The 57,671-nt window shown below is 65.2% G+C and carries 43 protein-coding genes (2 of these 43 cut by a window edge); 17 read left to right on the top strand and 26 right to left on the bottom strand.

What is annotated here, in order from left to right; translation table 11 throughout:
- Positions 1-432: the 3' portion of a transglycosylase domain-containing protein gene (locus tag AC4D6D_RS22450; protein WP_491327728.1), read on the top strand. The gene continues 1,674 nt to the left of window position 1, outside the view; 432 of the gene's 2,106 nt are visible here — the last part of the coding sequence; its start codon lies off the left edge, out of view; it ends in the stop codon at positions 430-432.
- Between the two features lie 2 nt (positions 433-434).
- Here the strand turns inward: AC4D6D_RS22450 and AC4D6D_RS22445 are convergent, their stop codons facing one another.
- Complete coding sequence (locus tag AC4D6D_RS22445; RefSeq protein WP_491327727.1) at positions 435-3,200, bottom strand: sensor domain-containing protein; 2,766 nt, start codon at positions 3,198-3,200, stop codon at positions 435-437.
- A 222-nt stretch (positions 3,201-3,422) separates the two neighbouring features.
- On the bottom strand, positions 3,423-5,144 hold the full coding sequence (locus AC4D6D_RS22440) for an ATP-binding protein (RefSeq protein ID WP_491327726.1): 1,722 nt from the start codon (positions 5,142-5,144) through the stop codon (positions 3,423-3,425).
- A gap of 147 nt (positions 5,145-5,291) precedes the next feature.
- Here AC4D6D_RS22440 and AC4D6D_RS22435 point away from each other — a divergent pair, with 147 nt between their 5' ends.
- Genes AC4D6D_RS22435 through AC4D6D_RS22425 form a run of 3 tightly spaced genes read left to right on the top strand, consistent with a single transcriptional unit; the run spans position 5,292 to position 7,796 of the window.
- Positions 5,292-6,701 carry an aldehyde dehydrogenase family protein gene (locus AC4D6D_RS22435; RefSeq protein ID WP_491327725.1) on the top strand — a complete coding sequence of 470 codons (1,410 nt, stop codon included), beginning with the start codon at positions 5,292-5,294 and terminating at the stop codon, positions 6,699-6,701.
- A gap of 20 nt (positions 6,702-6,721) precedes the next feature.
- The gene (locus AC4D6D_RS22430) at positions 6,722-7,063 is read left to right on the top strand and encodes a gamma-glutamylcyclotransferase family protein (RefSeq protein ID WP_491327724.1); all 342 of its coding nucleotides are present in this window, start codon (positions 6,722-6,724) and stop codon (positions 7,061-7,063) included.
- 55 nt (positions 7,064-7,118) lie between these two features.
- Entirely contained in the window at positions 7,119-7,796 is a 678-nt protein-coding gene (locus AC4D6D_RS22425) for a M24 family metallopeptidase (RefSeq protein ID WP_491327723.1), read from the top strand.
- Between the two features lie 44 nt (positions 7,797-7,840).
- Here AC4D6D_RS22425 and AC4D6D_RS22420 read toward each other — a convergent pair whose 3' ends face one another.
- From AC4D6D_RS22420 to AC4D6D_RS22410, 3 genes are all read right to left on the bottom strand, one after another.
- Entirely contained in the window at positions 7,841-9,361 is a 1,521-nt protein-coding gene (locus tag AC4D6D_RS22420; RefSeq protein ID WP_147217037.1) for an alginate export family protein, read from the bottom strand.
- An 82-nt stretch (positions 9,362-9,443) separates the two neighbouring features.
- Positions 9,444-10,751, bottom strand: a complete 1,308-nt coding sequence (locus AC4D6D_RS22415) for an MFS transporter (RefSeq protein WP_491327722.1) — start codon at positions 10,749-10,751, stop codon at positions 9,444-9,446.
- A 275-nt stretch (positions 10,752-11,026) separates the two neighbouring features.
- Positions 11,027-12,268 (bottom strand): MFS transporter, encoded by a 1,242-nt coding sequence (locus AC4D6D_RS22410; protein WP_491327721.1) that lies wholly within the window; start codon positions 12,266-12,268, stop codon positions 11,027-11,029.
- A 299-nt stretch (positions 12,269-12,567) separates the two neighbouring features.
- Here AC4D6D_RS22410 and AC4D6D_RS22405 point away from each other — a divergent pair, with 299 nt between their 5' ends.
- Positions 12,568-14,358: an ABC transporter ATP-binding protein gene (locus tag AC4D6D_RS22405; protein WP_491327720.1), complete on the top strand. Its 1,791-nt coding sequence runs from the start codon at positions 12,568-12,570 to the stop codon at positions 14,356-14,358.
- A gap of 85 nt (positions 14,359-14,443) precedes the next feature.
- Positions 14,444-15,916 (top strand): MFS transporter, encoded by a 1,473-nt coding sequence (locus AC4D6D_RS22400; protein ID WP_491327719.1) that lies wholly within the window; start codon positions 14,444-14,446, stop codon positions 15,914-15,916.
- On the opposite strand, the gene AC4D6D_RS22395 is transcribed toward AC4D6D_RS22400, so the two are convergent.
- From AC4D6D_RS22395 to AC4D6D_RS22385, 3 genes are read right to left on the bottom strand one after another with little or no spacing between them, the layout of a single operon-like run.
- Positions 15,837-16,829 (bottom strand): phospholipase C/P1 nuclease family protein, encoded by a 993-nt coding sequence (locus tag AC4D6D_RS22395; RefSeq protein WP_491327718.1) that lies wholly within the window; start codon positions 16,827-16,829, stop codon positions 15,837-15,839. The genes AC4D6D_RS22400 and AC4D6D_RS22395 overlap by 80 nt on opposite strands.
- A gap of 20 nt (positions 16,830-16,849) precedes the next feature.
- Complete coding sequence (locus AC4D6D_RS22390; RefSeq protein ID WP_491327717.1) at positions 16,850-18,010, bottom strand: YdcF family protein; 1,161 nt, start codon at positions 18,008-18,010, stop codon at positions 16,850-16,852.
- A 20-nt stretch (positions 18,011-18,030) separates the two neighbouring features.
- The gene (locus AC4D6D_RS22385; RefSeq protein ID WP_491327716.1) at positions 18,031-20,532 is read right to left on the bottom strand and encodes a TonB-dependent receptor; all 2,502 of its coding nucleotides are present in this window, start codon (positions 20,530-20,532) and stop codon (positions 18,031-18,033) included.
- Between the two features lie 159 nt (positions 20,533-20,691).
- Here AC4D6D_RS22385 and AC4D6D_RS22380 point away from each other — a divergent pair, with 159 nt between their 5' ends.
- The gene (locus AC4D6D_RS22380) at positions 20,692-21,804 is read left to right on the top strand and encodes an ROK family protein (protein WP_491327715.1); all 1,113 of its coding nucleotides are present in this window, start codon (positions 20,692-20,694) and stop codon (positions 21,802-21,804) included.
- 39 nt (positions 21,805-21,843) lie between these two features.
- Here the strand turns inward: AC4D6D_RS22380 and fumC are convergent, their stop codons facing one another.
- Positions 21,844-23,223, bottom strand: coding sequence for a class II fumarate hydratase (fumC, locus tag AC4D6D_RS22375; RefSeq protein ID WP_491327714.1), 1,380 nt, complete (start codon positions 23,221-23,223; stop codon positions 21,844-21,846).
- A gap of 380 nt (positions 23,224-23,603) precedes the next feature.
- Between fumC and AC4D6D_RS22370 the strand changes: the two genes are divergently transcribed.
- Complete coding sequence (locus AC4D6D_RS22370) at positions 23,604-25,877, top strand: S9 family peptidase (protein ID WP_491327713.1); 2,274 nt, start codon at positions 23,604-23,606, stop codon at positions 25,875-25,877.
- Between the two features lie 40 nt (positions 25,878-25,917).
- Here the strand turns inward: AC4D6D_RS22370 and AC4D6D_RS22365 are convergent, their stop codons facing one another.
- Positions 25,918-26,379, bottom strand: coding sequence for an EF-hand domain-containing protein (locus tag AC4D6D_RS22365; RefSeq protein WP_491327712.1), 462 nt, complete (start codon positions 26,377-26,379; stop codon positions 25,918-25,920).
- A gap of 11 nt (positions 26,380-26,390) precedes the next feature.
- Positions 26,391-27,179, bottom strand: coding sequence for a DUF4198 domain-containing protein (locus tag AC4D6D_RS22360; RefSeq protein ID WP_491327711.1), 789 nt, complete (start codon positions 27,177-27,179; stop codon positions 26,391-26,393).
- A 166-nt stretch (positions 27,180-27,345) separates the two neighbouring features.
- Here AC4D6D_RS22360 and AC4D6D_RS22355 point away from each other — a divergent pair, with 166 nt between their 5' ends.
- From AC4D6D_RS22355 to AC4D6D_RS22330, 6 genes are all read left to right on the top strand, one after another.
- Positions 27,346-28,065, top strand: coding sequence for a 2OG-Fe(II) oxygenase (locus AC4D6D_RS22355; RefSeq protein WP_491327710.1), 720 nt, complete (start codon positions 27,346-27,348; stop codon positions 28,063-28,065).
- Positions 28,052-28,696 carry a DNA oxidative demethylase AlkB gene (gene alkB / locus AC4D6D_RS22350; protein WP_491327709.1) on the top strand — a complete coding sequence of 215 codons (645 nt, stop codon included), beginning with the start codon at positions 28,052-28,054 and terminating at the stop codon, positions 28,694-28,696. The genes AC4D6D_RS22355 and alkB overlap by 14 nt, the downstream gene beginning before the upstream one ends.
- The gene (locus AC4D6D_RS22345; RefSeq protein WP_491327708.1) at positions 28,693-29,256 is read left to right on the top strand and encodes a DNA-3-methyladenine glycosylase I; all 564 of its coding nucleotides are present in this window, start codon (positions 28,693-28,695) and stop codon (positions 29,254-29,256) included. The genes alkB and AC4D6D_RS22345 overlap by 4 nt, the downstream gene beginning before the upstream one ends.
- A gap of 74 nt (positions 29,257-29,330) precedes the next feature.
- Positions 29,331-29,675 (top strand): DNA-directed RNA polymerase subunit omega, encoded by a 345-nt coding sequence (gene rpoZ / locus AC4D6D_RS22340; RefSeq protein ID WP_334181236.1) that lies wholly within the window; start codon positions 29,331-29,333, stop codon positions 29,673-29,675.
- Between the two features lie 239 nt (positions 29,676-29,914).
- Entirely contained in the window at positions 29,915-30,685 is a 771-nt protein-coding gene (locus AC4D6D_RS22335) for a ParA family protein (protein ID WP_491327707.1), read from the top strand.
- A gap of 58 nt (positions 30,686-30,743) precedes the next feature.
- Positions 30,744-31,784, top strand: coding sequence for a DUF3667 domain-containing protein (locus AC4D6D_RS22330; RefSeq protein WP_491327706.1), 1,041 nt, complete (start codon positions 30,744-30,746; stop codon positions 31,782-31,784).
- A 3-nt stretch (positions 31,785-31,787) separates the two neighbouring features.
- On the opposite strand, the gene AC4D6D_RS22325 is transcribed toward AC4D6D_RS22330, so the two are convergent.
- The 12 genes from AC4D6D_RS22325 to AC4D6D_RS22270 all read right to left on the bottom strand — a co-directional run bounded on the left by AC4D6D_RS22325 (position 31,788) and on the right by AC4D6D_RS22270 (position 46,774).
- Complete coding sequence (locus AC4D6D_RS22325) at positions 31,788-32,198, bottom strand: hypothetical protein (RefSeq protein ID WP_491327705.1); 411 nt, start codon at positions 32,196-32,198, stop codon at positions 31,788-31,790.
- Positions 32,199-32,326: 128 nt separating this feature from the next.
- The gene (locus AC4D6D_RS22320) at positions 32,327-34,912 is read right to left on the bottom strand and encodes a TonB-dependent receptor (RefSeq protein ID WP_491327704.1); all 2,586 of its coding nucleotides are present in this window, start codon (positions 34,910-34,912) and stop codon (positions 32,327-32,329) included.
- A gap of 277 nt (positions 34,913-35,189) precedes the next feature.
- A complete protein-coding gene (locus AC4D6D_RS22315; RefSeq protein WP_491327703.1) occupies positions 35,190-36,311 on the bottom strand; it encodes an alpha-hydroxy acid oxidase in 1,122 nt (373 codons plus the stop codon).
- Complete coding sequence (locus tag AC4D6D_RS22310) at positions 36,308-36,988, bottom strand: Fe2+-dependent dioxygenase (protein ID WP_491327702.1); 681 nt, start codon at positions 36,986-36,988, stop codon at positions 36,308-36,310. The genes AC4D6D_RS22315 and AC4D6D_RS22310 overlap by 4 nt, the downstream gene beginning before the upstream one ends.
- Positions 36,989-37,097: 109 nt before the next feature.
- Positions 37,098-39,533 carry a TonB-dependent receptor gene (locus tag AC4D6D_RS22305; RefSeq protein ID WP_491327701.1) on the bottom strand — a complete coding sequence of 812 codons (2,436 nt, stop codon included), beginning with the start codon at positions 39,531-39,533 and terminating at the stop codon, positions 37,098-37,100.
- A gap of 151 nt (positions 39,534-39,684) precedes the next feature.
- Entirely contained in the window at positions 39,685-40,668 is a 984-nt protein-coding gene (locus AC4D6D_RS22300) for an FAD:protein FMN transferase (RefSeq protein WP_491328795.1), read from the bottom strand.
- Between the two features lie 8 nt (positions 40,669-40,676).
- Positions 40,677-41,552, bottom strand: coding sequence for a DUF4198 domain-containing protein (locus tag AC4D6D_RS22295; RefSeq protein WP_491327700.1), 876 nt, complete (start codon positions 41,550-41,552; stop codon positions 40,677-40,679).
- 41 nt (positions 41,553-41,593) lie between these two features.
- Positions 41,594-42,097, bottom strand: a complete 504-nt coding sequence (locus AC4D6D_RS22290) for a DUF2271 domain-containing protein (protein WP_491327699.1) — start codon at positions 42,095-42,097, stop codon at positions 41,594-41,596.
- Positions 42,098-42,114: 17 nt separating this feature from the next.
- The gene (locus tag AC4D6D_RS22285; protein WP_491328794.1) at positions 42,115-42,789 is read right to left on the bottom strand and encodes a PepSY-associated TM helix domain-containing protein; all 675 of its coding nucleotides are present in this window, start codon (positions 42,787-42,789) and stop codon (positions 42,115-42,117) included.
- Positions 42,790-43,110: 321 nt separating this feature from the next.
- Entirely contained in the window at positions 43,111-44,625 is a 1,515-nt protein-coding gene (locus AC4D6D_RS22280) for a glycoside hydrolase family 27 protein (RefSeq protein WP_491327698.1), read from the bottom strand.
- A 50-nt stretch (positions 44,626-44,675) separates the two neighbouring features.
- Positions 44,676-46,094 (bottom strand): amino acid permease, encoded by a 1,419-nt coding sequence (locus tag AC4D6D_RS22275; protein WP_147217095.1) that lies wholly within the window; start codon positions 46,092-46,094, stop codon positions 44,676-44,678.
- A 20-nt stretch (positions 46,095-46,114) separates the two neighbouring features.
- The gene (locus AC4D6D_RS22270; RefSeq protein ID WP_491327697.1) at positions 46,115-46,774 is read right to left on the bottom strand and encodes a GntR family transcriptional regulator; all 660 of its coding nucleotides are present in this window, start codon (positions 46,772-46,774) and stop codon (positions 46,115-46,117) included.
- Between the two features lie 211 nt (positions 46,775-46,985).
- Here AC4D6D_RS22270 and AC4D6D_RS22265 point away from each other — a divergent pair, with 211 nt between their 5' ends.
- The 3 genes from AC4D6D_RS22265 (at position 46,986) to AC4D6D_RS22255 (ending at position 51,362) form a co-directional block, all read left to right on the top strand.
- Positions 46,986-48,257 carry an NAD(P)/FAD-dependent oxidoreductase gene (locus AC4D6D_RS22265; RefSeq protein WP_491327696.1) on the top strand — a complete coding sequence of 424 codons (1,272 nt, stop codon included), beginning with the start codon at positions 46,986-46,988 and terminating at the stop codon, positions 48,255-48,257.
- A gap of 14 nt (positions 48,258-48,271) precedes the next feature.
- The gene (locus AC4D6D_RS22260) at positions 48,272-49,462 is read left to right on the top strand and encodes a M24 family metallopeptidase (RefSeq protein ID WP_491327695.1); all 1,191 of its coding nucleotides are present in this window, start codon (positions 48,272-48,274) and stop codon (positions 49,460-49,462) included.
- A 250-nt stretch (positions 49,463-49,712) separates the two neighbouring features.
- On the top strand, positions 49,713-51,362 hold the full coding sequence (locus AC4D6D_RS22255; protein ID WP_491327694.1) for a GGDEF domain-containing protein: 1,650 nt from the start codon (positions 49,713-49,715) through the stop codon (positions 51,360-51,362).
- A 100-nt stretch (positions 51,363-51,462) separates the two neighbouring features.
- On the opposite strand, the gene AC4D6D_RS22250 is transcribed toward AC4D6D_RS22255, so the two are convergent.
- The 3 genes from AC4D6D_RS22250 to AC4D6D_RS22240 all read right to left on the bottom strand — a co-directional run.
- The gene (locus tag AC4D6D_RS22250) at positions 51,463-53,928 is read right to left on the bottom strand and encodes a glycoside hydrolase family 3 protein (protein WP_491327693.1); all 2,466 of its coding nucleotides are present in this window, start codon (positions 53,926-53,928) and stop codon (positions 51,463-51,465) included.
- 7 nt (positions 53,929-53,935) lie between these two features.
- Complete coding sequence (locus AC4D6D_RS22245) at positions 53,936-55,483, bottom strand: tryptophan halogenase family protein (RefSeq protein WP_491327692.1); 1,548 nt, start codon at positions 55,481-55,483, stop codon at positions 53,936-53,938.
- A gap of 95 nt (positions 55,484-55,578) precedes the next feature.
- Positions 55,579-57,671, bottom strand: partial view of a TonB-dependent receptor gene (locus AC4D6D_RS22240; protein WP_491327691.1) — the 3' portion only. The gene runs 910 nt beyond the window's last position; the window shows 2,093 of its 3,003 coding nt (coding positions 911-3,003); its start codon lies beyond the right edge, outside the window; its stop codon occupies positions 55,579-55,581.

Genomic DNA, 57,671 nt, shown 5'->3' with positions numbered 1-57,671 from the left:
ACGAGCCAGGAAAACCGCGACGCGCTCTTCGTCGGCTATGCCAAGGACCTCGTGGTCGGCGTCTGGGTCGGCAATGACGACAACACGCCGCTCAAGGGCGTCTCGGGCGGGACCATCCCGGCGCGCATCTGGCGCGACTTCATGCAGCAGGCACTTGGCGAGCGCGCGGCGCCGCGTCCGCACGCGACCGAAAGTCCCGATCCGGAAGGCCCGGTCCAGCCCCTCGACGTGCCTGACATCGGCGATATTCCCTTGGGCGATGCCAATCTGCGGGTGGAACAGGGCAAGGCCGTGCTCTCGACCCAGATCAACGGCGCTCCGGTCGACGTGAAGCTCGACCAGAACGGGTTCCAGATCGACGGGCGGAAGGTGATCGAACAGCTCGTGCAGCCGGCACCGCGCCCCGCCGAAACGCCTTCGCCGCAGCCATGAACTTAGCTGCTGCCGAGGCGGGAGGGTTGGCGGTCTTCGTTCCGCCAGCAGAAGCGGCGGCTCGATCCTGACCAGTTCCGCACGAAAGTGCCGACCCGTTCCGCCCCGAGGGCACCGCCGAACAGGAACCCCTGGGCAATGTCGCAGTGCAATTCGCAGAGCCGGCCGAGTTGCACCTCGTTCTCGACTCCTTCCGCGACGGTGCGGATATCCATGCGCTGGGCGATGTCGATGATCCCGTGGACGATGGCAAAGTCCGCGCTGTTCGTGCTGCCGAGGCGCGAGACGAACGAGCGGTCGATCTTGAGCACGTCCACCGGATATTGCTGGAGATGGGTGAGCGAAGCGTAGCCCGTGCCGAAATCGTCGAGGGCGATGGTGACACCGGCTTTCGCGAGCGTGGCGAGGGCGCGCTCGGCGGTGGAGGCCATGTGGCCGAGAAACACGCTTTCCGTCACTTCGAGTTCGAGTTCGGAGGGCGACAGATCCAGCGCGTGGAGCCGTGTCAGGATGCGTTCCGCAAAGTCGTCGCGCCGGAAGTCCACCGGCGAACCGTTGATGGCGATGCGCCCGATCGCGTACCCTTTGTGCTTCCATTCGGCCATGTCGCGCAGCACCCGCTCCAGCATCCGGTCGGTAAGCTGGATCGAGAGGGCACTGTCTTCGAAGGCGGCGTGGATCGCACCGGGCGGTTGCAGGCCGCGCTCGCGGTGATGCCAGCGCAGCAGGGCCTCGAAGCCGACGATGGTGCCGGTGGAGAGGCAGATCTTCGGCTGGTAGAAAGGCAGGACGCGTTCCTCGCCCAGCGCGTCGCGGGCGTCGCGTAACATGCCGTTGCGCAAGTCCACGGCCTCGCGAAGCTCGGGATGGAAGCTCTCGACATCGCCCGAACTTTTCGCCTTGGCCGTGTAGAGCGCGAGGTCCGCGCTCTTGAGGACCGCTTCGCCGTCTTCGCCATCGTTCGGCCAAAGCGCGACACCGGCGCTGACCCCGGCTTCCACGACGCTCTCGTCGATCGTGATCGGCTGCGCCACATCATGGAGGACGGTCCGTACGAAAGCGGAGCAGTCGTCCTTGGTATCGAGGGTGGGCAGGATGAGCGCGAATTCGTCGCCGCCAAGGCGGGCCGCCATCGCCCCTCTCGGAAGCCGTGCCGACAGCCTTGCCGCCACGGCCTTGAGCACCATGTCGCCGGCACCATGACCCAGGCTGTCGTTGATCGACTTGAAGCCGTCGACATCGAAGACGACGACGCCGACTTTCGTATTTCGGGTCCGCGCGCGGCTCAGTTCCTTCTCGAGCTGCTGGTAGAAGCAGGCACGGTTGGGTAGGTCGGTCAAGGCATCGTGATAGGCCGCCCGGCGCAGTTCCGCCTCCGAGCGCCGGGCCTGGGTCACGTCCTGGAGCGCGCCGATCGAGCGCCGCGCTTTCCCGGCTTCGTCACGAAGCGCATAGCCGCTCGAAAGCAGGTGGACGTAGGACCCGTCGGCGGCGCGAAACCGGAATTCGTGCTGCCATTTGTCCGAATTCCCCGAAAGCACCTGGGTCGTCAACGCGTCCACGCCGGGCAGGTCGGCCGGATGAATGTGGTCGCGCCACCAGGCGACGGTCGTGCCTTGCGCCGCTTCGACATGGCCGTAGATAGTGTCGATCCCTCCGGCCCATTCGAGACGGTCGGTCTGGTGGGACCAATCCCAGATCAGGTCCCTGGTGGCGCGGGATGCCAGCCTGTACCGTTCCTCGCTGTCGCGCAGGGCGGTTTCGGCAGCGACCTGATCGTCGATATCCTCAAGGTTGCCGTACCACTTGATAATGCGCCCGGTTTCGTCCCGGCGCGGATAGGAGCGCGCCCTTACCCAGCGGTAGCTGCCGTCCACCTGGCGCAGGCGATAGCGGACATCGGCTACCGGATTGTCGGCGGCCTGGAGGGCCGTGTGCCAGGCATCCAGAACGCGCGGCAAGTCTTCGGGATGAACCGCCACGGTCCAGCCGGACCCCATGCCGTCCTCCACGGAAATGCCGGTCATGATCGTCCAGCGCGGACTGATCTCGCAGATCGAGCCGTCCGGTTCGCTGATCCAGGGAAGTTGCGGGTTGAGGTCCACGGAGCAGCGGTAATGCTCCTGGCTCTGTTCCAGCGCGTTCAGAAGTCCCTTCATCTCGGAGCGCGAGCGCAGCAGTTCGAACATGGCGGACCGGTTCGTCGCCAGCGTACGCAGGATGACGGCCGCTGCCAGCAGGAATGTCACGCCGGTCCCGGCAAGATACCAGTCCCCTGAGAGCAGGAGGCGTCCGGTCATGGGGGCCGCACCGAACAGCAGGACGAGACGGGCCGCGGAGGGCAGGGCCTGGAGGCAATAGCAGCACCCGATGGCTCCGACGAAGACATAGAGCGCGATCGATCCGGAGTGCTGGGGATCGGTCTCCTCCAGCAGGATCAGGCCCCAACTGCCAAACAGGAGACTGAGCGCTGCCGCTGCAACTTTGGTGCCGCGCAGATAGCGGCGAATTTCATCGATTCCGGCGTCGCGCTTGCGGCGCGACAGCCAGAGGATGGCACGGATCGTGGTTATGAAGACGAGGCTCAGCGGCATGACGATCCCGATAAGCGGGCGAACGTCGGGACTGGCGACGAGCACCAGAAACGCTGCATTGATCGTCATCAACAGGTACATGAGCGGGATCTGCTTCCGCAGGCTCAGGTATTGCTCGCGGATCAGCGCCAGAGAAGGGTCATGCAGTTCCTGGAGTTCGGGCAAAGTCTTCACATGAGAGCTTATAGAGAGCCAAGGGACTGTCACGTTCCGGTAGTGCGGTTAAGATTTGATGTGTCCGCGTCCGGGGCGAGCCGAAGGTTTTCAGGCCGACAACGCGCTGGAATGCCGCTCATTTCTCAGAAAACCGCACTATCGCTTTGTAAAACGGTGCAAGTTTGTGCAGGCAGTTGCGGTGAAGGAAAGAGCCGTTTCGGTTCTGTCTGCGCGACAACCTCACAGGCTTCGCCGCATCAGACACATGCCGTTGCTTTCGTCCAGCAGTCGCAGGCACGGTTGTTCGGCGACGATATCCCGGAAGTTGGAGAAGCGCGGCGGTTTCAGCAGGTACCCGGCCGCACCCAGCGCGGCCGAGCGTTTCCTGTCGGGTTCGTAGTCGGAGCCGCTGCACATGACGACAAGGATATCGCGCAGGGCTTCGTCGTTCCGAATCTGCTCCAGCAGCCTGAAACCGTCGACATCGGGCATGTTGATGTCGAGGAGGACGAGATCGACGAGAGCGCCGGGTGTCGTAAGCAGGCGATGGGCTTCCCGTCCGTCGCGGGCGCTTTGCAGGTTGCAGCGCAGCTTCGGGCGTCTGAACAGAGCGATTTCGGTCATTTCCAGGTCCGCCTCCCGGTCGTCGACGATCAGGACATTGGCCATGGCGAGACTGTCGTTTTCGGGCTCCGCCGCAGGGGGCTCGGGCGGTTCGGCGCCGGGTAGCGAAAAGGAGAAAGTGGCGCCTCCGCCTTCGCCGTTTTCGCAGCGGATCGTCCCGCCATAGAGCGAAACGATCCGCCGACAGATGGCGAGGCCGAGGCCGGAGGCGTCGTTGCGATGGACCAGACGGCGGAACGGCTCGAAAACCTGTTCGCTCTGGCTGGCCGGGATGCCGCTTCCGTCGTCGCTCACGGACAGGAGATGGCCTTCGGCAGTCCGCTTGCTGGCGATGGAAATGGTGACCGGTCCCTCGTTGTGGAGGATCGCATTGGCTACGAGGTTCTGGAGCAGCTGTCGCAGATGGACCGGATCGGCAACGAGCGTGGGCAGCGGTCCGTGGATGATCGTGGTCCCGCGCTCGGCGATGATCCGGGCGAGGTTCTGCCGGATTTCGGCTACGACATCGCTGAGAAGGCACAAGGAACATGCGGAAATTTCTGGAGAATCGAGCCGGGTATAGTGGGCCACGGAGTCGATGAGCGTTCCCATCCTCGCTGCGGAATCGCTGATGAAGCGCAAGTAGGTTGCCTGGGTTTCCTGGTCCTGCGGTTCCTCCTGCAGCATTTCGGAGAACGATACGAGCGTTCTCACCGGTTCGCGCAAGTCGTGGGCCAGGGCGCGGGTGAAGATGCCGAGGCTGGCGTGTTGTTCGCCGATGCGGACCTGCTGCTCTTGCAGCCTCCCGATCATGCCCTGAAGGCGGGTGTAGAGTTCGGCGTTTTCCAGCGCCACGGAGGTCGTGTCTGCCAGGGCCTGAAGAACCGCGAGTTCCTCCGCCGAAGGGAGGCGGTGGGTGGACCAGTAGTTGCCGATGGCTCCGATCGGCGAAGTCCGGCGGATCGGGACCATGGCCATGCTCTTGACGAAAGTCGGGCGATAGGCCTCGACCGGCACGCGGGGGTCGTCGTAGATGTCCTCGATGACGACGCTTTGCGCGTTGACCATCACCCAGCCGCTGACGCACTGGCTCATGGGAAAGCGCAGGCCTTTCCACAGAGGTGCGATGGCGTTTTCTTCCGCGTAGTAGCAATTGTCGCCATCGCGCAGGACGAATGTGGCGCCGTCCGCGCCGGTCAGGTTGCGGGCGGCATCGCGCACGACTGCGGTTACGGCATCGAGGTCCCGCGCATGAGACAGGTCCTGCACGAAAGCGACCAGCCGCTCCATCGCGGAAAGATACCAGGATTCGGTGGAAGCGGGAGGCTCGGTGAGGGGCAGGGCCGAGGTCTTTTTCATGCTGTAGGGCCTTCGAAGGGCGACGCCGATCGCGTGACAGACGGTAGCCTTCCGGAGCTTTCGAGAGAGCGAAGAGCCGGTTAGGTATTTCAACCGGAATTGTGGTGGTCCCTGTACGGCGCTTGGCGGTGCGCCTAGAAGCGGGCCATGTCTTTCCGCCTGCTTATCGACGGTCGCCTTTGCGACGGTACTTCGACTATCGACGTCCTCGATCCCTCTACCGGCACCGTGCTTGCTTCCAGCTGGTGCGCCGATGATGCCCTGGCGGAACGGGCCATTGCCGCCGCCCATCGCGTCTTTCCCTCGTGGCGTGACACGTCTCCGCAGGAGCGGGGCACTGCCCTCGACGCTCTGGCCGACGCGCTGGAGCGGGAGGCCGAGGCCTTTGCCCGTCTCCTCACACAGGAGCAGGGCAAGTCGCTGGCCGAAGCGCGGGGCGAAGTCGGCGCTTCGGTGGCGGCGCTGCGCTATCACGCGGGCCTGAGACTGGAGGATCGTGTCCTCGTCGAGACTTCGGAAGAGCGGATCGTCGAGCAGCGCTATCCGCTGGGCGTCGTCGCGGCCATCGTGCCGTGGAATTTTCCGCTCCTGCTGCTCGTTCTCAAGCTGGCGCCTGCACTGGCGGCGGGCAACTGCGTCATCGCCAAGCCAGCGCCGACCACGCCGCTCACCGCGCTCAGGCTCGGCGAACTGGCGGCGGACCTGCTGCCGCCGGGGGTATTCCAGACGCTTGGAGATGCCGGATCGCTGGGGTCGTTCCTAACCGCGCATCCGGGGATCGCCCATGTCAGTTTTACCGGATCGACCGCGACGGGCCGCAAGGTCATGGCCTCGGCAGCGGGGACGCTGAAGCGCTTTACGCTGGAACTGGGTGGCAACGACGCCGCCATCGTGCTTGACGATGCCGATATCGCCGCCATCGCGCCCCGGCTGTTCGAGGGTGCCATGTCCAATGCGGGGCAAGTCTGCCTCGGCATCAAACGTATCTATGCGCCGCGTAGCCGGATCGATGCGCTTTGCGATGTGTTGGCCGATCTGGCGCAGCAGGCGGTGGTCGGCAGCGGCCTCGATGAGGGGGTGACGCTTGGCCCGGTCCAGAACGTTGCGCAGCACGCGCGTCTGGCCGACTTGCTGGAAGAGAGCCGCCGTCTGGGCCGGGTGCTGACGGGCGGCACGCCGCTGCCGGAACCGGGCTGGTTCGTACCGCCTACGGTGATCCGCGACTTACCCGAGCAGGCCCGCCTCGTGCGGGAGGAACAGTTCGGACCGGTCATTCCCGTCCTTGCCTACGACGGCGTGGAGGAAGCGGTCGCGCGTGCCAACGCCAGCGAATACGGCCTCGGCGCTTCGGTCTGGAGCGGGGATGTCGAGCGGGCGCTGTCCGTCGCCTCGGGGATCGAGAGCGGGCTGGTCTGGGTCAACCGGGTCTTCAGCCTGCCGTTCGAAGTGCCGATCGGCGGCGCGAAGCAGTCCGGGATCGGTCGCCATCAGGGGTTTGCGGGCATGGAGGAATTTACCCAGGCCCGCATCGTCAACGCGGCGCTACATTCGAATTGAGACGGTATAGCGGAGTGAACATGCAGGACGTTTTCCTCTTCTCCTACGGAACCTTGCGGCAAGCCGAGGTGCAACTGGCCCTGTTCGGCCGCGAAGTGGTGGGCACGCCGGACGCCATGCTGGGCTGGCGGCAACGCATGATCGAGATCACCGATCCCGATGTGATCGCCAAGAGCGGCACGCGATGGCATCCGATGGTCGAACCCAGCGGTCGCGTGGAGGATGCCGTGGAAGGAACGCTCTTCCGGATCAGCGCGCAGGACCTTGCCAATGCCGATGCCTACGAAGTGGACTATGTGCGCCGGGAAGTGCAACTGCGCTCCGGCGTGACGGCCTATGTCTACGGTGACCCGGAGACCTGATACGTGCGCCTGCCCCGGCGTTTTCCTTGAAAGCATTTCCGTTACTGGAGCTACCATGTCTGCATCTGCCCCGCTTTCCACCTCGCCGCGCGAAGCGGTCGGGCCGCACTATTCGCTCGATGCCCTGCGCGAAGCTCAGGCGCTGTCCTGGCAGGCACTGGAGCGTATTGCGAAACAAGTTCGTCCCGGCATGCGCGAGAGCGAGGCGGTTGCGATCGGCCATGCCGCGCTGGCGGAACTGGGCATGGAGAAGTCCTGGCACCCGGTGCTGGTGCGGTTCGGGGAGAACACCCTGAAGATCTTCAGCGACCGCAGCGAAGGCGACGCCGTTCTCGGCGAGAACGATATCTACTTCATCGACATGGGTCCGGTATTCCTCGGCCATGAAGGCGATGTCGGCGCGACTTTTGCCGTGGGCAGCGATCACGAGATGCAGGCCTGCGCCCGCGACGTGAAAGTGCTGTTCGACCGGGTGCAGGCGATCTGGGGGCAGGGCGAAGTGACCGGTTCCGCGCTCTATGCCCGCGCCGAGGAAGAGGCGCGGGCGCTGGGCTGGGTGCTCAACCTCGACATTCGCGGGCACCGGGTCGGCGACTATCCGCATTCGGTGCATAAGGGCGGCAATCTCGGTGACTTCGATCACCTGCCGGGCAAGGGGCTGTGGATTCTGGAAATGCAGATCCGCCATCCGACGCGGCCCTTCGGCGCCTTCTACGAGGACCTGCTGGCGTGAGAAATGGGAGCGCCCCGGTTTCGGCCGGGCCGCTCCCCACGCGATCAGAAGCGGTAGTTCGCCATCAGGCCGAAGTAGTTGCCGTTCCTGCCGCCGTTGGCCTGGAACGAGTCGCTGGCGGCGAAGTAGGTCTCCCAGAGACGGAAGGCGAGCCGGTCGGTCGCCTGCCATGAGGCTTCGAGATTGAGGTCGGTGCCGATCGCGCGGCTTGAACCGTAAGGCGCGAAGCTGGAACCCGAGGGGCCGATGTAGACGCCGTCGCCCTTGCGCGCGCGCCACAGGAAGTCCGGTCCGGCCATGACGGTGATCGCGGGCGTCGGCTTGACCGTCACCGAGGGGTAGATGTCCATCAGGTTCGAGAAGCTGAAGAACGCTGCCTCGCTGATCAGCGGCAGGCGGGCGGCGGCGGGGACGAAGGTGCCCATCTTGCCGTCGTTCAGGTCCTTGTCGCCGCTGAAGTAGTTGGTGCGCAGGCCCAGGCGCGGCTTCATCGGCGCGTCGAACGTGTAGCCGCCTTCGAACATCGCGCCATAGGCCCGGATGTCCTTGTCGATGAAAGTGCCGCTCTGATAAGTGCCTTCGAGGTCGAGGTCCCAGTGGGGCCCGCGCTTCCACAGGCGTCCGCCCCAGTTGTTGCGATCGTCCTTGCCGATGCCCGCGGTGAGCGTCGCGCGGTCGCGCTTCATCTCGTACCAGTAGAGGTCGGTGCCGAAACCGGCGATACGGTTGGGCGCGCTGATGTAGATGCCGTGGAAGTCCTGGGCGTGGTTCGGGCCGTCGTCGAACGTGCCCGGCTTGATCTGGACTGGCTTCACCGCGAAGACATCCACCGAGAGTTTGCCCGGCAGGATGTAGGTGGCGCGCAGGCCCTGATAGGTGAAGCGCATGTTCAGGCCTTCGCGCACGCCCGCCAGCTTGCCGTTGCCCAGCGGCATCTCGAAGCGGCCGGGGCGGAAGGTGATCTTGCCCGCCTTGCCCAGCGGCACCGTCACGTCGACGAAGGCCTGGTAGATGTCCACCTTGTCGCGGTTGGGCGGGGTGGCGAACTGTTCTCCGAATTCGCGGTTGTCGCCCAGTTCCAGATAGGCGCGCAGGTTCTCGCCGACATGGAGGTCGGCCAGCAGGCGCAGGCGGGACTGGACCGGATCGTTGTTGTCGTTCGCCTTCAGGCCCAGCGAGGAGCGGTGCCAGTCGGTATAATAGAGGCGCGCTTCGCCGCCGAGGGTCAGGTAGACGTCGTCGCTGCCGATGGGGATATGCTTGATCTTTTCGAGCAGGGGGGCGTCGGCCTCCGGCTTCTTCGACCAGTCTTCGGTCCAGCGGATGTTCTGCGGCAGGCCTGCCGGGCCGGGCCGACCGCCGGGCATCGCCTCGGCAGGGCGCTGCTGCGATTTTGCGGGGCGCACGCCCGGAGGGGCCTGGGTGGACAGGGTGCCGGCCTCGTCGGTCTTGGTGCTGTCGGGCGGAACCGACTGGGCGAGGGCAGGCAGGGGGGCGAGGGCAGGCAGGGCGGCAAGAGCGGCCGTGCCGCAGGCAAGCAGGGTTGTAGCGCGGGGGGAGCGCATGGAAAATCCTCTCGGGAAACGTCTTGCTATTTTTAGGCGGGGATGGCCGTCTGCGAGTGGCCATCCCGTAACTTTTCTCCGGTCAGGCGATTGTGCTCTCGCGGTAGCGGACCAGCGACAGCACGACGGCGGCGATCAGCGTGCCGCAAGCCATCGTCATGGCGACCGGGGCAAGCCCCCAACCGGCATTGAACAGCAGACCGGCCACGATCGGGCCAAGCGCGGCCCCGGCGCGGCCCACGCCGACCACCAGCCCGGTGCCGCCGCCGCGCAGCGCCGCCGGATAGCTCTGCGCGATCACCGCGTAGAAACCGGCGATGGCGGCATTGGTGAAGAAGCAGGCCACGCAGGCGATCAGCGACAGGCCGCTCAAGGTCGAGAAACCCTGGCCGAACAGCATGACTGCGCCAGAACCCAGCACCATCGAGGCGACCACCAGCGGGCGGATGCCGACTTTCTGGCTGAGCACGCTGACGGTGATCGAGCCGATCGCACCGCCGATATTGGCCCATACCAGCACGCCGCCCGCCGATGCCGGCGGAAAGCCGAGATCGACGACGATTTTCGGGATCCACTTCACGAGGAAGTAGAAAGTCATCATGTGGAAGAAGCAGACGGCCGTGAGCATCGTCGAGACGCTGGCAAGGCCCGGTGCGAAGAGGGCGGCGACGCTGGCCTTCTGCTTGACCGGATCGGCAGGCGGCATCTGGGGTAGCGGTTGGCGACCCTGACGGACGAGTGTGCGGTTGATCTTATCCAGTGCACCGGCGGGGCGCTTGAGCAGGAGAAAGGCCATCGTCTCGGGCACCAGCCAGAGCACCAGCGGGATAAAGCAGAGAGTGACGACGGCGCCGAATTCGAATACCGACTGCCAGTGACCGGTTTCCGCGAGGAGCCAGGAAGCGACCGAACCGCCGACGATGGCGCCCATCGGATAACCGCCCGCCATGATCGCGACGGTCAGGTTGCGGCGCCTGGCGTTCGAGCATTCGGCGACGACGGCGTTGGTCGCGGCCAGCATGCCGCCGATGCCGAGGCCGGTGAACAGTCGATAGGCGGAAAGGATCGGTACACTCGTCGCGGTCGAGGCCATGAACATGCCCGTGCCCATGATGACGAGGCAGGCCAGCAACATCGGACGGCGACCGACTTTGTCGGCCAGACTGCCGAGCACGAAGGCGCCCACGCCCATGCCGAACAGTTCCATCGAGAGTACGAGGCCGAGCGCGGCGCGGTCGATGCCCCAATCCTTGGCGATACCCGGCGCGGCGAAGCTGATCGACAGAACGTCGAAGCCGTCGAGCGCGTTGAGCGCGGTCGCGATGGCAATGGCGATTACCTGACGGTAATGCATCGGTTCACGCGCAATTGTGGCGCGGGGGTCTTCCATGCACTTCTCCTCTGCCGCTCCCGGTTTTCGCTTGGGGGCGGATTTTATTGGCGACTCTTCTTGGACAGGCTCGGACGCTGTTGCCCGAGCCTGTCACCGAGTTGGGTGAGGTGCTGGTCGCGGGTCTCGGGATGGTCTTCAAGCATAGCACTGTGCAAACGAGGCACAAATAGCCAGATTGGATAGCCTCCGATCGGCTAAGTGCTTATCCGGTAACGGTAACGATTTTCGACGTCGAAAGGGGCAGTTCTTCGCGCGTCGCGGTATCGTGATGCCTATGGATTCGCGAGCTGCCGAGTCTGGCCGTTTTCGAAGCGGGAAAGCACGAGACCCAGCGGGATCAGCACCAGCGTTATCGCCGCGATCATGCCGAAGGCGAGCCACCAGCCATAGCTTGTTCCCTGTATCCATCCGGTCAGCGTCGGGCCGACCGCGGCGAAGCAGTAGCCGATGCTCTGGGCCTTGGTGGAGGCGCGGCGGTTCTCGTCCATCGTTCGGGTGAACTTCATGATCATCATGAAGACGAGCACGAAAGTGCCGCCATGGGCGATACTGCCGATCGGCGACCAGAACATCCATTGCTCCGGCGCAAGGAGGATCCAGATCGGCGTGACGGTCCAGATCGCGCCCATCGCCATCATCAGCGTTCCGAGCGAGAACCGGCGGGCCAGCAACGGAATGCCGAGCGATCCGGTCAGCGAAAGTATCTGGAACGAGGACGCGACGATACCTGCCTGCGTGGCGCCCATGCCGCCTGCTCCGGCAAGGTACGTCGGCAGCCAGGCGGTCAGGCTGTAATAGGCGAAGATGTGGACTGCGAAGGCCAGCGTCATGATCCACACGGCGCGTTGCTGGCCCGGCATCGAGGTGGTGGCCTTCGAGGGGGCCTCGGAGGTGGTCCGGCTGCTTTCCTCGGGCGCGGCTTCAGGTGGGGCGAGCAGGCGAACGATCATGGCTACGGCAGTCAGTCCGGCCCAAACGGCCAAAGCCCCGCGCCAGCCGATGCGATCGGCCAGCGGCGCGGTCAGGGCAAGCGTGAGCATGGCGCCGAGATTGAGCGAGATCGTGTAGAAGCCGGTGACGAGGTTCGTCCTGCCCGCGAAATCGCGCGCGATCAGCATCAGCGTGACGATGTTGCCGATCGCGATGCAGAGGCCGATCAGCAGCGTACCCGCGAACAGCCCCTCGATCCCCGCGAAAGGCCGCAGCAGCATGGCCAGCGCCACGCCCGCGAGAACCAGCTGGATCGAACGGTCGATGCCGAGCCGGGCGATCAGGGGCGAGACCAGCGGCGGCAGCAGGCCGAAGCACAGCACCGGGATACTGGTCAGCAGGCCCGCGCCCACCGAGCCGAGGCCCAAGCTCTCCCTTATCGATCCCAGCACGGGCTGGATCGCGGTGATCGGGCCGCGCAAGTTGCAGCCAAGCAGGATCAGCGCCAGCAAGGGCATCCAGAAGCGAGCGGTTGTTCCGGAAGGGGCTGCGCTGCAAGTCTGCGTCGGCGACGATGAGGTCATCGCGGCTGGATGCAGGCAGAGGCTCCAATTGGCAATGGCCGACCTGTGCGAACCCGACCGCTCTTCGCTGGCCTTGGCAGGACAGGTCTGGTATGAAGCGCGCGTCGGCAATCAGCAGGGAGGGCGACGATGTACCATCCGTATCTGCCCTTTGGGGCTCGCATTCGCGACTGGGGCTGACCGGGTTTCCCTGGATACCTGCCTCTCCTGATCCGAAGCCCTGGCTTCGGATCAAAGCTCAAACCCGCTGATACAATCCGCTGATACAGGGACCGCGCAGACCGCGCGGACATTTCCTCATGACCGATACCGACGAAGATCTGTTCCCGCGCGCCGCGGTCCTGCGCAAGGTTCTGGCATTTGCCTTCGGCCACTGGCGGCGAGCACCGGTGCTCGCCGTCGCCTGCGCCGGAGCGATGATGCTGGCGACCGTCACCGAAGTCTTCGTGCCGGTCTACGCCGGACGCATGATCGATGCCGTCGGCGGAGGGCTCGCGGCGGAAGCCTGGCGTGCCTTCGCGGCGATCACCATGCTCGGTCTCGGCCTTGTGGTGTTTCGCCTCCTCGGCTGGTGGGCGATCACGCCGCTGACGCTGGGGATGATGCGCGATGTGACGCAGGAAGCCTTCGCCCGCGTCCAGCGCCTCTCCACCGACTGGCACGCCAATGCCTTCTCCGGATCGACCGTGCGGCGCATCACCCGCGGCATGTGGGCGCTCGACACGCTGAACGACGTGCTGCTGCTCTCGCTGCTTCCCTCGCTGACGGTGCTGGTGGCGACGGTGATCCTGATGACCCTGCACTGGCCCGTGCTCGGGCTGGTCATGGCCGTGGGCGCGCTGGCCTATATCACTCTGACCGTGGGGCTGGCGACGCGGGTGCTGGCACCGATCGCGCGTCTTTCGAACCAGTGGGACACGCGGATCGGCGGTATCCTGGCCGATGCGATCGGCACCAATGCCGTGGTCAAGGCCTTCGGCGGCGAGGAGCGCGAGGAGGAACTGCTCGCGCGCACCGTCGCCAAGTGGCGCAAGCGGACGTGGCGGACCTGGATGGCCTTCACCTGGGCAGGCACCGGGCAGACCAGCCTGCTCTGGCTGGTGCGCGCCGCCGTCACTGCCGCCGCGCTCTGGTTGTGGATGCAGGGACAGGCGGGCGCGGGCGATGTCGCCTATGTGCTGACCAGCTACCTCGTGCTGAACGGCTATCTGCGGGACATCGGCCAGCACGTCCACATGCTCCAGCGCGCGGTGAACGAGATGGAGGAACTGGTCCAGCTTCATGACGAACCGCTGGGCGTGGCCGACCGCGCCGATGCGCGGCCCATCCGCATCGTCGACGGTGCGATCCGCTTCGAGGACGTGACGTTCCACTACGGCGGACAGGACAAGCCGCTGTTCAGGGATCTCGATGTGGCGATCCCGAGCGGTCAGCGTGTCGGACTGGTGGGGCCTTCCGGCTCCGGCAAGACCAGCTTCGTCAAGCTGATCCAGCGGCTCTACGACGTGGAGCATGGCCGGGTCACGATCGACTGGCAGGATGTCGCCCATGCCACGCAGACCTCGCTGCGGCGCCAGGTTGCCATCGTACCGCAGGAGCCGGTGCTGTTCCACCGCACTTTGGCGGAGAACATCGGCTATGGCCGCCCGGACGCCACGATCGAGGATATCGAACGGGCGGCGCGACTGGCCAATGCGCACCACTTCATCATGCGCCTGCCCAAGGGCTATCGCACGCTTGTAGGGGAGCGCGGCGTCAAGCTTTCGGGCGGCGAGCGCCAGCGCATCGCCATCGCGCGCGCTTTCCTGGCCGATGCGCCGATCCTTATTCTCGACGAGGCGACTTCCAGCCTCGACTCCGAGTCCGAGGCGGCGATCCAGGAAGCGATGGAGCGGCTCATGGTGGGCCGGACTGCCATCGTCATCGCCCACCGCCTTTCCACGGTGCGGGCGCTGGACCGCATCCTGGTGTTCCATCGCGGCGAAATCGTCGAGGATGGCACGCATGACGCTCTGCTGAAATCGAAGCAGGGGCAGTATCGCCGTCTGTTCGAGCGTCAGGCCGGGACGGTCGAGGCCGAGATACATTGAGTTCGCAGTTCCTCCCCGTGCCGGGGAGGAACTGCCCCGCGAACTTCGTCGCAAAACTGAAACGGCGCGCGGCTAGAGGCCGCGCATGGCACTCGCTTTCCCGCGCCCGGCCCGACAGCGGGTAGCTGCAAGTTCCGGTTTCGGACGGGAAGCGCGGCTGATCGGCTATGCCAGCGGAAACTTCGGGAAAAACCTGGTCTTCGCCGGTGCCGACGTCACTTTCCTCTACCTGCTGACCGACCTGTTCGGATTGCCCGGATCGGTGGCGGGGCTGCTGATGCTCGTGGCGGTGGCGGGGGACCTTGCGTTCGATCTGCTGGCCGCGCTGCTGGTCATTCGCCTGCGCCGGGCGGGCAAGGGCTATCGCTGGCTCATTCTGGCGGGCGCGATCCCGGCTGGAGGCGGCTTCGCACTGCTCTACGCGCTTCCGGCATTGGGGGCGGAGCGGGTCTGGATGGTCGCTGCCGCGCTCCTGTTGTTTCGCGGCGCCTATGCGGTGATTGACGTGCCGCACAATGCCCTGATGGCACGCATGACCGTGGACAGCCGCGCGCGGGGACGGGTGTCCGGCTATCGCCTGTTCTTCAGCACCACGTCCTCGCTGACGGTGGCCGCCCTGCTGACACCGACCGTCCAGTACGCGGTATCGGCGCAGATGCTGGAACTGCTGGCCCTGACCGGCTGTCTGGCGGGCGTGCTCTTCGCCATGACGATCGCCTTCTCAGCTCTGACTTCGGGGCGCGAGGAGCCGCTTCCGGACGGAAAGCACGGCGACGGGGACGGCATTGCCGTGCCGCTGCGTGACGGGCTGGTCCTCGGCATGGGGCTGATCGCGGCGATCACCGGCTTCGCGGTGCCGTCTTTCGAGCGGATGCTGCTCTACATGGGCACTTACGTCTTTCATCGCCCCGACAGCGTGAGCTCCCTGCTGGTCGCCATAACGTGCGGGCAGTTCTTCGGCGTGCTGTTCTGGACCATGCTGACGGGACGCTACGACAAGAGTCGGTTGCTGGCGGCGGGACATCTGCTCTGCGCGGCAAGCCTCGCGCTCTTCGCATTCTGCATCGCCTCTCCGCCGCTGCTTCTCGCCTGTGCGGTGCTGGTCGGTGCGGCTTTCACATGTGTGTTCATGCTGCCCTGGGGGCTTCTGGCCGACACCGTGGACTTCGTCGCCTTGCGCCATGGACGCCGGTTCGAGACCGGCCTCTTCGCTTTCTATCTCGTGGTCGTGAAGGCTAGCGGCGCGGCGGCGAACGGGATGATCGGCTGGTCGCTCGGGAGCCTCGGCTATGTGCCGGGGGCGGAGCAATCGGCGTTCGTCCGCACCGGCATTCTCGTGCTTGGGCTGGGCGTGCCGATGGCGGGAAGTCTTGCGGCCTTCGTGGTGCTGCGGCGCTTCGACATCGGCCATGCCCGCCACGCCCGCGTGCTCGCGGCGCTGTCTCGCCGCAGGCACGCGGAAAGGGTGACGGTTCCGATCAGGCCCCGGTCTGCGGCGGTGCCGAGCCGGTTTCGGGATCGTAGGCCGGATTGGCCGGGTCGAGCGGCGAAGGCGTGAGCGGCTGCGGCCTCACCGCGCTTTCCGCCCAGGCGCGGCAGATCATGTCGCGGAGCATCGCCGCGCCCTTGCCGGTCTGGGCATAGACCAGTTCGCGCACGTCGCTGTCCTTGAAATTGGCGAAGCGGGCGCGCTTTTCGAGGACATAGACCTGTTCCATCCGGCTGGACGCATCGTCGAGGAAGGCGAGGACCGCCTCGAACATGTCGCCCTTGCGGTGGGCGGGCGCGCCGAGGCGCGGCGCGATGTCCTTGACGGTCAGGCCGATGCCGTCGACAAATTCGCTCTCGAAGCGGCCATGGATCGTGCGGTCGCGGGTGTAGCCCTTGGGGTTGTCGCCCCGCCAGCCGTCGCTGTTGACGGAGTCGTGGAGCGGCTCGGCGCCGTCGCCGATGTAGTGGCCGAGGCGGATCACCTGGAAGGCGCAGTGCTGTTCGGCAAAAGCACTGTCCTTGCCTTCGGCCTTCAGCGCGCGGATCTGGCGCATGCAGGCGATCAGCCGCTCGTAGGATTCCATGGCGGCATAGGGCAGGGTGCCGGTCCAGCGGACATTGGTGCGCGCGGCGGTCGCCGGGTCGCTGTCCTTGATCGCCTCGTAACGCTTGTAAAGTGCGAGAACGAAGGCATAGCGCGAGCGCGGGATCGGCTTGAGGAAGGCGAACTGCTCCTTGAACCAGCCGTGGTTGGGATCTTCCTCGATCTTCGAAAAAGGTTCGTTGTCGCCGCGCCAGCCGTCCGGGAGGGAGGCCGAGGCGGCGATGTAATCGACATGGCGGCGCAGGAAGGTCGGGCCGTCGTCAGGAATGGCCTCGATCGCGGCGCGGTCGATGACCGCATGGGCAGTGCCGCCCCAGGCGAGGGCGGGGGCGGGAAGAACGGCAGCGGCGAGCGCTGCGAGAACGAAGGGGTGCATGGCAGGCTCCGGCGAAGAGGTCAGGGATCGAGCGGATCGCGCGGATCGACCCGTGCGGATTGCGGCGAGGGGCGGAATTCCAGTTCGGTCGGCGAGATGCGGCGGCCGACCTTGCCCGGCTCGTAGCCCAGTTCGGCGAGGTTGCGCTGGACGAAGGCGGGGCTTTCGATCGCGGCGCTCTGGCCGGGGTTGCAGACGATCACCGCGTCCTTGTCGAGCGGGGCGCCCATCGCCATCAGCAGGCGCGTGGCATTGCGCAAGTTGGTGGTCGTGTGGCGGGCGTAAGGCTCGATCACGATGGCGTCTGCCGGGACGCCGTAGCGCTCGATCAGGGCCTTGCGCATCTGCTCGGCCTCGGTGAAGCGCGTGGCGCGCGGATGGGCGCGGCCTCCGGTGACGATGATGAACGGTACGTCGCCTTGCGCGAAACGGTCGGCGGCGAGGCGTAGATGGTATTTGCCGAAGGGGCTAAGCGCCATGTCGGGCACTTCCGGTCCCACGCCGGTCACGATCATCGCGCTGTAGCGGAAGCGCTTCCAGTCGAGGCCTCTGGCCCGCTTTATGGCAGGAGCATTGAGACCGCCCGTGAGCGGCTCGAAGCCGATGGCATCGGTGCGGTCGCTGGCGTCGAGCAGGGCGAGTGCGAATTCGATGCTGGGGTCCAGCGCCTGCGTGGAAGCACTGCGCGGGGTCTGGGCGAGCCAGGCGGCGGCCTGAAGGCGCGCGCGCGTCTCCTGCGGGTCGATCATGCCCGCACCGTCGATCTGCGGATAGGCCGGAACCTGACCGAGGCCGAACGTGCGCACCACGGCATTGACGCCGTCGATCTCGCGCATGGCCTGTGCGGCGGCGCCGTCATCGGTGCGGCGCGTTCCGGCAGGCTGCACCGCCGCATGGGCGAGGAGGGCGCCTTCCGTCGGCGTCCAGACCATGGCCTGCGCAAGGCAGCCGAGGTCGGCGGCGCAGGCATCGCGGCGTTCCTGCCGGACTCGCAGCATGGCCGCGACTTCCGGCTTCGCCTTGATCGCCGCCATCGCGGAGGTGTCCCGGCCCAGGGCGTCCAGCAGCGGGAACAGCCGGTCCGACAGGGCTTCGGCCTGAACATCGCGAACCGCCCCGGCCGAAGCCGGGACGGAAGCGAACGCGAGCATGGCGGTGGCGAGGAGCGGCGCCGTCATCATATGGTAAGCTTTTCCGCGCATTACCAGGACTTGCTCACGACGAGCCGGAAGTTGCGACCGAAGATCGGACGGCCGTAGATCGCCTCCGAACTGCCCTGGCCCGCCAGCGAGTCGGTGCGGGTATTGCCTTCGGTCAGACCGTGGGCATTGAACAGATTGTCGCCCACCACCTGAAGCTGCCAGGTCCCGTGCGTGGCCGTGATGCCCGCGCCGATCGTGCCGTAAGCCGGAAGCGCGGTGTTGTTGTAGAGGTCGACGAAGCGCTTGCCCATGTAGGTGTAGCGCCCATAGACCGAAATGTCGGTGTCGTTCGTCGAGAAGCTGAAGCTCGGGCGGATATTGCCGTAGACCTTCGGCTGGCGGACGATCTGGTTGCCTTCAGCCTGCTCCGGATCTGCGCCGGTGCTGCTCTGGAAATTCTTGTACTTGGGATCGCTGACGGTGAGCGCGCCGTTGAGCGTGAACCACGGGGTGACCGACCAGGCACCGTCGAACTCGATGCCCTTGACCTGGGCCTCGCCGATGAAGGGCACGTTCACGTCGTTGCGGTTCGTGGTGGGGTCGTAGGCGAGGAACGAGGCGTTGAGCGGGTCGAAGTTGGTGTAGAAGCCCGTGACGTAGAGGTACGAGCGGCCCGAAGCGAGCTTGAGGCCCACTTCGTACTGGTCGGCTACGGTCTTGATGATCGTCGGGTTGATGCTCATCACCGTCTGGACGTTGGGCGGCGTTTCGAGGTGCGAGGCGCGGCCGTAGAGCCCGACATGGCCCGAGAAGTCGTAGTTGGCGCCGACCGTCCAGTTGGTGGCGTTGGGCTTGAGCTTCTGGTTCAGGATCACGCCGGTGAAGGCGCGGGTGGCGTCGTCGGCCAGGGTGGTCGCGTCACCGAGGTTCGCCTGAGCCGTGAGCGCGGCCCAGCCCTTGTAGCTGTAGCGCTCGTGGCGGATACCGGCGTCGATGCGCAGGCCGGGCACTATCTCCCAGGTGTCGTTGGCATAGACCGCGAACATCTTGGCATCGGAATCGCCCTGGTTGAGCGTCGCGGCGTAGTTGAGCACGCCGTTGTCGGTCACGCGGCCCAGCACCGCACCGGCGGCATTGTAGCTCACCAGGTCGAGCGTGCGCGGCTTGCCCGCCACTTCGATCAGGTAGTTCTGGTAGAGGGTGCGGCTGTCCTCGCCATAGAGGCTGCCGTAGAGGCCCAGCTTGATGTCATGGGTGCCGATGCCGGTCTTGACCTGCTTCGCGACCGAGAGATTGACCTGTCCCGAATAGAACTTCGAATGGATGTCGCGGTACTGGCCCTGCATGATGAGGCCCGAGGCGCTGTTGGGATCGTAGACGGTGCCGGTGCCTGCCAGAACCAGTCCGAAATGGTCCGCCGTACCGAAGGCTGCGTTTGCGCGGTTACGGATGCTAGTCGCACCGCCGACATCGAGCATCGCGTCCATGGTAGTAGGATTGGTGGTCGAGTAGAACGCCGTGAAGTCGTTCTTGCCCTGGGTGTAACCGGCGGCGGCGGTGACGAGCCAGCCGTCGAAGTCGCCTTCGTAGTGGGCGCCGAAGTTGACCATCCGCATGTGGCGCCCGTCGGACAGGTCGCTGTTGCGGCTCTGGATCACGCCGTTGCCGTCACGGTACTTGAGATTGACGTTACGGAAGGCGGGGGAGTTCATCGTGCCGGTGAAATAGTCTATGTACTGGTTCAGCGACTTGCTGGGATCGCGCGGGTCGTTGGTCGGGATCGGCAGGTAGAAGACGTTGTGATCGTTGACGTAGTTGAGGTTCAGCTTGATGAACCCGTTGTCCAGTTCATGCTTGATGTTGGCGCGGATCTGGCCGCCCTTGTCGTTGGGGAAGCCGTTGTCGCGGTAGCCGTCGTGGTAACGCAGGAAGCCGCCCACGGCGTAATAGGTATTCTTGCCCAGAGGTCCCGCCTGATAGGCGTCGAGGCGATAGAGGCCGGTATCGCCGAGCGTCACTTGCGCCTTGCCGCGCGCCACGTCGCTGCCGGTGACGGTAATCGCGTTGATGATCGCGCCTGAATAGCTCGCATAGACCGGCGCCGGGCCGCCGCGCACCACTTCGACGCGCTCGGTCATGAGGTCCTGCTTGAGGATCGCATCGCCGCGGAAGAACACACCGTCGTTCTCGTGGAACAGCGGCAGGCCGTCCTGCTGGAAGCTGACGAAGCCGCCGTCGTTGGGGAGACCGCGAATGCGGTAGATATTCTGGACTTCGCCGCCGGTGATCTCGGTCTGGAAACCGGGAAGCTGGCCGATCAGGTCCGCGAAGTTGACAGGCGCGATCTTCTGGATGTCTTCCTGCGACAGGGTGTTGATCGCGTAGGAGACGTCGAAGCGGCGCTGGGCGCGGGTCGAGCCTGTGACGATGATGTCGTCGGTACGCGAACCCTGCTCGGCGCTGTCGGCCGAAGCAGGGGCGGTCTGGGCGAGTGCGGGCGCAGTGAAAACAGTGCAGATGGCGGCGAGTGCCGTGCTGGAAGCGAGAATGCTCTTACGCATTGGGGGAACCCTCATTTCGTTGGAAGTCTGCCTGGGCAGGCGACGCGGAAGCCCCTTGACCGCTGAACATGACGCTTTTAATTATTATTCGTGAAATAAATAATTTGACAGTTCCGAGGCAAATCACGCTTGCCCGGTCGCTGCTGGAGCTATCGCCTCGTGTTTCTCCCCGCCCTGGAAAAGGACCAGCGCCGGATCATCCGGGAACTGCGCAAGTCCGGCGCCCTGTCCCGTTCGGCATTGGCCGGACGGCTGGAAATCAGCCCCGCCGCGCTCACCAAGCTGTCGCGCGCGCTGCTCTCGATGGGGATGGTGGAGGAACTGGAAGATCCCGGCCATCAGGCGCGCGGACGGCCGGCGGTGCCGCTGCGGCTGGCACCGGGTGGCGGCTATGCGGTCGGTGCCACGGCGCACAAAGGTATGCTCGACATCGCTCTCGTCGATTTCGCGGGCACTGTGGTCGCCAAGCATCACGAGACGATCGCGCCGATCGATCCCCGGCAGTTCGCCCGCAGGGTCCGTGATATCACGCATGAACTGGTGAACCGGCACAATCTGCTGGGGCAGCGCATGCTGGGCATGGGCGTCGCCGTGCCGGGACCGGCGCTCTCGAATGATGGAGAGCGGTGGAGCGTCGTCGATGCGCTGCCTGGTTGGCGCGGCGCGCCGCTGCATGAAATCCTGTCCGGCGAACTAGGCTGGCCGCTCTGGCTGGAAAACGACGCCAATGCCGCCGCATTGGCCGAATTCTACCTTGGTGGGCTGCTGCGCGATTTCTCTACCGTGGTCGTACTGCTTCTGGGCTACGGGATCGGCGCTGGGGTGATCGTCGACGGCCGGTTGATGCGCGGCCAATACGGCGTGGCGGGAGAAGTGGGCTGCCTGTTCCCGCTCGACCGGCCCCGACCAAGCCCACTGGACCTGCTTTCCTGTCTGCGCGCGGATGGCTGCACGATCGCCTCGGTCGCCGAAATCGATCCGGCTGCCCCGGAGCAGCGCGATACCATCGAGGTCTGGATGGACCGGGCGGCGGGGCAGCTCGAACTCGTGTGCAACACGGCTTTTGCGTGGATCGATCCGGGGGCGATCGTGCTGGCCGGGCCGCTGCCGGGCGAGGTCTTGCGCGGATTGAAGGAGCGGTTGACGCAGTCGCCGCTGGTGACGACGGTGGAAAGCCGCCGCCCGCCGGTGCGGATCTCAGGGCTAGGCGGCTCACCGATCACGCTGGGAGCGGCGCTGCTGCCGATCCATGCCTTCGCCGCGCAGGAATAGAAACGCGAAGCACCGGAGTGCTCCGCGTTTCCTTCGCATTCAGACCATGGTTTCGGGGCGGACGAGCCGGTCGAAGGTCACATCGTCCACCAGACCGAGTTCCAGCGCCGCCTCGCGCAAGGTCTGGCCCTTGGTGTGGGCGTGCTTGGCGATCTTGGCGGCATTGTCGTAGCCGATCTCCGGCGCCAGCGCGGTCACCAGCATCAGCGAGCGTTCGAGCAATTCGGTGATCCGTGTGCGGTTCGGCTCGATGCCGTCCACGCAGCGCTCGGCAAAGCTGGTCATGCCCGTGGCGAGCAGTTCGATGGAGCGAATCACCGCCGCACCGATCATCGGCTTGAACACGTTGAGCTCGAAGGCGCCCTGAAGGCCGCCCACGGTCACGGCCTGGTGGTTGCCGATGACTTGCGCGGCGACCATCGTCAGCATCTCGCACTGGGTGGGATTGACCTTGCCGGGCATGATCGAACTGCCCGGCTCGTTCGCGGGCAGGTCGAGTTCGCCGAGGCCCGAACGAGGGCCGGAGCCAAGCAGACGGATGTCGTTGGCGATCTTGGTCAGCGCCACGGCCAGCGTCGAGAGCGTGCCGGAGAGTTGCACCAGTGCGTCATTGCTGGCGAGAGCCTCGAACGTATTCGGTGCCTTGACGAAGGCCTTGCCGGTCTGCTCGGCGAGATCGGCGGCAATCGCTTCTCCGAAACCTTCGGGGGCATTGAGCCCGGTGCCGACCGCAGTACCGCCCTGAGCCAGTCGCAGCACGCCCTTCTCGGCATCACGGACACGCTGATAGGCGTCGCGCAGTTGCTGGACATAGCCGGAGAATTCCTGACCGAGGGTCAGCGGCGTCGCGTCCTGAAGGTGGGTACGGCCGATCTTGACGATATCGCCCCAGGCCTTGGCCTTGGCATCGAGAGAGGCGGTCAGTCGGTCGAGGGCGGGGACGAGCACTTCCTCGATCGAAACGACCGCCGCGACGTGGAGGGCGGTGGGGAAGCTGTCGTTGGAGGACTGGCCGCGATTGACGTGGTCGTTGGGATGGACCGGGCTCTTGCCGCCGCGCTGGTCGGAAAGGATTTCGTTGGCGCGGCCCGCGATGACCTCGTTGACGTTCATGTTGCTTTGGGTCCCGCTGCCGGTCTGCCAGATCACCAGTGGGAACTGGTCGTCCAGCCTGCCTTCGACGACTTCGATCGCGGCGGCTTCGATGGCATCGGCAAGCCCGGCTTCGAGGCCATGGGCGCGGTTGGCGCGCGCGGCGGCCAGCTTCACGCGGGCGAGGGCGCGGACGATCGGCAGGGGCATGCGTTCGCTGGCGGCGAAGGGGAAATTCTCGATGCTGCGCTGGGTCTGCGCCCCCCAGTAGGCGGCGGCGGGAACCTCGATTTCACCGATGCTGTCGGATTCGCGACGAATATCCATGGCCTTGACCGTCTCCTCGTTGCCGGACCGTGGTTTCCGGCGTGGTGTTGAAACTAGGATCTCCCCCCGAAGGGTTCAATGGCGGCGAATCATCGCCACCGCCTGGGACGCCTCTATGTACCGGAATTGAGGAAAAGAATATGCGACGCATTAGCAATTAATGCGCCCAGCTTGGCGCTTTTCGCATGATGCGCACGCACTTTACTGACGCTCACTCCGTCATCCTGAACTTGTTTCAGGATCCATCAGACCGCCGTTGAAGGCCACAAATGGATCCTGAAACAAGTTCAGGATGACGTGGAGCGGTGATGCAAGCATTGCGTCTCTCAGGTAATACCGTATACGATTCACACCCGCTTCTTCCAATAAGGTCGCATTCCATGTCTCTTGCTGCTCGCCGTGCTCGTATCTGCGGACTGTTGATGGCGGGCGGCGCGGCGCTGACCTCGGCTGCAGTAGGAGCGACGCCGACGCGGGCGGATATCGATCGGTCGCTCGCCCTTCGCGAGAACTGGCAATATCTGACTCGCGACGTGGCCTGGCCCGCGCACTGGACGCCGGACGGTACCGCGTTCTCCTATCGTAAGACCGTGGAGGGCGGCTTCGCGTTCGAGACCGTGGATGCCAAATCGCTCGCGCACAGTCCCGCCTTCGACCAGCAGCGCCTCGCCGCGACGCTGAGCAAGGCGCTGGGCCGCCCGGTCGCGCCGTTGCGCCTGCCTTTCGCCGAGTTCGACTATACTGGAGACCGGCAGACCATCCAGTTCTGGCTCGACGAGGACGGCTGGCGCTGCACCCTGGCCGACTATGCCTGCGAGAAGCAGCAAGACCCGCGCCGTCCGCGCGGCTTCGGCGTCGTGCGCGATCTTTCGGTTCCGGCGGACAATCATCCGCGTCTGTCGCCGGACGGCAAGTGGGAAGCGTTGGTGGTGGATGACAACCTGATCGTCCGCCCCGCCGGTAGCAAGGCAGCGGTTCGCCTGAGCACGGACGGATCGTCGGGCAACTTCTACGACCCCGAGACAATCGTCTGGTCGCCTGACAGCCGCCACCTGATGATCTACCGCGTCCGCCCCGGCTATGCCCGCCATGTCCTGCGCGTCGAGGCGGCGCCGAAAGACAAGGGGCAGCCGGGCCTCCAGACGCAGCTCTATCCCAAGCCCGGTGACGCCATCGACCAAGAGCAACCGGTGCTGTTCGACGTGGCCGAAAAGCGCCAGACCCTGGTGGACCCGTCGCTATTCCCCAATGCTTACGAACTGTCCGCGCCGCGTTGGCGGGCGGATGGGAAGAGCGTTGAGTTCGATTACGTCCGGCGCGGTTTCGGGCAGGCGCGGATCGTTTCGGTCGATGCCGCGAGCGGCGCGGCCCATGCCGCCGTTACCGAGGATGCGAAGACTTTCGTCTATGCCGACCGCCGCTTTTCGCATGATGTGAAAGGCCTCGGCAATGAGATCGTCTGGGCCTCGGAGCGTGACGGCTGGAACCACCTCTACCTGATCGACGGCCGGACCGGAAAGGTGAAGAACCGCATCACCACCGGCCAGTGGGTGGTCCGCGATGTGGTGAAGGTCGATGACGACAAGCGCCAGATCTGGTTTGCCGCCAGCGGCATGAACGCAGGCGAGGACCCCTATTTCCGCCACTACTACCGCATCGATTTCGACGGCCGAAACCTCACGCCGCTGACCCCCGAGCGCGCCGATCACACCGTTAGTTTCTCGCCCGACATGCAGTTCTACGTCGATACCTATTCGCGCGTGGACCTGCCCAATGTCAGCGAACTCCATCGCGCGAGCGACGGCGCACTGGTCCAGACCGTCGCGAAGGGCGATATCAGCCGCTTGACGGCCGCCGGTTTCCGCGCGCCGGAAGTCTTCACCGCCAAGGGCCGCGACGGCAAGACCGATATCTGGGGCCTCGTCGTCCGCCCGCGCGACTACGATCCGGCGAAGAAGTACCCGGTGATCGAGAATATCTACGCCGGGCCGCACGACAGCTTCGTGCCCAAGAGCTTCTGGCCTTTCGGCTATCACTCCGGCGGCGACAAAGTCATCGGCATGCAGGCGCTGGCCGATCTCGGCTTCATCGTCGTGCAGATCGACGGCATGGGCACGGCCAACCGCTCGAAGGCGTTCCAGGACGTGGCGTGGAAGAATCTCCAGGACTCCGGTTTCCCGGACCGCATCCTCTGGCACAAGGCGCTGGCGGCGAAGGATCCGGGCTACGATATCGGACGCGTCGGCATCTACGGCGCCTCGGCGGGCGGGCAGAGCACGCTGAATGCCCTGCTGTTCCATGGCGACTTCTACAAGGCGGGCGTCGCCATGGCGGGCTGCTACGACAATCGCATGGACAAGATCAGCTGGAACGAACAGTGGCTCGGCTGGCCGGTCGACAAGAGCTATGCCGATGCCTCGGGCGTGGACAATGCCGCAAGGCTCCAGGGCAAGCTGTTCATGATTGTGGGCGAGCAGGACAGCAATGTCGATCCCGCCTCGACGATGCAGGTCGCCGATGCACTCATCAAGGCGGACAAGGACTTCGACCTGCTGGTCGTGCCCGGCGGCGAGCACAGCGTCGGTCGTTCGACCGGGCCGATCGACTATGTGACGCGCAGGCTGTCGGAGTTCTTCATCCGCAGCCTGCGGTAAGGAAATGGCGGAGCCGCATCGTGACGGCTCCGCGCGTTTCTCAATCCTGATCCTTGGCAGGCACGTCCTCGGCAGAGACGAAGCCGTCGTGGTTGGTGTCGTGGCGCAGGAACATGCCCCAGCCGGTGGCGGCGAACTCGGCGCGGGTGATGCCGCCGCTCTTGTCGCTGTCGAGAACGCCGAAGCGCACTTCCGCCTGACGCATCTGGCGGGTGCGCTCCTCGGCGCGCTCGCTTTCGGGACGCTGCGCGAGTTCGCGTTCCAGGCGCTCGCGATAGTCGCCGACATATTCGTCGTGCGAGAGGACGCCGTCATGGTTGCGATCCATCCGGTCGAATTCGGCGTCGCGGCCGCGCTGGAACTCGTCCTTGCTGACTTTGCCGTCGCCGTCGAGATCCTGTTCCTTGATGAAAGTCGCAAGATCGTGGGAGGCGGCATGGGCCGTCGTGGCTCCGGCGCCGATCGCGGCCAGCAGGGACATCGCGCAGAGTGCGGACTTCATGGCATTCTTCCTCATTTCGAAACGGAGTAAGTCAGGGCGTAAGTGTAGCTACGCGCAGGCAGGCCGTTCGCGGCATCGACGCGGTGGCGCGTCATTGCGAAGTAGAGGCCCGGCTCCTGCGCGGTGATGGCGAAGCGACCGCGTGCATCGCTGGTGACGAGCGGCAGGCGAGTGTTTTCCACCTCGCCCGCACGGGCCTGCTCGACCTCGATGTCGGCGTTGGCGAGCGGCTTGCCGTCGAACAGCAGTTCGAACTCGGCAGGCTGGCCCGCGCGGATGAGCGAGGGGTGCGTGATCGCGCGATATTCGATACCCTTGCCGGACGGCGCGAGCGCAGCCTGATCGGGCTTGCCGCGCGTGACGAAGGCCTCGGCCTTGGTGACGCTCTGCATGTCGACCGGCGTGGCACCGGCGGGCAGCGGGCGGCGCGGGTCGATGAATTCCCAGATGCCGTCGATGAGCGCGGCCTTGGCCACGCGGCCCTGCCGTTCGCCGCTGGAGAGGCGATAGGTGCCGTCGACCGGTAGCGGGGCTTCAAGCACCGCGAGGTCGCGCAGCGCCACCGGCTTCAGCGGCACGGCCTTGCCGTCCGGCCCGACAAGGTGAAAATCGTCGGACAGCATGGCGACCGTGGGGACGAAGACATGCTCGCTGAACGAGGCCTCAATCGTGACGTGGTCGTCCTTGTCGAGATTAAAGCCGTTGGGCAGCAGGTAGGGCGAGTGGGCGAAGGCTGGGCCAGCCAGCACAGCGGCAGCCACGGAAGCGGCCAGCAGGCTCAGGCGAATGGTGCGAGTCATCGGGTCTTTCTCGATCTGTGAGCGTGGCTGCTCTTGGGCACACAAACTAATGCGAATCAATAGCGATAATTGTAACGGCGCGTATCGATCGCATGGCCGGAGGCTGGCAGGTTTGACCGCAAGGATCGGGGCGCTATCGCTAGATGCTTGCATTAGGTGGCCGGCAATGACCCAGAACGAAGACGAAATTCCTGAAGTTGCGGGGCAGGACTGGCCGGGGATTGCGGCTCAACTCGACCGCGAGGGATGGGCGGTCCTGACGGGCCTTCTGAGCCATGCACAGTGCGATGCGGTTTCCCGGCTTTATGGGCCGACAGGCATGTTCCGCAGTCAGGTCCACATGGCCAGGCATGGCTTCGGACAAGGCGAGTATCGCTATTTCGCCTATCCGCTGCCCGACACCGTCCAGTCGCTGCGCACCGCACTCTATCCCCGCCTCGCGCCGATCGCCAACCGCTGGCAGGAGCGCATGGATATGCCGGTCCGTTTCCCGATGGATCATGCGGAGTTCCTCGATCGCTGTCATACTGCCGGCCAGCGAAGGCCGACGCCGCTCCTGCTTCAGTATGGCCCCGGCGACTACAATTGCCTCCATCAGGACCTCTATGGCGAGCATGTCTTTCCCTTGCAGGTGGCGGCCCTGCTCTCGCAGCCGGGAGCGGATTTCACCGGCGGCGAACTCGTTCTGACCGAGCAGCGCCCGCGCATGCAGTCCCGGCCCATCGTCGTGCCGTTGGCCAAGGGCGACGGCGTGGTCTTCGCGGTCAACCAGCGTCCGCAGCGGGGATCGCGCGGAGACTACCGCGTTGTCATGCGGCATGGGGTCTCGCAACTCCGCTCGGGCAGGCGCCATGTTCTGGGGGTGATCTTCCATGATGCAGCCTGACATGTTCGCCAGTGCCCGCAGCGAAGTGAGGCTGGGGCCGGGCGCGGTCCTGCTTGGCGGTTTCGCACTGGAGGATGCGGGGGCGCTGCTTGCAGAGATACCGCCGCTCGCAGCGATCTCGCCGTTCCGCCATATGACGACGCGCAGCGGCGGCCGACTGGCGGTGGCGATGTTCAACTGCGGAGAGACGGGCTGGGTCAGCGACGACAGAGGTTATCGATATCAATCGATAGACCCGGAGACCGGCGATTGCTGGCCTGCGCTGCCGTCGCGCTTTCTGGATCTCGCCGCGCGCGCAGCGGCCGCGGCGGGCTATCCCGGCTTCGTTCCCGATGCCTGCCTCGTCAATCGCTACGACGCGCAGACGCGGCTCTCGCTGCATCAGGACATGGACGAGCGCGACCACGATGCGCCGATCGTCTCGGTTTCGATGGGGCTGTCCGCCACGTTCCTCTGGGGCGGCCTCGCGCGGAGCGAACGTCCCCGGCGTCATCCGGTCCACCATGGCGACGTGGTCGTCTGGGGAGGGCCCTCACGCATGGTCTTCCATGGGGTGGACAGTGTCGAGAAGGGCACGCATCCTGTGACCGGTCTCTGGCGCTACAATCTCACTTTCCGGAAAGCCCGATGACCGAAACGCTACACCGCTGCCGCTGGGCCGAAGGCGATACCCGAATGCAGGCCTATCACGACGAGGAATGGGGCGTTCCTGTCCGTGATTCCCGCGCGCTCTGGGAAAAGCTGGTGCTGGACACCTTCCAGGCGGGCCTGTCGTGGCGGACGATCCTTCACAAGCGCGAAGCCTTCCGCGCGGCTTTCGAGGGCTTCGATCCCCATTGCATCGCGCGCTACGGTCCTGTCGAAATCGAACGCCTGATGGGCGATGCGGGCATCGTCCGCGCCCGTGCCAAGATCGAGGCGACCATCCGCAATGCGCAGGGATACCTTGCGATGCAGGAACAGGGCGAGGACTTCGCCGAATTCGTCTGGTCCTTCGTCGGCGGCGAGACGGCCATGGGCGACGGCACCGGCAGCGCGGCGCGCTCCCCGGCAGGCGACGCGCTTTCCGCGGCGCTCAAGCAGCGTGGCTTCGGTTTCGTCGGCCCGGTCGTCGTCCATGCCTGGCTTCAGGCAGTCGGCGTGATCGACGATCACGAGGCGACCTGTTTCCGCCGCTCGGCAGGCGCGTAGTTTTCTTGACTCTTGCGGGTTATCCGCTTATCGGCCCTCGTTTACCGATCCACCAGATTTCATACGGAGTGCCCATGGCGCGCGTTACTGTCGAAGATTGTGTCGACAAGATCCCCAACCGCTTCGACCTGGTCCTGCTGGCCGCACAGCGTGCGCGCGAGATCTCGGGCGGCGCCGAACTCACCCTTGAGCGCGACCGTGACAAGAACCCGGTCGTTGCCCTGCGCGAAATCGCGGAGCAGACCGTGACCCCGAGCAACCTCAAGGAAACGCTGGTCACCTCGATGCAGCGCGTCCTGCCGGACGACGATGACGAGATGGACGAAATCGGTTCGCTCAGCCAGTCGGCCGAAGCTCTGCGCATCACCGCTTCGGCGCCGACCCGCAATACCTCGCTGGGTGGCGACTACGACGGCTGATAGCCCGACATATTGATCCGGTGCGAGCCGGATAGCGGTATCGGCCCGCAGTTCTCTCCGTTTCTCGGACAGAGCTGCGGGCCGATACCGTTTTAGGCAGCGACCGAATTTAGGCAGGGGCCGAAAGCGGTTCCCGGTTGACGGATAGCGCTCCACCGGCAACGATCCCGCTCGTGGTTGGAAAGAAGCACAAATTGCCCCGGATCGCCGGTGGATCGGTTCGGGAACGCGCGCGGCGCGTGGAAGAACCGAACGCGGATAGGCAATCCTCCGGCGGGGCCACGATTGCGATCTACAGCGTCAAGGGCGGAGTCGGAAAGACGACCTTTGCCGCCAATCTCGCCTGGTGCTCGGCGCAAGACGGCCATCGCACGCTGCTCTGGGATCTCGACGCGGCGGGTGGCTCCGGTTTTCTCTATGGACTGGAGCCGAAAGGTTCCGGGCTGGCGGAGGAAGTCTTCTCGCGCGATCGCTCCCCGGCCAAGCTGATCCAGCGAACCGCCTGGGACGGGATAGACGTCCTACCCGCCGACGAGAGCATTCGCGCGCTCGATGCCCAGCTCATGCGCATCGGCAAGCGCAAGCGCCTCGCCAAGCTGACGGAGGAACTCTCCGGCAGCTATGCCCGCATCGTTCTGGATTGCCCGCCGGTGATGAACGAGCTTTCCGCGCAAGTCGTGCGTGCCGCCGATCTGGTGATCGTGCCGCTGCCGCCTTCGCCGCTTTCCGCCCGTGCCTTCGATCTCGTGGTGCGGGAAATCGCCGGGAATACGCGCCGCCATCCGCCGATCCTGCCGGTGCTCTCGATGCTGGATATCCGCCGCGCCCTGCACCGGCAGGCACGCGAGGCGAACCCGAACTGGCCCTCGGTTCCCTATGCCAGCGCCGTCGAGCAATGCGCGGTGCACCGGCAGCCGGTCGGCGCGCATTCCCCGCAAAGCCCGGCTGCGCAGCAGTTCGCGCGGCTGTGGAGGGCGATCGAGGCCAAGCTCGCCGAGCGGGCCGCCTAGCAGGCCCTGTTCAGCCGCCGGACAACGCGATAGGCTCCTCCCGCTTCAGGGGGAATCCATGACCGAGATCACCGAAAGTCTGGCGGAGCTTGGGCAGGGCGCTCTGGCCGCCAAGGCCATCGAGCCGGAGACAGGGCGCGACGGGCATACGCATGAAACCGCTTGTCTCAATTGCGGCACCTCGCTGATTGGCTCGCATTGCCATGCCTGCGGGCAGGCCGCGCACGTCCATCGCAGCCTCGGTGCGTTCTTTCACGATCTGCTCCACGGCGTGTTCCATTTCGAAGGCAAGATCTGGCGCACGCTGCCGCTGCTCGCCTGGCGGCCCGGCAGACTTACGCGCGAATATATCGACGGTCGGCGCGCCAGCTATGTCTCTCCAATCGCGCTGTTCCTTTTCAGTGTCTTCCTGATGTTCGCGGCCTTCCATGCCCTGGAAAGCCATGAAGGCACCGAGACGCCTTCGGTCCGGTCCGGCAATTTCGAGCAGGCGATCGCCGCGAGCGAGAAGGAACTCGCGGCCTTGCGGGCAGAGCGGCAGACGTTGAAAGACCGGAAAGCCGATACCCAGGCGATCGATCGGCGGATCGACAGCAGGCAGCAGGAAATCGAGGCGCTGAAGGACACGCGGTCGGCGATTGCCGAGAACCTGCCTGACCGGCAGAGCTACAGCGACTTCCACCAGATCGACAAGGCGATCAAGAAATTCAAAAAGAACCCGGAACTCGCCGCCTACAAGCTTCAGACTTATGCCTACAAGTACAGCTGGGCGTTGATCCCGATCTCGGTGCCGTTTCTCTGGCTGCTGTTCCCTTTCAGTCGCCGCTTCCACCTATACGACCACACGGTCTTCGTCACGTACTCGCTTTGCTTCATGACGATGCTCGTCATTCTCGGCATGGTGCTGGATTCCCTCGGTGCCACGGCCCTGCTGTCGGTGCTGTTCTTCCTGCCGCCGATCCACATGTACCGGCAATTGCGCGGTACTTACGGAGTGGGGCGGTTCGGCGCGTTCTGGCGCACCGTCCTGCTGGGCTGGTTCGCTTCGACGGCGTTGGTCATCTTCTTCGTGATGATCATGGCGCAGATCAGCCTTTGACGCTCACCCTTTGACCTTAACCTTGCGCGCTTGCCGAAGCGTAAGGGCGATCATGATCCGGGTGGAACGGATCGCGAGATCGAGCAGGGCGCCGCGTGTCCTGTCGCAGGGCAATGTGACGGTGCGCAGTTCCGGCCCTTCAAGCAGCGTCAGCATCAGTCGCTCGTCGGAGGAGAGCTGCCGGGCTTCGCCCATCCGAAACGGCCGGTCGAGCGCGAATTCGAGCAGGAAGCAGAAGCTGTCGAGCACCGGCGCGAGAACGGCGCAGTCGAACAGATCGAGCCGGTCGGCAAGGCTGGGCTGGGTCAGGCGTCCTTCGCGGCGAGCCTGGGTCCAGCAGCGCACCGTGTCGACGAGGACGCTGGGCGGGAGGGTGCCCGGCGAGCCGGACGGGGCGGTAAAATGAAAGGTCATCAGCGGGCACTCCAGGTCACGAATGATATGCTATTGCAAATCATTCGCAACTTCTAGTCTGAAGTTTGTTCTGAACGACGCTATCGGGTCGCGGCGCGAGGGGAGAAACCCGTCGCGCCGCGACCCCTTTACCGCGGCCCGCGACCCTGGCCGCCCGACGGCGCCGTGAAGAACAGCTTGCGGAACGTGAGCTGGAACGAACGGCCTACCGGATCGAGATAGTAAGGCGAATAGGCGAAGGGGGTATTGCCGTTGCCGTCGCGCACTTTCTGGCGGGCGTCGAACAGGTTGGAGACCGAGAACGTCACGCGCGAGCCGCGCAGGAATGGCATCTTGTCGACCAGCTTGGGCTGCTGGCCGAGATCGGCGAAGAGTCGCAAGTCGAACTTGGCGAAATCCTCGAAACGCAGCTGCGTCGTGGGGTAGCCTTCCACGCCGTTCACGGTCGTGCCGCTCTGCCAGCTTCCGGTGAAGCGCATCCCGAGACCGCTCTGCGAGTAACCGGTCTGGAGCTCCAGCTTGTGGCGCGGGGTGCCGCCGCTGCTGGCGCCGATCGTGCCGCCCTTGAGCAGGTCGATCTCGGGCTGTCCCTCGCGCAGGACCACGCGGTCGGAGAAGACCCAGGTGTGATAGAGCGAGAAGGTCAGGCGCCCACCGCGTCCTCCTCCACCGAAACCGCCACCACCGAAGCCGCGCCCACCGCCCGGACGGTCGAAGCCGCGGCCACCTCCACTTCCGGGATTGCCCGGTGCGTTCGCGGTGGCGTCCGGGGAAGCACCGGCATTGTCGGGCCGCGAAGCGGCGGCCTCGCCATCGGCGGGCGGTGGCGGCGGGCCGCCTTCACCGTCGGGGCGACCGGGGAAGCCGTTCGGGAAACGCTTGCGGAAGCTCTCGCGCATGGCATCGATCTGCGACTGCGGCGTCTTCAGCGATTTCGTGAACGTAATGCCCATGCGCAGCTGGGACTTGTCCTCGCTGGCGATGTTGATAGGCCGCAAGTCGACCGAGACCAGATCGCCGTTGGCATCGCGCGCGAAGCGTTCCGGGAAGGCGGCGACGACTGCAGGCGTCGCGCCGGGCAGGGCCGTGACCTGATTGCGCTGCCAGGTGCGGTTGTAGTCGAGATTGAGCGTGATGTTCGGGTCACTCAGGCGGAAAGTACCGCCCAGGCGGAAGTTGCGCATGCCCGATCCCTTGAGGTCGGGATTGCCGCCGGTCAATGCGGTGACGCGAACGGATTGTCCGCGCGTGTAATCGAAGATGTCGACATTGGCGGTGGTGATCACCGCGCCGCCGAGCTGGGCCGCGCTGGGGGCGCTCTGGTCGTCGCGGTAGCTGGCGATCAGGCTCAACTGGTTCGTCGGATTCCAGGTAAAGCCGCCGCCGAGCGTGCGCAAGGTGCCGAAATCGCCAACCTGGCGCTCGGCGGCATTTGCGTTGATCGACATTTTACCGGCGCCGGGGAACAGCGGCACCGCGCGGCTGCTGAGCGGGATGTCGATATTGACCGAGGCTTCGCCCTGGTTGCGGTCGACATTCCGGTACTGGGTCAGGCCTTGCCGGGTGATCTCGCTTTCCGAGCGGTCGAGCGTGCCGCCGACCTTGAAGGTCGTGTTCACCGCCCCGGCGGGCAGTTGCAGCGGCGAGGTCGTGGCGATCAGGTTGAGTTCGGCGCTATCGGTCGAATTGCGCGACTGATTGGCCGACTGGAAGTTCAGGAACTGCCCGGCGATCGGCAGCGAGGGATCGGCTAGCGGATCTCCGGCGGCCACGGCGGCGGCATAGTCGGCAAGGTTCAGCGGACGCTGCTGGATCGAGCGGGTGTCGCTGTGGTCGTAGTTGCCGGTGACCGTCCACTGCCACTTTTGCGTCGTGCCGTTCAGCGTCAGCCCGAGGTGCCCGGTCTGCGTGCTGTTGCTGTTGGTCAGCGGGGAAAGGCCGTTGACGGTCGGAAGGAATGTCTCGTCCGCTGCGCCGCTTGCATAAGCGCTGCCGCCGGGAATGGTGACCGGGGAAAGCGCGCTGCCGCGCAGGGCTTCGGTGTCGGTGGTGGTGACTTCGCCGTTGATCGTGGCCAGCCAGACCTGCGAGAGAGGCTTGGCGTAAGTGCCGGTCAGCGTCAGGGCTTCCGATCCCGAGCGCAAGGTGCGGTTGTTGCCGTTGCCCGCGCTGGTCGCCAGGCCGCGCTGAGCCTCGGTGATCGGGTTTGCGTGCGAGTAGTTGGCATCGATATTGACGCGCTCGCCGCGGCGGATCGCCAGGAAATCGGCCTTGGGGTTGAGGGTCAGGCCGTCGCCCTTGGTGGTGAGCTTGCCGCCGGTTTCGAGGGTATAGGCGCGGAACCGCTGGCGCAGGACGATGTTCACGACCTTCTGCGTTGCCGCATAGCCGTACTTGAGCGCGACCTCCTCGGGCAGAATCTCGACGCGCTGGATCGCTTCGGTGGGGATCGTGCCGACTTCGCGGAAGCTGGCGATGCGGCGTCCCTCAAGCAGGACGACCGGCGCGCCCCCGCCCGCGCTTTCGGTCTGCGGCGCGAGTTCCTCAAGGAGTTCGGTGACACTGGAGACGCCCAGTGCGCGCACGTCGCCGGAATTGAAGGTCACTTCCGGCGCGATGTCGCCAATGACAGAGCCGCGCGGCTTCTGGCCGGAGACGACGATCTCCATTTCCTCGCCGCTATCCTCGGCAGCGGCATGGGTCGTCGTGGCCATGCCGCTGCCGCTCGAAGCCGATTGGGCGTGAACGCAAGCGAGAGGCCAGACTGTCAGGGCAGCCGATGCCAAAAGGCCGCAACGGAATCGCACCACTTTGTAAATCCCTCATCTTGTTTTGTTGCTGCCATGACAAAGTTCGCGCCCTTTGGGGCGTCATAATTTGTATTAATTGGTGACAGCTTTGCATCACTGTTGCTTCGCCTCGTCAGCTAACAAACGGGCGATGCGATTTCAGAGATTTACCGAAGATGAGCGAGCCGCAATTGTCGCGGCGTCAATACAGATTGGTCAGCCGCTCGCGCGTGATATCGGCCGGGGTCGCGCATCCGAGCTGCGCCATCGCCGCTTCGAGTTCGGTGCGGAGCAGATGGATAGCATGGGCCACGCCCGGCATTCCGGCGACGGCGAGGGCATGCATCTGCGGACGCCCGATCAGCACCGAACTTGCCCCGAGTGCCAGCGCCTTGACTACATCGGTGCCGGAGCGGAAGCCGCCGTCCGCGAGGAGGGGAACGCGCCCGCCGGTCGCCTCGGCCACTTCTTCGATCACGTCGAGCACGCTGGGCAAGCCGTCGAGCACGCGGCCGCCGTGGTTGGAGACGACGAGACCGTCCGCACCGAGTTCGACGGCGCGCGCTGCATCCTCCCCCAGCACCATGCCCTTGACGAGGATCGGCAGGGCAGTTGCCTCGCGCAGCCAGGAGAGGTCCTCCCAGCGCGGGGCCGTATCGGCGAGCGGGGTGCCGAACAGAATGCGTCCACCCGGTGTCGCGGTCTGGCGCGGCAGCGGCATTCCGGCGAGGTTCGCCGCACCGACGCCGGGTGGCAGGGTCATGCCCGAGAGCTTGATGGCGGCATCGATGGTGAGCACGATCGCCTCGTAACCCGCCGCCTCGGCGCGGCGGACGAGGGCGAGACTGTCCTCCCGGTCGGGCTGAAGATAGAGCTGGAACCACAGCGGCGCGGTGGGCTTGCCGAGTTCGCGGGCGAAGGAACGCGCGGCCCCGGCGATGTCTTCCAGCGTCACGCTCGACAGGGTGCTGACGATCGTGCCGGTATCGAGCGCGGTGGCGGCGCGTACGCTGGCCAGTTCGCCGTCGGGATGGGCGAGGCGCTGGTAGGCGATCGGCGCGAGCATCAGTGGCGCCGCGTGGATGCGTCCGAACAGGTCGGTCGCGGTGCCGCCGCCGCGGAGGTCGGCCATGGCGCGGGGGCGGAAGCCACGGCGCGCGAAAGCCTCGCGGTTGGCGCGCAAGGTCTGCCCCGTGCCCGAGCCTTCCTCGATATGGTGCCAGGCCTCGGCGGTGAGATGGGCCGGTGCGCGCCGTTCGTAGTCGGCAAGGCTGCGCAAGTCCGGCGGGATCTGCGTCAGCGCGGGGAGGGGGCTGTCGCTCACGTCGCCGACCACTGGCGCAGCAGGTTGTGGTAGACCTGCGTGAGGGTGTCGATCGAAGGGTGCTCGGGATGGTCGCCGGCCACGCCCTGGATCGCGCCGTCGAGTTCGAGCAGCAGGCGGCGGCGTTCGGGCGCGGCGACGAAGCTCTGGGTCCAGAAGAACGAGACGAACCGGGTGCCGCGCGTCACCGGGGCGACGCGGTGCAGGCTGCTGCCGGGGTAGACGATCAGGTGGCCCGCCGGGAGCTTCACGGTGTGGGTGCCGAACATGTCCTCGATCACCAGTTCGCCGCCGTCGTATGCGTCGGGGTCGCTGAGGAACAGGGTGCTGGAAATGTCGCTGCGCAAGTGTTCGCCGGTGCCCGGGATCGGGAAGATCGCGTTGTCGACGTGATTGCCGTAGTGCCCGCGCCCGTCATAGCGGCTGAAGCGCGGCTGGAGGACGCGGCTCGGCAGGGCGGCGGCGATGAACAGCGGGGTCTGCATGAGCCGGGCCAGCACGCGATCGGCCAGTTGCTGCGCCAGCGGATGATCGAGTGGAAGCTGCTCGTTCTCCTTGACTTGCGCGGCGCGGTGACCGGCGGTGGCGCGTCCGTCCGCCCAGTCGGCACCTTCCAGCGCTTCTCGGAATGCACGCACTTCGTCGCCGGAGAAAAGTTCGGGAATTTCGATGACCATGGGCGCTCTTCTTGCCGAGGACGGCGCTCCTGACAATGACTCGCATCAAAAAGAGAAACCGGCGAGCGCCCTGAAGAGCGCCCGCCGGCCATTGGGACAGGGTTCTGGCTTACATCTTCGCGGTAATGGTCAGGACCGCCGAGCGGGCATCGCCCGGCGTGGCCCAGCCGTTGTTGCGGATGCGCTGGTAATAGAGCTTGTTGCCGATGTTCTTGACGTTGATCTGCGCCGAGAGGTTCGGGGTGAAGTCGTAGGACAGGAAGCCCTGGTGGATCAGGTAGTCGTCCGACTTGACGGCGGCTGCGGTCGGCGTTGCTGCCGAAAGCAGGAAGCCGTCCTGGTAAGTAAGGCCGTAGCCCAGAGTCAGGCCGAAGGGCAAACGATAGGTGGTGAACAGGCTGCCCGAGTGCTTGGGCGTCTGCGGCAGGTACTGACCGGCACCGGGGTTGGGGTTTGCAGGCGTGTTGGTGCAAGTGCCGCTGCCGGGGGCGACAAGGCACTCGTCCGAAACCGACTGGAGCAGCTTGGCCTTGAGGTAGGTATAGTTCGCCGTGATCGTCCAGGCCTTGGTGATCGCACCCGAGGCGCCGAGCGCGATACCGTCCACGCGCGACTTGCCGTCGAGCTGCTGGTTCGGAACCGTCGGATCGCCGGAGATGACGGCATACTTGTCGCGCTCGTTGCGGAAGGCCGATGCGGTGAGCAGCAGGCCGCCGTCGAACAGCTCGCCCTTCACGCCGATCTCGTAGTTCTTGGCCGATTCCGGGTTGATGTTGCAGGTCGCATTGGTGACGCCCGGTGCTTCGGCCGTGCACGAACCGTTGACCGAGTTCTTTGAAGGCGTGCGCGAGTTGCCGTAAGCCGCGTAGATGCTGACTTGCTCGACCGGCTTGTAGTTCAGGCCCACGCGGTAGGAGAACAGTGTGTCGGCATTGCGGGTCTTGGCGCCCACGGTGCTGACGTCGCCCAGCGCGAACCGGGTGCCGCTGACGGTGCAGCCGCCCATGGTCGAGCAGATCGTGTCCGCGCGGGTGGTGCCGACATTGCGTTCGAGGCGGGCACCGGCGCTGAGTTCGAACTTGCCGAGCTTCATCGTGTCGAACAGGTAGCCCGCGACATTGGTCTGTTCACCGATGGTGTGTCCGGCGCGGATGAAGTTCACCGGGCCGACATAGACGTTGCTGCCATACGTGAAGTAGGGGCTGGCCGGTCCTGCCACGACATCGTTCGGATTGGCGATGTTGACCAGCGGATAGCGTGAATAGGGCACCGAGCCGTCCGCACCGCGCAGCGAGTTGCCGGTGTAGAGGTCGTACTTTTCCCAGGTCGCCGCGCCGCCAAGGGTGATCGTGTGCTCGATGGCGCCGGTGTTGAACACCGCCTTGAGATCAAGCTGGTCGAACATCAGCTGGTTGCGGGTATCACGCGTATTGCCGCGCGGGCCGCCGATCAGGTAGTAGCCTGCGGGCAGCAGCACGTTGTTGGGCGCTGCGGTGGTGCCGACGTTGACGGTACAGGCGGCGCCGAGCGGGGTTACGCCGTTCGCGAGGCAGTACGTGCCCTGCGGCGGGCTGACCTGAGTGAGCTGACGCGAATCCTGCCAGCGGGCGAGGTTGCGGATCGAGACGGTGTCGCTGAAGTCGTGCTCGAAGATCGCGGTCAACTGGTCGACGTTGATGCGCTGCTTGTCGAAGTTGCGGTAGCCGAAGTAGTCGCTGCGGTGAACGCCGGGGACGCCTTTTCCGGCATAGTACGGCACGCCGTACTGCGGGATGTTGTCGTCTTCCTGGTGGTTGTACTGGAGCGTCAGGCGGGTCGGGCTGTCGATGCCGATGGTGACGGAGGGCGCGATACCCCAGCGCTTGTAGTCCTCGACATCGCGACCAGGCACGTCGTTGCGGTGCCACATGCCGTTGAGGCGGAAGGCGACGAGATCGTTGACGCGCTTGTTGAGGTCCACGGTCGCGCGGTAGTAGTTGTCGGTGCCGATGCCCGCAGTCGCGAGGTAGGCGTCATCCGACTTCGGGCGCTTGGTAACGATGTTGATGTTGCCGCCCGTCGAACCGGCGCCCGAGATCACCGAGTTCGCACCGTTCGTCACTTCGATCTGTTCGAGGTTGTACGAGTCCGTGCGGGTGATCTGCGCGCTGTCGCGAACGCCGTCGACGGTGATGTCGTTGCTGGCGCTGTAGCCGCGGAAGGTGATGTTGTCGCCGGGGCCGGTGCCGCCTTCGCCGGCGCCGAAGGTGATACCCGGCACGGTCGAGAGCACGTCGCGCAGGGTCAGCAGGTTCTGCTGCTCGATCACTTCATTGGACAGTACGGTGATGGTCTGCGGGGTGTCCAGGACCGGACGGGTGCGCTTGGGGGATTCGAGCTTGCGGCCCGGCTGCTCGTTGATCGCAGTATCGCTGACGGTGACGCCGCCGAGCACGCGCTGGCCATCGGTCTGCTGGGCGTGGGCTACGGGTGCAATCGCCGGAGCAATGCAGGAAAGTGCCAGGAAGGTACGGCGCGCAGCCGCGGACGAAGGCTTGAAAGACATATTTCCCCTCATGTTTTGGAAACCTGTTGCGGTCCCGATAATGAGAGTCATTCGCATTCGCAATACACTTTGTTACAAACGTATCGCTTTTGTTGCAAAGCTGTTTGTAGACAGCAGCGTGATCGGAACGGGTGTTAAATATCGAAGGCCTTCAGTCGTCGCCCCCCCGTTCGACTATCAGCGCTTGCAATGCCGGGCTGAGCCATTCCTTGATGCTTTCACCCTCCCGGTGCAGCGCCCGGACTGCCAGGTTTTCGCCGATCGCGAGCTCGTGCATCGCGGCGGGAGGCATGACGGAAAGTGCAGTGGCCCAGGCGTCGGCCAGCATGGCAGAGCGATGGAGCACGCTCACGGCCATGGCATGTTCGACCGGCATGGCGCTGCGCGGGTCGATAGTATGACGACCGCGCACGTAATCCCCCGAGGTCGCGACGGCGAGCTGATGAAGGGCGATGCGGAGCGGCGGTATTTCGCCTGACGGGGTTTCGAGATCGACCCACCAGGGTTCGCCATCGGGCCTGAGGCCGCAACCGACGAGTTCGCCGCCGATCTCGACAAGGAAATGACCGCAACCGCGTTTTCGCAGAAGTGCTGCAAGGGTATCGACGGCATAGCCCTTGGCAATGCCGGACAAGTCGAGACGAAGGCCACCGGGCTGGAGCAGACGACTGTTGTCGTGATCGTAGATCAGCCGCTGCCAGCCGGAAAGCGAACGCGCTTCGGCAAGCGCGCCCGGCGTCGGTGGGGCTTCGACCGGCGTCGGGCCATGGCCCCAGAGATCGACGATAGCGCCGATCGCCGGATCGAAGGCGGCACCGGTCATCTCGGCGATGGCCAGCGCCGCACTCATTACACCCGCGAAATCGGGCGGGAGGCATATCCATTCACCGGCAGGTGCGCGGTTGAACCGGCCAAGCACCGAATCCCCGCGCCAGTGGCTCATCTGCGCGAGAATGTCTTCGAGCCGGGCCTCGATCGCCTCGACGATTTCCGACCGATCGAAAGCCTCGGGCACGGCGAGGCGCAGGCGCCAGGTCGTGCCCATGGTCTCCCCGCCGAAATCGATCACCGAAGCGTCCTGCCGCCAGTCGGCAAGGGCGCCCGGATCGATTTCGAGAGGGATCGCCAGTCGCAGGCTGCCGGTCAGGGCGCGACCACTTCGACGGTGGCGGTATAGGTCATGCGACGCTCGCTGGCGCGCTTTTCGCTGGGCTTGTTGTCGCTGGCACTGGCGTTGATCCAGTACATTCCGGCGACCGGCCATTTGACATGGAGCACGCCGTCGGTGCCGGTGGTCAGCTCCTGGGCTTCTTCGGCCTCGCGGTACTTCTTGCTGCCGGGCACGACCGTGACTTTCACGCCCGCAGCGGGCTTTCCATCGATCAGGAAGCGGAACTGGCCTTCCTCATTCGAGACGAGTTCGTCGGGGTGAGAGATCGGATCGATTTCGAGACCCTTGCCGGTGGGCGCGAACACGGTCTTGGTGGGAGCATCGGCGGTCACGTAGATGTAGTTGCCGGAGATCGATTCCACGAGTTTCACGTCGGTGGCATTGGCCGGAATATCCGCCACGGTCGCAACGCTGCGGGCCGGAGCACCACCTGCACCGCCAGGCCCACCCGCACCAGGAGCGCCCATCGGACGGCCGCGACCGCCAAGGCGCCAGTCCTCGCCATTCACCTTGAAGCTGCCCATGATCGCCGAGCGCTGGGTACCGATCTTCCAGGTGCCGGGCTTGTCGATCTTCACGTCGAAGGTCGAGCGATAGCGGCCGGTGGCGGGATTTTCGAGCTTGCCCACGCTGCCGTCCGGCGTCCAGACGGTGACCTGTTCGGGGTTCATCGGGAAATGATCGGGATAGAACAGGTCATTCGATATGGCCGCGTCGACGGTCACGAATTCGCTGGTTCCCGCCAGCGTGGTGGTCGAGGGCAGCAGCCACGCACGGTGCGCGGAAGCAGGCGAGGCGAGGGCGGCGGCCACGGTGGCCGACGCGATCAGAATGGAACTGTAGCGCATGTCATGTCCCCAAAAATCTTAGAAAATGCGAGAAAGCGAAGTCAGCGGATGGTGACGGCACCCAGTTCGGAAGTGCCCGCTGCCGAAGCGCTCTTCTTGACCGGCACGGTGATCGGCACCGAGACCAGTTCGCGCCCGCCCGTTTCGCGCGCGGCTTCCACCTTGAACACATATTGTCCGGCCGGAAGGTTGGCGGGCAGCGCGACCTGATAGGTGCCGGGCGCGCGGGTGGCGCCGCTAAGACCGTCGGCAGGCATGTTCAGCGAACGACCACCCTTGCGCCACCAGGAGCGCAAGTCCGCCAGCCACTTGGTGCCGGGCTCGCGGCCAGCCTTCTTGACGTCGTACCATACGAAGACGGTGCGGGCAGGGCCGCCCGCAGCGGGTTCCAGCCAGCCGACGACATAGGGACGATGGTATTCCGCGACGTTGATGCGCGGGATCGTCACGCTCACGGTGGCCGCCGCGGCCGGACTGGCGATGGTTCCGGCCGCCACGAGCGGGGCCAGAAGCGGAAGCGCGGGCAGTGCCTTCGATGTCGTCATCGGTGCCTTCTTGTCTCTCAGTGGATGAATATCAGGGCGATCGCGAGCGGGACCAGCAGGCTCAGTCCTACCAGCGGCCAGGTCGAGGGCCGGTGCTTGGCGTGAAGCTGGAGCAGGAACAGGCCGGTCACGGTGAAGATGACGCAGGCCGCTGCGAAGAGATCGATGAACCAGAACCACACGGAGCCGGTGTTGCGGCCCTTGTGGAGGTCGTTGAGATAGGAAACCACACCGCGTTTTGTCACTTCGGCAGAGACCGCGCCGTTCGAGCGATCGATACTGACCCAGGCATCGCGGCCGGGACCGGGCATGGCGACATAGACTTCGTCGTCGGCAGACCAGTCGGCGGCGAAGCCGGAGGGATCGAGCGGCACCGTGGCCGCGACGGCCTTGGCCACGTCGGTGGGCAGGGGCGCGGTGCTGTCCCCTGCGGGCGGCAATTGGCGCAGCAGGCCGGGGGCGATCCTGCCCTGGCTCTGCACGACCTTGGGTTCGGCGCCGATCGAGGCGGCGTGGTTGAGGGTGATGCCGGTTATCGCGAAAAGGAACATGCCCGCCAGCGATACCGCCGCGCTCACCCAGTGCCAGGTGTGGAGCTGCTTGAGCCAGAAGGCGCGGGCCTTCTTGTTCTTCTTCTTGGCAGGGGCTTTTCGCGGCGCGACCGGAGCCGCCTTGCGAACGGGCGGATCGATGCGCGCGGTTGCGGGCGCCTCTGTCAGAGCCGCAGCATCCAGCACATCGAGACTATCACCGCTGCCGCTCAACTCGCACGTTTCCCTTGAAAGACGGCCCTTGAAGGACGGGAAGCGCGTGCAACGATGCGGAATCGAGTCCCGGCCCCCCTTGAGGGGCAGCCATTACGACAAGTGCGAATGCCTCGCAATAACAAAGATGAATATGAGTTATCAGGAATCGTGCGGGCGACGAATGCCGCCGGGTTCCGGCTGAGCGGCTCCCGGCGGCAGGTCTACCGTCGTAAGCGAAGGCAGTTGGAACTTCGGAAAATGCGGAAGTCAGCCGCCGACCGTGAGCATGACTGCGCCGCGCGCGGGCACGGTGTAGCTGGCAGGCAACCTTGCAGTCTTTTCGCCGCTCCACAGGTCTTCGACCTGCGAAACCGAGGCGAGGCCCGCGTCGGCCGGGGTGAGAGCAAGCGAGGCCGCCGCATCTCCGCGGTTGAACAGGGCCAGGGCGACGCGGCCGTCGGCCAGCGGCTTGGCCCAGACTTCCATCGTGCCCTGTTTCCGCACGGCCTTGCCCTGAACGCCCTTCGCGTCCTGGTCGACGGCAATGACGCGCTTGTTGGTGAGCATCGCCAGCGTCGCAGCATTGGTTTCGCGCAAGTCGTGGCCCATCATCAGCGGCGCGGCGGACATGGCCCAGAGCGTCATGTGGGTGCGGTATTCGTCCGGCCTCATGCCGCCGTTGCCGACTTCCAGCATGTCCGGGTCGTTCCAGCCGTGGGGTCCGGCCCAGTCGGGATTGCCGTTCTTGTCGAAGCCGATCTTCGCCATCGTCGGATAGTCGTCGGTGATGTCGCCGGTCGTGCGCCAGAGCTGGCCACCGACGTCGCGACCCCAGCTGCCCACGTCGAAGCGGCCGTATTCGCAGAGCGAATAGATGAATTCGCGGCCCGTCGCCTGGAGCGCGGCGCCCATCTCGTAATAGCTGCGCTTCAAGGTGTCGGCGTCGGCATAGAACCATTCGCCGGAGCAGAGGTCGTACTTCAGATAGTCGAAGCCCCACTCGGCGTACGTCTTCGCATCCTGCCCGACATGGCCGTAGCTGCCCTCGTAACCGGCGCAAGTCCGCGGTCCCTGCGAGGAATAGATGCCGATCTTGAGGCCCTTGGAATGGACGTAATCGGTCAGGGCCTTCATGTCCGGGAACTTGGCGTTGGGCTGGAGTACGCCGTTCGCGTCGCGCTTGCCCTGCCAGCCATCGTCGATGTTGATATAGAGATAGCCCGCATCGCGCAGCCCGGTCGCGACCATGGCATCGGCCTGGGCGCGGATGGTCTTGTCGTCGATGTGCTCGGCGAACTTGTTCCAGCTGCTCCAGCCCATCGGCGGGGTGGCGGCGAGCTTGTTGGGGATCGGGGCGCCGAAGGGGGCGAGGGTCGAGAACTGGAAGGCGCGGGCCTTGGCGTCCTTCGCCTTGCCCTTGTAGCCCTTGCTGTCGACTTCGGATTCCCAGATCCGGCCCTTGAGATGGGCTTGTCCACTTTCGAGCGCGACGCTCCAGGCGCGGGTGAGGTGCTCCTTGTCGTTGAGGTTGCGGGCCTCGAACTTCAGCTCGCCGTTCTCGATGCGCGGGTTCATCATCTCGACCGGGCCGTACCATTGGGTGGTGACGGTGCCGGCGATCTTTCCGCCTTTCGAGGTGACTTCCATCATCGTCACGCCCGGCGTCGGCGGGGTGTCGTCGAACAGCCAGACGCCGTCATAGGCGGTCTTTGCAAGAGCGGGTGCGGCAGGCGCGAGGGCGGTGCCGAGCAGGGCGGCCGCCAGAACGAGGGCGCGTTTCATCGCGATCTCCTTGGATCTTGAGAACTACAGTTGAGAACGGTTCGAGGTTTTCAGGCCGCTGCGGCGGCTTCGCGTCCAGCCTCGCTGCGGGTGCGGCCGTAGAGGAAGTAGACCAGCAGGCCGATCGCGTTCCAGGCGCCGAAGCGGACCAGCGTGCTCTCGGGCAGGCTGAACAGCAGGTAGGCGCAGCCCAGGATCGTCAGGGTGCCGACGAGGAACGGCTTGGGGCACTTGAACAGGCGCGGCAGTTCCGGCGCGCGGCGGCGCAGGATCATCAGGCAGGCGCCGACCGAGATGAAGGCGATCAGGGTGCCAGCATTGGCGAGTTCGGCGATCTCGTCGAGGCGGAAGATGCCCGCGACGACGGCGATCGACACGCCGGTCATCAGGGTGATGCGGGTGGGTGCGCCGGTGCGTGGGCTGATCTTGGCGAGGCTGCGCGGCAGCAGGCCGTCGCGGGCCATGACGAAGAACACGCGGCTCTGGCCGTACATCATGACGAGGATGACCGAAGGCAGCGCGAGCACGGCGGCAAGGGCGATCAGGTGCGCGGCGACGGGTTGGCCGAGCTGGCGCAGCACGAGCGCCAGCGGCTCGGGCGAGTTGGCAAGCTGCTGGAACGGCAGGGCGCCGATCGCGGTGATGGCGACCGCCATGTAGATCGCGGTGCAGACGACCATCGAACCGACGATGCCGATGGTGAGGTCGCGGCCCGGATTCTTGGCTTCCTCGGCAGACGTGGCGACCGCGTCGAAACCGTAGAAGGCGAAGAAGACGATGGCGGCGGCGGCCATGACCCCCCGCTTCTGGCCTTCGATCTCGGTACTGGCGAAGCCGTAGGGCATGAAGGGTTCGAGATTGCCGCCCTGGAAGGCGGGCAGCGCCATGAAGACGAAGATCGACAGGGCGACGAGCTTGATGATGACGAGCACGATATTGAGCGTCGCGCTTTCACGCGTACCGGCGATCAGCATGCCCATGACGGCCAGTGCCACCAATACGGCAGGCAGGTTGACGATGCCGCCGCCGTGGGGGCCGACCAGCAACATGTGCGGCAGGTGTATGCCCGCAGACTCTATCCAGCCGACCAGATAGCCCGACCAGCCGACTGCCACGGTGGAGCAGGCCAGCGAATATTCGAGGATAAGGCTCCAGCCGACGATCCAGGCGATGGTCTCGCCCATGGCAGCATAGGAGAACGTATAGGCGCTGCCGGCGGCGGGGATCATCGTCGCCATTTCGGCATAGGCCAGCGCGGCGCAGGCACATACGGCGCCCGCAATGGCGAAGGCGAGGATCACCGCCGGACCGGCGCGCTCGGCGCCGACGCCGGTCAGGGTGTAGATGCCGGTGCCGACGATGGCGCCGACGCCGAGGGCAATCAGGTGCGGCCAGCTCAGGGTCTTGGCCAGGGAATGCCCGGATTCGCGTTGTGAGAGTTTTTCTATCGATTTACGCGGTCCGAGCATGGATCCCCCTGGTTATTGTCTCAGCCTGGTGTCTGGCTGGCGGTAAAATGAGCGCGCAAGTCGTCGAGCGTGCTGGCGATGTGCTGTGTGAGCAGGCTCTGCACCTTGTCCGCCTCTCCGGCGAGCCAGGCATCGAGCAGGTCACGGTGTTCCATGTGCGCGCGGTCGCCGCGGCCGGCGGGTTCGAGGTGCGCGATGACGTAGCGTTCGGCGAGCACTTCGAGGCGCTCGACCAGCTGCGTGGTCAGCAAACGCTTGCCGGGACGCACCAGCGAAACGTGATATTCGCGGTTTCGCACGGCGACGTCGCTGAGGTTTTCCTTCGCCGCTGCGTCGAGAACCTCGAAAGCCTTGATGGCGGCTTGCCGGTCGGTATCGTCGGCCTTGGTGCAGGCATAGGCGGCGGCGGCCGGTTCGGTGGCGAGGCGTAGGAGGTAGATTTCCTCGGCCTGGTCGCTCGACATCGGGCGGACGAACCAGCCGCGATTGGCCTGGCTGGTCAGCAGGCCTTCATGTTCGAGCCGGGCGAGCGCTTCGCGCAGCGGAATCTTGCTGACGCCGAGTTCGGCTGCCAGTGCATCCTGCCTGACCGGCTCCATGACAGGAAGCTTTCCTTCGACGATCCTTTCGCGGATCACGTCGAAAATGCGTTCGGCAAGGGTGCGGACGACGATTGTCACCAGTGAATCTCCATAAACGTCTCGACGGCGCTTAACGCCCCCGATCTAACGTATACGGTAGATGATCCCCAATGGCGCTGCAATCCGACCTTTTTTGATGCGCGATTGTGTTTTGTTAATCGCGATCCTTTGTCGCCCGGACGGGCCGGGGCGTTATCAATGCGGTGGATCGAGACGTTCATCGCGGTGCGAAGCCTTGTGCGAACGGGCGGTGATTGATATATGGTATACGATATGGTCTGACTTATGCAACGGAGTTTTTGTGGGGTCCATTGGAATTGTCGGTGGCGGGGTGATTGGCCTCTGCACGGGCATCGAATTGCTCGAAGCGGGACAACAGGTCGCGATCGTCGATGACGATATCGAAGGTTCTGCGGCGTCCTGGGGCAATGCGGGCCATATCGCGGTGGAGCAGGTGGAGCCGCTGGCCTCGATGAGCATGGTCCGCAGCCTGCCTCAGCGCCTGTTCCTGCGCGGCGGGCCGCTGGGCTTTCCCCCGTCGGCGATGGCCGAATGGGTGCCGTTCGGGCTGAGGCTGCTTGCTGCCGCGCGTCCGGCCAAGTTTCGCGCAGGCTGCGAGGCGCTGGCGCCGCTGCTGGCGGGTTCGATGCCGGCTTGGACCTCCCTTGCCGAGCGGATCGGAGCGCCGGAACAGGTCAGGCAGAACGGCCACTTCGTGCTCTGGCATGGCGAGCGAGCGGCGCGCGAGGGCCGCGCCGGATGGCTGTCTTCCGAGACCGGCAGCGCGCAAGTGCATGACGTGACCCAAGCCGAGCGGGAATTGCTGTCGGGCCTCGGCGCCCGGCCGGTGGCGGGGGCGATCCGATTTTCGGGCAGCGGCCAGATCGCCGATCTCGGCGAGTTGCGGCAATCCTTGCGTCAAGCGTTCCGGCAGCGCGGCGGCTTTCTGGTGGCGCAGCGCGGCGAGTTGCGGGTCGCCGGAAACCGCGTCGAGATCGGCGGCGTCGATGCCGAGCAGGTGCTCGTCTGCGCCGGTGTCCGTTCGCGCGAGCTGATGGAGCATCTCGGCCACAAAGTGCCGATGATCGCCGAGCGCGGCTATCACGTTCGCGCCGATGCCAGCCATTGGCCTGCCGACCTGCCGCCGGTCGTCTTCGAGGAGCGCTCGATGATCGTCACCCGCTATCACCATGCGGTGCAGGCGGCGAGCTTCGTGGAACTCGGCAAGGTCGATGCGCCCGCCGATCCGCGCAAGTGGGAGCGGCTGGAGCGCCACGTCGCGGAACTGGGTCTGCCGATCACCGGGCCGTTCCGCCGCTGGATGGGCTGCCGCCCGACCCTGCCGGACTATCTTCCGGCGATAGGGCGCTCGACGAAGGCGGCCAATCTCTACTATGCCTTCGGGCATCAACACCTCGGGCTTACTCTCGCGCCGATCACGGCGCGACTGGTCACGGCGATGGTCGCGGGCGGGCAGCCAGAGCTGCCGCTCTCGCCCTTCGACATCCAGCGTTTCGCATAAAGGAATACAAAGACATGATTGGCGGATCGACCGCAGAGATCGAACTGGCGCGCCTCGAGCCCTGGGCTGACCGTGCCCCGGCCATCGCCGTGGCCGAGCGCGAGGCACGCATGGCCCGCGCGCAGGAACTGACCGACAGGCTGGGCGCCGATGCCCTGCTGGTGAACGCCGGGGCTTCGCTGCGCTACTTCTCTGGCCTGCCCTGGGGACAGACTGAGCGTCTCGTCGCCATGCTGCTCGTGCCCGGCCGCAAGCCGATCATGATCTGCCCGCATTTCGAGATCGGCACGCTGGAAGCCGACCTCGCCATCCCGATGGACATTCGCTCGTGGCAGGAAGACCAGGACCCGGTCGCGCTGGTCCTGCAGGTTCTGGCCGAAACGGGCGTGAAGACGCTGGCGATCGATCCCGAACTGCCCTTCCACTTCGCCGAGCGCGTGCGGCAGGGCGGCTCGGCTGCGCTGGTGGATGCGATGCCCGTTATCAAGCAGTGCCGCATGGTCAAGTCGGCGGCCGAACTGGCGCTGATGCAGCAGGCCAAGAACATGACCCTGCTGGTCCATCAGGCCGCCGCGCGCATCCTGCGCCCCGGCATCCGCCAGAGCGAGGTGGTCCACTTCATCGATGCCGCGCACCGCAAGCTCGGTGCCAGCGGGTCGAGCTTCTGCATCGTCCAGTTCGGGGAGGCGACCGCCTATCCTCACGGGCTTCCCGGCGACCGTGAGCTTCAGGAAGGCCAACTCGTGCTGGTCGATACCGGCTGCACGATCCAGGGCTATCACTCGGACATCACCCGCACTTACGCCTTTGGTGAAGTGTCGCAGGACATCCGCCGCATCTGGGACATCGAGAAGGAAGCCCAGCAGGCCGCTTTCGATGCCTGCCGTCCGGGCGAGCCTTGCGAGGCGGTGGACTATGCCGCCCGCGCGGTGCTCGACAAGGCGGGGCTGGGACCGGACTACAACCTGCCCGGCCTGCCGCATCGTACCGGCCACGGCATCGGCCTGTCGATCCACGAACCGGCCTATCTCGTGCGCGGCGACAAGACGCCGCTGGAACCGGGCATGTGCTTCTCGAACGAGCCGATGATCGTCGTTCCAAAGCAGTTCGGCGTGCGTCTGGAAGATCACATGTTCGTGACCGAAACCGGCGCGCAGTGGTTCACCCGGCCTCAGGTGTCGATCGACCGGCCTTTCGCGGAATAGGTCATCAGGGTCCCGGCAGAAGCATCGCAGCTGGATGCCGGGACCCTGTAAATGGCAACACCACGCTTGGGTTAGCTGATTTCGGTTAATCGGGTAACCTTGTTGGAGGCAATATTGTGCCATAGATCGCGACGCGATGGTTTGCGAATCGCCATTCCAGCGTCTTTTTCGAAGGGCGCTCTTCGCCTTCTGCACAACCGTGTGCATGGGGTGGGTTGGCTTGGCTTGGCCGCAACCGGCTTCTGCGGAAGTGCTGCAGATCGGCCGGCCGCTGTGTCATGCCGTCAGCCGGACGGTAGCGGCGGACTTGGGCGCGCTACCGACATTCGTCTGCTCCGGTGAACCGGAGGGCTATCAGAAGGGGACGCTCTGGCTGCACGCCATGCTGCCTCCGGGGGCTGACGAGCGCGATGACCTTTCGCTGATCGTCCATAGTTCGCGGTTCGATCGTCTGGTCGTCGCCTTCTCCTATGCCGATGGCGCGGTCGAGCGGCAGGACGTACGTAGCGGCGATTTCGGTACGCACTGGCGGGCAGGGGGACAGCTCGCTTTCCGCGCGCCGCACCGCGACGTGCCGCTGACCGGCGTGACCATGCGCTTCGACAAAGTCGCGAGCGCGCATCTGCTGCGCATGAGGCTGGTCGGGCGCGGCGAGGAAAGCACGCAGACCACCGGGCTGGCCACTTCGATCGGCGCGGCGCTCGTGCTGCTGCTGGCGGGGGCGATCTACAATGCCTCGCTTGCCGTGGCCGTACGCAGGCAGTTCTCGGCCTGGCAGGCGGCCTGGGCCACCTGCATGATCGTCTGGGGCGCTTGCTGGTCGCAGCTTCATCTGTTCTTCTTTCCGGGCATGGCAGGTGCGATATCCGCGCAGATCTGCACCGGGCTTTCCTGCCTTGCTATCTCGCTTGCCACTCTCAGTGCCGTAACGGCGCTTGAACCGCACTGCGTCAGCCGCTGGCTGAGACGGACTGCGCTCGGGTTGACGGGCGGCGTATTCGTGCTCGGCATACCGCTCTCGCTGATGCGTTCCGGCCCGATCGACAAGTTGGGCGGCGTGCTGGGCATTCTGGTCCTCGCCAACCTGGTCGCAGTGGCCTTCTGCATCGGACAGGCCTGGCGGCGCGGGAGCGGCGAGGCGCGCAGCTTCGCCGGAGCCTGGGCAGTGCCGATGCTCGTCCTCGCCTCGACGAGCTTTTTCGATGCGGACGCAATGTTCTGGGGCGGCGGATCGCAGATCCTCGTGCTGTTTGCAGCGGCCTGGCAGACGCTCTGGCTTTCCGTCGCTGCCTCGCGCTCGCATGCCCGCCTGCGTGTGGAGCGCGACATGGCGCGTCAGGCCGAAGCACAGGCGCAGGAACTCGCCCGCCGCGATGCCTTGACCGGGCTTCCCAACCGGCGCGGCTTCATCGAACGGGTCGGCACCGTGCTGGAAACCTCGCAGGGCGGAGTGGTGGCCCTGCTGTTGATCGACGTGGACTGGTTCAAGTCGATCAACGATGTCTACGGTCATGAAGCGGGCGATGTCGTGCTGGCGGCGATCGCGCGCTGCATCGCGCCTTACGAAAGCCCTTCCTGCACGGTAGCCCGCCTGGGCGGAGAGGAGTTCGCGATGCTGGTTGCCGGGCTTGCGGGTTTCGAACTCATGCGCCTCGCGGATACCCTTCGTCAGCAGATCGGCAACTGCGAGCATGGCGATGTCATCGGCCACCGCAAGGTCACGGTGAGCATCGGCATCGCGGAAACCGCCATGGCTGCCGATTTTCGCGCGCTCTATCGCCTAGCCGACGAGGCGCTTTACGAAGCCAAGCGGGGCGGTCGCGATCAGGTCGCGATCCGCCTTCTCGATGCAGCCGATCCTGCCGCCGACGATCTTGACCAGATCACGCTGGGGAACTGAAGCGTCATGACGCCGTGAGGCTCGACATCGGCCAAATAGCGGCCTTCCATCGCGCCCAGTTCTCCGTCAGCTTGCCGGACCTCTCCTCCCGGTTTGAAGGTCAGTTCGGACAGATTGCGCCGGCAGGATCGGCGTCGAGCTTGATGGTGGAGATGGCGATCGTCTCACCCGCGCTGCCTTGCAGCACGAAGGGACGCGCGATCTTCGTCATCTCCGCGCCGTGCCTGGCGAAGCAGGAGAGCGAGATCTTGACGCTGGCCCACTTGCCGTGCGCGGCAGTAAAGAGCTGTGCGCCGTCGAGAAACGTTTCGCCCATGCCCAGCTTTGGGGCGGTCGCGCTCTTGCCATCGACACGGTAATCGATGCGCAGGCTGAGCATCGCGTTGCTCTGGCGGTTCAGATCGACTGTCGGGCCCTCGATGCGCACTTCGCCTGGGCCGGTGAAGGTGAACTGACGCGCGCCTTCCTGCGTTCCACCGCCGTCCACGTTCTTCACCGCGACCGCGCCACTCGTGGCGAGCTTCCACGGCGTCAGGACCTTGCCCGGCAGGTAATAGACCGAGACGTTCGACAGCGACGCATCGACTCCGGCCACTTCGCTCAACTGCGGAACCGTCGTCTTGTCCTTGTAGGTGAGGCCGTAGCCATAGGCGAACTGTGGGTCGTAACCGGGCTGGCCGACGTTGTTGAGGAACTGGCCCGCGTTCTTCGGCCAGGAATAGCTGAGCTTGCCACGGAAATCCTTGTTCGGCGTGCCGTCCTTTTTCGCGACCAGCACGTCGGCGAGGCCTTCGCCTTCCGACCCCGGCAGGAAGGCGGCGACAAAGGCGTCGGACTGGTTGATCTCCGGGTTCACCCAGAGGGCGCGGCCCGAAATGAACACCGAGACGACCGGAATCCCTTGCGCCTTGAGCGCCTTCAACTGGGCCAGCGCCTGCTTGTCGCCCGGTTGGAATTCCAGCGTGGAGATATCGCCGACCATTTCGGCATAAGGCGTCTCCCCGAAGACAACGACGGCAACATCGGGCTTGGCGCCCGTCAGCTTACCGTCGGCGTTCAGCGTGGCCGTGCCGCCCGCCGCCTCGATCGCGGTCTTGAGGCCGCCCCAGATCGAAGTGGCGCCGGGGAAGTCGGCATTGGTGTTGCCGGTGCCCTGCCAAGACATCGTCCAGCCACCGGTCTGCATGCCGATATCATCGGCATGGGTGCCGGTGACGAGCACCTTCTGGCCGGGCTTGATCGGCAGCAGTGCACCGTTGTTCTTGAGCAGCACCAGCGATTCCGCTGCCGCCTGACGCGCAACCGCGCGATGTTCCGGCGTGCCGAGTTCGGTGCGGTGCTCGTAGGGGCGGGCCGGATCGAACAGGCCCAGCTTGAATTTCACGCGCAGGATGCGGCGCACCGCATCGTTCACGCGCGCCATCGGGATCGTGCCGTCCTGAACCTGCTTCAGCGTGTTGTTGAACAGGTCCTTCCAGTCGTTCGGCACCATCGCCATGTCGAGACCGGCATTGAACGTCTGCGGGCAATTGCCGTTGGTGCAGCCGGGGATCTGGCCGTGCGCGTTCCAGTCGCCCACGGTGAAGCCCTCGAAGCCGAGGCGGCCCTTCAGCACATCCGTCAGCAGTGTCTTGTTGCCATGGTTCTTGACCCCGTTCCACGAGGAGAAGCTGGCCATGACCGTCATCGCACCGGCATCGATACCGCTGACGTAACCGGGCACGTGCAGTTCGATCAGGTCCTTTTCGGGGACTTGCGCGTCGCCCTGATCGATGCCGCCATGGGTGCCTCCGTCCGCCAGGAAGTGCTTGATCGAGGCGGCGACATTGCCGTTCTGGATGCGGCTCTTGCCGGGTGTTCCCTGAAGCCCGCGCACCATCGCGGCGGAATATTCGCGGGTGATCTCGGGGCGTTTCGAATAGCCTTCGTAGGCGCGGCCCCAGCGATCGTCCTGCGGCACGGTGACGGTGGGCCCGAAGGCCCAGTCGAAGCCGGAGGCCGCGCTCTCGGCAGCGGTGACCTGACCGATCTTCTCCATCAGCGCCGGATCCCGCATCGCGCCAAGGCCGATGTTGTGCGGGAAGATCGTGGCGCCGAAAACGTTCGAGTTACCGTGAACGGAATCCATGCCGAAGATCACCGGGATCGGCACGTGGCCGGGGCGCTTCTCGATCGAGACCTGACGGAAAGCCTCTGCAGTGGCGATCCAGTCGCTGGCGGGGCCGCGATCGTTCCCCGAAAGCGGCGGATCGTTGCCGCCGCCGAGGATCGAGCCGACCGGATACTCGCGCAGTTCTTCCGGCTTCATCGCGGCGATGCTGGGCTGGATCATCTGCCCGACTTTCTCGCGCACCGACATCTCGGCCATCATCTTGGTGATCTTCGCCTCGGTCTCCGGATCGATAAGGCCGACGCTCTTGGCCTTGGGCCAGAGATCCGGGTGAGCGGTGGCCGCTGCGGGCAGCGGTGAATTAGCTCCCGCTTCCGGCAGCGGCGCATCGGCCGAGGCCGCCGCGAAGGGCACGGCGGCGCAGGAGAGGGCGAGGAGGGAAAGCGTCAGTCGCATCGGTTTCCTAAGCGGAGTTTAGCGTGAACTGGGGGGCAGCATTTTGCGCAGCAGGTGCAGCACAAGTCTCGGCGATGAATTGTTCGTGCGTGCCCGCGAGCGAGACGGCGCGGGCCACGGCGGCGCGCATCTGCTCGAACGTGCCGCCCAGTTCCTCGACCGAGAACTGGTCGGCCAGCGGGTCGTAGCGGGAGGGCCAGATGTCGAACCCGGCGAACATCGACAGCCAGCTTGGCGACTGGAACGAATCCCATTCGAAGCGCGGCAGCTTGCCCGCGCCCTCGTAGGCCCTGATGCGCTGCGCCAGTGTTTCCGGCAGATCGAGCGCGCGGCACTCACGCCATATCGTTTCTTCCCGCTGTCCGCCCCAGTAGTGCAGCAGAAGGAAATCGCGGATGCGCGCATATTCGAGCGCGGTGATGCGGTTGAACTCGTCCGCCAGCGAGGGATCGAAATCGCGATCGGGGAAGTGGGCGAGCAGGCGCTCGATACCGCTCTGGATCAGCACGATCGAGGTCGATTCCAGCGGTTCGAGGAAGCCTGCGGCGAGCCCGACGGCGACGCAATTCTTCTCCCATACCCTGGTCCGGTGGCCCGTGCGGAAGCGCAGCATGTTGGGCTCTGTCAGCGCCTCACCCTCAAGATTGGCGATCAGCGTGGCGGTCGCCTCGTCGTCGGAGATGTGGCGGCTGGAATAGACGTAACCATTGCCGACGCGGTGCTGCAGCGGAATGCGCCACTGCCAGCCAGCGGAGAGCGCGGTGCTGCGGGTATAGGGCGTGAGGCTATCGCCATGCGCACAGGGCATCGCCACCGCGCGGTCGCAGGGCAGCAGGTGCGTCCAGTCCTCGTAAGGCACTTCCAGCGTCTGGCCCAGCAGCAGGCTACGGAAGCCCGAGCAATCGACGAACAGGTCGGCCTCCAACGAGCGCCCGTCAGTCAGCGTGACCGAGGCGATCCGCCCGTTCTCTGCGTCGCGGTTCGCGCCGGAAATCGTGCCTTCGAGGTGACGCACGCCCAGCAGGTCACGCCCGCGCTGCGTGAGGAAGCGGGCGAACAGGCCCGCGTCGAAATGGATTGCCCAGTCGAACACGCCAAGGTCGTTGACCGGCTGCTCGGACGGCAGCAGCATCAGATTGCGCATCGCCGCCTGCGTCGGCAGGCAATATTCGGACAGCGGCGTCTGGTCGCCCGCCATGCGGCGCTTCAGCCAATACTGATGGAACGGCACCGAGAAGGCATCGACACCGTAGCGCCCGAAGGGGTGGAAAAAGCTGGTGCCCAGCGCCCGCCAGTCGCGGAACTCGATTCCCAGCTTCACGGTGCCCTGCGAAGCCTGCATGACTTCGGCCTCGGTCACGCCGATAGCCTTGAAGTAGTCGCGGATCGCGGGAACGGTCGCCTCGCCCACGCCTACGGTGCGGATGTCGGGGCTTTCGACCAGGGTGATTGCGATGGGAAGGCGGCGCAGGCGCGTCGCCAGAAGGTTGGCCGCCATCCAGCCGGCTGTGCCGCCTCCGACGATCAAGATGGAACGGATCGGATTCGCTACCATGTCCTGGCCCCTTGAAGACCTGTCTACCTTACCGGGATGGAAAAAGGGATCCCCCCCCCGCCCGGAGGAGGTGGGCGGGGGAGAAAGGGGTGAGATCAGAACTTGACGCGCGCGCCCATGGTGAAGCGGCGTTCGAAGATATTGTTGTAGGCCTTCTGGTCTTTCCAGGTGAGATAGTACTTCTCGTACTCGCCGGTCAGGTTGGAGCCCTGTCCGTAGATCGTGATGTTCGGCGTGATATCGTAGCTCACGGAAGCGTCCACGTAGTTCGTCGGCGCCTGATAGAGTTCCAGCCCCTTGATACCGCCGAAGTTCGACTGCACCGCGCGCTCGGAGCGATAGTTCCACGCCACGCGGGCCTGGAAGTGCGAGTCCTGATAGAACAGCGCGGCGTTGGTCTGGATCTTCGAGTTGTCCTGGAACGGTATCTTCTTTCCGGCCAGATCCCGGTCACCGGTATTGGAGGGCGAGAAGGTGAAGTTGGTGTCGATGCCGAAATTCGACAGGAAGCCGGGCATGAAGCCGAGGTCGGTGAACGAGAGCTTAGCGCCCGCCTCGATGCCCTTGAGCGAGCCGCCCGACCCCTGGATCGGCGTGCTGATCGAAACCGTGCGATTGCGCACTACGCCATCGTTGTCGGGCAGGTCGGAACGGTTCTCGTTGCCTGCCTGAATGAAGCTGTCCACGGCGATATAGAAAGCGCCGACGCTAAGCAGGCTGCCTCGCCCAAGGTAGTATTCGAGGGACCCTTCCACATTGGTGGCACGCCAGGGATCGAGGTTGGGATTGCCCGACTGGCTGCCGCCGGTGACGCGGAAGATCGGCGTTCCGGAAACGTTCGTATCGATCGCGTAAGTCGGGTTCAGGCCGCCGCCCCACTGGTTGAGGTCGAGCAAGGTCATCGTCTTCGAGAAGGCGAAGCGGAACTTCAGGTTCTGCTCGAGGTCGAAAGCGACGTTGAACGCGGGCAGGATGTCGGTGAAGTCACGCCGTGTGTTGACCGAACCGGCCAGCTCGTTGGCAAGGCCGTATGGCTGCGGGCCGCCGGTCACGTACTGGGTGATGTCCAGCTTGGTGTTGATGACCTTGACGCCCGCGTTGCCCGCGAACGGCACGCCGAACAGGTCGCCGTGGAAGTCGGTCTGGACATAGCCGGAGATCTGCTTGACGCCGACGTTGAACGAGGCACCGGGGTTCATGACCTCGACATTGCCGGGATAGAACTCGTTCTGGAACGCCAGCGCGTTGTCCATCGCCTTGGGATCGAGCACGTACATGTTGGGCACGCCCGCGACGCCGGGGTTGAACAGCTTGACCCGGCCGCCGAGCGTGGGATCGTTGGCAAGGCGGGTGAGGCCTGCGGTATAGAAGCCCGAGGCATCACCGGCGCTGCACGACTTGTCGCTCATGGGCACGTCGAAGGCTTTCCACTTGACGAGGCAGCCGTTCGGATCGCTGGCCATGCCCGCATAGAGCGGGGCAGCGCGGTCGAATTCGTAATCGTTGATCGAGCGTTCGGAATAACGGCCGCCGAAGCTCACCGTCAGTTCGGGCGAGAACTCGTAGGAACCGTCTGCACGCAGGACCTTGAGGTCGCCCTTGCGGCGATAGTTGCCCTCCGAGGACATCGTCTTGAGCGCGTAGTTGCCGATGTCGCCCAGTTCGCTCAGAAGCTGCGAGGGCAGGGTGAAGACCGGCTTGCTGCCCGTATAGTCGACCACGGCAGGCAGCGAGTTCAGACCGGCAATGGTGTTGACCGTATAGCCGTTCGGATTGAATACGCGGTCGCCGCCGGGATAGTGGCCAATGCCGCCCGGCTGCCACTGCTGGCCGTCGGACATGCTGAACTGGAGATAGCTCTGGTCGTAGTATTGGTGCGCCTTGCCGTAGATGCCGCGCAGGCTTCCCTTGAACGGGCCGCCGTTGTCGAACTTCAGTTCGAGATTGTAGTTCTGCGACTGCGACTTGTAGCGGTCGGTCTGGGCGTAGGAGTCGAAATTGCCGAGATCGTAGTTGTAAACCTGAGTGGTATTTACGTTGTAGGTCCCGCCATCCCGTATATCGACATAAGTGGCACCGGTGTCCCGCGACTGGCCGGGCATGAACTCCGCTGCCTGCCAGTTCACGTTCTGCATCTGGAAACCGGCAGTGCGGGCGTGCTCGTTCTGGCGGGTGAAGAAGGCATCGC

This window comes from Novosphingobium sp. BF6, from assembly GCF_058273105.1.
Note: the sequence above shows the minus strand (reverse complement) of the source record. Positions and strands in the feature narration are given on the sequence as shown.

Coding starts and splice junctions, on each gene's coding strand:
- fumC (WP_491327714.1), bottom strand. CDS start 23,223: ATGGATATTCGTCGCGAATCCGACAGCATCGGTGAAATCGAGGTTCCC.
- AC4D6D_RS22440 (WP_491327726.1), bottom strand. CDS start 5,144: ATGAAAAAGACCTCGGCCCTGCCCCTCACCGAGCCTCCCGCTTCCACC.
- AC4D6D_RS22280 (WP_491327698.1), bottom strand. CDS start 44,625: ATGAAACGCGCCCTCGTTCTGGCGGCCGCCCTGCTCGGCACCGCCCTC.
- AC4D6D_RS22390 (WP_491327717.1), bottom strand. CDS start 18,010: ATGATGACGGCGCCGCTCCTCGCCACCGCCATGCTCGCGTTCGCTTCC.
- AC4D6D_RS22405 (WP_491327720.1), top strand. CDS start 12,568: ATGACCGATACCGACGAAGATCTGTTCCCGCGCGCCGCGGTCCTGCGC.
- AC4D6D_RS22325 (WP_491327705.1), bottom strand. CDS start 32,198: ATGACCTTTCATTTTACCGCCCCGTCCGGCTCGCCGGGCACCCTCCCG.
- AC4D6D_RS22355 (WP_491327710.1), top strand. CDS start 27,346: ATGACCCAGAACGAAGACGAAATTCCTGAAGTTGCGGGGCAGGACTGG.
- AC4D6D_RS22260 (WP_491327695.1), top strand. CDS start 48,272: ATGATTGGCGGATCGACCGCAGAGATCGAACTGGCGCGCCTCGAGCCC.
- rpoZ (WP_334181236.1), top strand. CDS start 29,331: ATGGCGCGCGTTACTGTCGAAGATTGTGTCGACAAGATCCCCAACCGC.
- AC4D6D_RS22430 (WP_491327724.1), top strand. CDS start 6,722: ATGCAGGACGTTTTCCTCTTCTCCTACGGAACCTTGCGGCAAGCCGAG.
- AC4D6D_RS22310 (WP_491327702.1), bottom strand. CDS start 36,988: ATGGTCATCGAAATTCCCGAACTTTTCTCCGGCGACGAAGTGCGTGCA.
- AC4D6D_RS22420 (WP_147217037.1), bottom strand. CDS start 9,361: ATGCGCTCCCCCCGCGCTACAACCCTGCTTGCCTGCGGCACGGCCGCT.
- AC4D6D_RS22360 (WP_491327711.1), bottom strand. CDS start 27,179: ATGACTCGCACCATTCGCCTGAGCCTGCTGGCCGCTTCCGTGGCTGCC.
- AC4D6D_RS22425 (WP_491327723.1), top strand. CDS start 7,119: ATGTCTGCATCTGCCCCGCTTTCCACCTCGCCGCGCGAAGCGGTCGGG.
- AC4D6D_RS22410 (WP_491327721.1), bottom strand. CDS start 12,268: ATGACCTCATCGTCGCCGACGCAGACTTGCAGCGCAGCCCCTTCCGGA.
- AC4D6D_RS22395 (WP_491327718.1), bottom strand. CDS start 16,829: ATGCACCCCTTCGTTCTCGCAGCGCTCGCCGCTGCCGTTCTTCCCGCC.
- AC4D6D_RS22330 (WP_491327706.1), top strand. CDS start 30,744: ATGACCGAGATCACCGAAAGTCTGGCGGAGCTTGGGCAGGGCGCTCTG.
- AC4D6D_RS22305 (WP_491327701.1), bottom strand. CDS start 39,533: ATGTCTTTCAAGCCTTCGTCCGCGGCTGCGCGCCGTACCTTCCTGGCA.
- AC4D6D_RS22290 (WP_491327699.1), bottom strand. CDS start 42,097: ATGACGACATCGAAGGCACTGCCCGCGCTTCCGCTTCTGGCCCCGCTC.
- AC4D6D_RS22295 (WP_491327700.1), bottom strand. CDS start 41,552: ATGCGCTACAGTTCCATTCTGATCGCGTCGGCCACCGTGGCCGCCGCC.
- AC4D6D_RS22250 (WP_491327693.1), bottom strand. CDS start 53,928: ATGCGACTGACGCTTTCCCTCCTCGCCCTCTCCTGCGCCGCCGTGCCC.
- AC4D6D_RS22435 (WP_491327725.1), top strand. CDS start 5,292: ATGTCTTTCCGCCTGCTTATCGACGGTCGCCTTTGCGACGGTACTTCG.
- AC4D6D_RS22365 (WP_491327712.1), bottom strand. CDS start 26,379: ATGAAGTCCGCACTCTGCGCGATGTCCCTGCTGGCCGCGATCGGCGCC.
- alkB (WP_491327709.1), top strand. CDS start 28,052: ATGATGCAGCCTGACATGTTCGCCAGTGCCCGCAGCGAAGTGAGGCTG.
- AC4D6D_RS22320 (WP_491327704.1), bottom strand. CDS start 34,912: ATGGCCACGACGACCCATGCCGCTGCCGAGGATAGCGGCGAGGAAATG.
- AC4D6D_RS22275 (WP_147217095.1), bottom strand. CDS start 46,094: ATGCTCGGACCGCGTAAATCGATAGAAAAACTCTCACAACGCGAATCC.
- AC4D6D_RS22400 (WP_491327719.1), top strand. CDS start 14,444: ATGGCACTCGCTTTCCCGCGCCCGGCCCGACAGCGGGTAGCTGCAAGT.
- AC4D6D_RS22370 (WP_491327713.1), top strand. CDS start 23,604: ATGTCTCTTGCTGCTCGCCGTGCTCGTATCTGCGGACTGTTGATGGCG.
- AC4D6D_RS22245 (WP_491327692.1), bottom strand. CDS start 55,483: ATGGTAGCGAATCCGATCCGTTCCATCTTGATCGTCGGAGGCGGCACA.
- AC4D6D_RS22415 (WP_491327722.1), bottom strand. CDS start 10,751: ATGGAAGACCCCCGCGCCACAATTGCGCGTGAACCGATGCATTACCGT.
- AC4D6D_RS22385 (WP_491327716.1), bottom strand. CDS start 20,532: ATGCGTAAGAGCATTCTCGCTTCCAGCACGGCACTCGCCGCCATCTGC.
- AC4D6D_RS22345 (WP_491327708.1), top strand. CDS start 28,693: ATGACCGAAACGCTACACCGCTGCCGCTGGGCCGAAGGCGATACCCGA.